This window comes from Saccharopolyspora sp. NPDC050642 (genome assembly GCF_040654735.1).
GTDB lineage: Bacteria > Actinomycetota > Actinomycetes > Mycobacteriales > Pseudonocardiaceae > Saccharopolyspora > Saccharopolyspora elongata.
Map to the genome: position 1 here is coordinate 1 of NZ_JBFAIN010000046.1, position 57075 is coordinate 57075.

A 57075-nucleotide genomic window follows, 5' to 3' on the forward strand; every position below is an offset into this window, starting at 1 on the left:
CGGTGATCACGCTGCCGAGAGACATGAGCGCATTCTGCTCCTCCGGCCGAGCGGTCACGACTGCGGATGCCGCAGTCCCGGGTGTTCCGGCGGCACTTCGCGGTTTCGCGCATCTCGATCTTGCGGATCTTGCCGGTGACCGTCATCGGGAACTCGTCGACGACGTGGACGTAGCGCGGGACCTTGTAGTGCGCGAGCTTGCCGGCGCAGAACTCGCGCAGCGCCTCGGCGGTCAGCGACGCGGCGCCCTCGCGCAGCCGCACCCAGGCCATCAGCTCCTCGCCGTACTTCGCGTCCGGGACGCCGATGACCTGCGCGTCGAGGATGTCCGGGTGCGTGTAGAGGAACTCCTCGATCTCGCGCGGGTAGACGTTCTCGCCGCCGCGGATGACCATGTCCTTGATCCGGCCGGTGATGCTCACGTAGCCGTCTTCGTCCATGACGGCGAGGTCGCCGGTGTGCATCCAGCGCGCCGCGTCCACCACCTCGGCGGTCTTCTCCGGCTGCTCCCAGTAGCCGAGCATCACCGAGTAGCCGCGGGTGCACAGCTCGCCCGGCGTGCCCACCGGCACGGTCAGACCGGTGGCCGGGTCGACGATCTTGATCTCCAGGTGCGGCCCGACCCGGCCCACCGTGGACACCCGACGCTCCAGCGAGTCGTCGGCGCGGGTCTGCGTCGACACCGGCGAGGTCTCGGTCATGCCGTAGCAGATCGACACCTCGCCCATCCCCATCCGGCCGATGACCTGCTTCATCACCTCCACCGGGCAGGGCGAGCCGGCCATGATCCCGGTGCGCAGCGAGGACAGGTCGAAGGACTCGAAGTCCGGGTGGTCGAGCTCGGCGATGAACATCGTCGGCACCCCGTACAGCGAGGTGCAGCGCTCCGCGGCGACGGCCGACAGCGCCGCCGTCGGGTCGAAGCCCTCCGACGGGATCACCATCGCCGACCCGTGGCTGGTGCACGCCAGGTTGCCCATCACCATGCCGAAGCAGTGGTAGAACGGCGGCACGATCGCCACCCGGTCGGCCTCGGTGTAGCCGCACAGCTCGCCGACGAAGAACCCGTTGTTCAGGATGTTGTGGTGCGACAGCGTCGCGCCCTTCGGGAAACCGGTGGTGCCCGAGGTGTACTGGATGTTGATCGGGTCGTCGGCCGACAGCCGGATCGCCGCCAGCCGCTGCGGATCGCCGGAGCCGCCGGCCAGCTCCGCCCACTCCGGGGAATCCAGGAACACCACCTGCTCCAGGCCCGGGCACTTCGCCCGCACCTGCTCCACCATCGCCACGTAGTCCGACGACTTGAACGACCGCGCCGACACCAGCAGCCGCACCCCGGCCTGGTTGAGCACGTACTCCAGCTCGTGCACCCGGTACGCCGGGTTGATGTTGACCAGGATCGCGCCGATCTTCGCCGTCGCGTACTGGGTCGTGGTCCACTCGGCGCGGTTCGGCGCCCAGATCCCGACCCGGTCGCCCTTGCCGATCCCGGCGTCCAGCAGGCCCACCGCCAGCGCGTCCACCTCGGCGACGAACTCGCGGTAGGACCAGCGGCGCCCGGTCGCGAACTCCACGAGCGCGTCGCGGTCGGGGAAGCGCGCCGCCATCCGGTCGAGGTTCTCGCCGATGGTGTCGCCCAACAGCGGCACGTCCGAGATGCCCGAGGCGTAGCTGGGCTGAGCTGGTTCGACGGCATCCACGTCGACGACCTCCCGAAAACTCAGTGATGCAGGTCACCCATCTTGTCCTGGCCGGACGCCCGTCGGCCACCCCCGGATGCGGGTAGTGGCCGGCCCGGGGTTGCGTACCGTTCAGGGATGCGTGCTTTCGTCGTGGATTCCTTCACCGACAGCGCCTTCGCCGGCAATCCCGCCGGTGTCGTGCTGCTGGACGCCCCTGCCGAGACCGAGTGGATGCAGTCGGTCGCTGCCGAACTGCGGCACTCCGAGACGGCGTTCGTCATGACCGGCGGCCCGGAGGGCGAACCCAAGCCGCTGCGCTGGTTCACCCCCTCGACCGAGGTGCCGCTGTGCGGGCACGCCACCCTGGCGACGGCGCACGTGCTCGGCGGCGACCAGCGCTTCGACACCCGCAGCGGCGTGCTCACCTGCACCGCGCAGGGCGACGGCTGGATCGAGATGGACTTCCCGGTCGACCGCGCCGAGCCGGTGGAGCCGCCGTCGGCGCTGGCCGCCGGGCTGCCCGGCATCACCATCGAGGAGGCCGCGGAGGGCGAGACCAAGGTGCTGGCGCTCGCCGCATCCGCCGCGGAGGTCCGCGCGGTGCGGCCGGACTTCGCGATGCTGGCGGACGTCCCATCGCGCGGGGTGATCATCACGGCGCCGGGAGACCGACCGGGCATCGACTTCGTCAGCCGGGTGTTCGCCCCGCAGGTCGGCATCCCGGAAGACCCGGTGACCGGCTCTGCCCACTGCACGCTGGCGAACTGGTGGGCGGCGAAGCTCGGGAAGGACGAGCACGACACGACGTTCGTCGGAGAACAGGCGTCCCAGCGCGGCGGCATCGTCCAGATGGCCCTCCGCGGAAACCGCGTAGGCCTCCGCGGCCGCGCGGTCACGGTCCTCAGCGGCGACCTCCTCGTCTGACCCACCACCTGGCCCGACCCACGGCCTGGTCCGATCCACGGCCTGGTCCGATCCACCGCAGTTTCAATTGAAACTGCACCCCATCGGCGTGTCACACCACGACACACCGGTGCCTGTGGACAACTTCCGCAATTTCAATGGAAATCAGAGGTCCGATTTCCATTGAAATTGCGGGACCACCCGCTCGGAGCACACCTGCGAGACGGTCCGGTGTGTGATCCACTACCTCGGTTCGGCGGCCGGGATGTGAGGCTGGCACCGTGGAGGCATGCGGTTGCTGCTGAACATCATCTGGCTGGTGCTCTGCGGGTTCTGGATGGCCTTCGGCTACGCGGTCGCCGGGGTCATCCTGGCGATCACGATCATCGGCATCCCCTTCTCCATCGCGTCCTTCCGGATGGCCAACTTCGCGCTGTGGCCGTTCGGCAGGCGGCTGGTCGACGAGCCCACCTCGGGCGCGATGGCAGGTATCGGCAACGTCCTCTGGCTGGTGCTGGCCGGCTGGTGGCTGGCGCTCGGGCACATCTTCACCGGCATCGCCCTGTGCGTCACGATCGTCGGCATCCCGCTGGGCATCGCGAACTTCAAGCTCGTCCCGGTCTCGCTGCTGCCGCTGGGCAAGCGCATCGTGGACGCCGACGACGCGTACGCATTCATGCACTAGGTGACGTACGGCACATCGGCGTACGACCGATCGGCCCAATGCAGTCCCACAGTCATAGGGAATCGGCGACTTGGGGATTCGGATGATCACGGAACTGGAGCTGGAGCGGGTCGCGGCGGCGATCGAGCGCGCCTTCCGCGGTCCGGCACGGCAGGACTGGGCGCACGTCGAACGGCTGCGGCTGCAGGCGGACCTGCTCGACCGCCTGGCGGCGGCGCAGCGCCACTGGTCGGGCTCGCTGAGCCGCCGCGCCGAGCTCGTGCGCGATGCCGCTGAGCGCCTGGCCGACGAGCTCAACCAGGTCACCAGCGCCATCGCAGTGCCGAAACCCGCCCCGCCCGCGACGCCGTCGTAGCGATCAGGCCTTGAACGGATCCAGGACGTGACCGGTGAGGTCGGCGATCGAGTTGATCACCTTCGTCGGCCGGTACGGGAACAGGTCCGCGGTGTGCTCGTCGGAGATCCCGGACAGCACCAGGATCGTCTGCATGCCCGATTCCAGGCCGGACCGAACGTCGGTGTCCATCCGGTCGCCGATCATCAGCGTGTTCTCCGAATGCGCGCCCAGGTGGCGCAGCGCCGACCGCATCATCAGCGGGTTCGGCTTGCCCACGTAGTACGGCGCGCGGCCGGTCACCCGCTCGATCAGCGCGGCGACGGCACCGGTGGCGGGCAGCGTGCCCTCCCGGCTCGGCCCCTTCTCGTCGGGGTTGGTGGCGATGAACCGCGCGCCGCCCTCGACCAGCCGGATCGCCTTGGTTATCGCCTCGAAGCTGTAGGTACGGGTCTCGCCGAGGATGACGTAGTCCGGATCGCGATCGGTCAGCACGTAGCCGATGTTGTGCAGCGCCGTGGTCAGCCCCGACTCGCCGACCACGTAGGCCGTGCCGCCGGGCCGCTGCTTCTCCAGGAACTGCGCGGTCGCCAGCGCGGAGGTCCAGATCGCGCCCTCCGGGACGTCCAGGCCGGTGCGCGACAGCCTGGCGCGCAGGTCGCGCGGGGTGTAGATCGAGTTGTTGGTGAAGACCATGAACGGGATGCCGTTCTCGCGCAGCGCCGCCACGAAGGCGTCCGCGCCCGGCACCATGTGCTCCTCGTGCACGAGCACGCCGTCCATGTCCATCAGGTACGTCCAGGGGGATGGCTCAGTCACGCCCCAGATGATCCACCTGATGTGGGGTGAATTGCTACTTCGGCGGCCTTCACCACGAACCAGACCTCGTCGTCCGGGGTGAGCCGCAGGTCGGCGACGGCCGCCGGGGTCACGTCGGCGGCCAGCGAGCAGTCCCGCACCACGCCGCGCACCCGCACGACGTCGCCGCGCGGTTCGAGCGCCGCCAACCGCACCGGGATCGCGTTGCGCGGGCTGCCGTGCGGGCGCTCGCGGTGCACGGCGACGGCCGACGGCGCGAACACCGCAGCAGCGGCTTCGCCCTGCTCCAGCTCCTCGGCGATCCGGCCGCTGATCGTGCTGTCGCCGAAGGAAACGCCGTCCGCCGCTGCTACCCCGGGCACCAGGTTCAGCCCGGCCACCCGCGCCGTGAACGCCTCCTTCGGGCGGGCCAGCACCTCGCGGGTCGGGCCCTGCTCGACGACGCAGCCGTCGAGCATCACCAGGAGCCGGTCGGCGAGCACGACCGCGTCCAGCACGTCGTGGGTGACCAGCACGGTCGGTTTCTCCTGCCGCCGCAGCACCTGGTGCAGCAGCCCGCGCATGGCCGGAGCGGCGTCGACGTCGAGCGCGGCCAGCGGCTCGTCGAGCAGCAGCAACCGCGGATTCGCCGCCAGCGCCCGGGCCAGCGCCACGCGCTGCGCCTGACCGCCAGAGAGCTGCCCGGGCCTGCGCGCCGCCAGCTCGGCGACGTCCACCTCGGACAACCAGCGCCCGGCAGCCTCCCGCGCCTCGGTCTTGCGGACACCGGCCGCGCGCGGTCCGAATGCGACGTTCTCCAGCGCCGTCAGGTTCGGGAACAGCAGGGCGTTCTGCGCGAGCAGCCCGACACCGCGACGGTGCGTCGCCACGTTGATCCCGCGCTCGGTGTCCAGCCATGCGGTGCCGTCCAGCTCGACGCGCCCGTGGTGCGGGACGAGCTGCCCGGCCAGCACCGACAGCAGCGTCGACTTGCCCGCCCCGTTCGGCCCGAGCACCGCCAGGACCTCGCCGGGCGCCACCTCGAATTCCGCGCGCAGCGTGAAGTCGGGGCGCCGGAACTCGATGTCGGCGCGCAATCCGCTCACAGCCGTCCCTCCACCGCCTTGGGCCGGGCCACCACGATCACCAGCAGCGCGACCACCACCAGCAGCAACGACATCGCGACCGCAGCGTCCACATCGGACTGCGCCGTGGTGTAGATGGCCAGCGGCAGGGTCCGGGTGGTGCCCTGCAAGCTACCGGCGAAGGTGATCGTCGCGCCGAACTCCCCCAGTGCCCGCGCGAAGGTCAGCACCAGGCTCGACCCGAGCGCGGGCAGCAGCAGCGGCACGGTGACGCGCCGGAACGTCAGCCAGGGCCCGGCGCCCAGCGTCGCGGCGACCTGCTCGTACCGCCCGCCGGCGGTCCGCAGCGCGCCTTCCAGGCCGACCACGAGGAACGGCATCGCGACGAACGTCTGCGCGAACACCACGGCGGTTGTCGTGTAGGGCAAGCGAATTCCCACGACGTCCAGCAGCTGCCCGATCGGACCGGTGCGGCCCAGCAGGTAGAGCAGGGCGAGGCCGCCGACGACCGGCGGCAGCACCAGCGGCAGCAGCACGAAGGCCCGCACCACGCGGAGCCCGCGCATGCGGGACCTCGCGAGCACCAGCGCCAGCGGGCCGCCCAGGAGCAGCGCGAGCGCGGTGGAGATCAGCCCGGTGATCACCGAGAGCCGCAGGGCGTCGAGCGCGGCCGGGCTGAGCAGCAGCTCCGGCAGGCGCGCGGGATCGACGCGCGTCAGGAGCCCCAGGACCGGCAGGACCACGAGCGCCAGCGCGAGCGCGGCAGGCACCCACAGCACCACCGGCACCTGGGATACCCGCAGTTTCAATTGAAACCTCACCTCACACCCGGGTCGTCCGCAGTTTCAATTGAAACTGCGGACGGTCCACACCTGACGGAGCACTGCTCACGGAGCGCCGAAGCCGTGCTTGCCGAGGACCTCGCGGCCGATCGGGCCGCGCGCGAACGCCATGAACTCCGCCGCCAGCTGCGCCTCCGGCGCGGCAGTGATCGTCGCGATCGGATAGGTGTTGATCGCCTGCTGAGACTCCGGGAAGTCCACCGCCTGCACCTTGTCCCCGGCCGCCTTCGCGTCGGTGACGTACACCAGCCCGGCGTCCGCCTCACCGGCAACGACCTTCTGCAGCACCGACTTCACGTCGTCCTCCTCGCTGGCGGGCTTCAGCTGCACGCCGGAGGCCTGCGCCACCTTCTGCGTGGCCGATCCGCACGGCACTTGCGGCGCGCAGACCACGACCGTCCGGCCGGGAGCCGCGAGGTCGGCGAGCGAGGCGATCCCGGCCGGGTTGCCCGGCGGGACCACGATCGTCAGCTGGTTCGTCGCGAGAACCTCCGGCGTGCCGACCAGGTCCCGCACCTTGTCCATGTTCTTGGTGTCCGCCGAGGCGAACACGTCCGCGGCGCGGCCCTGCTTGATCTGCTCGGCGAGCGTCGACGAGCCCTGGTAGTCGAACTGCACCCGCACGTCGGGGTGCTGCTCGGTGAACCGGGTGCCGAGCTCGTCGAAGGACTCGGTGAGGGACGCGGCCGCGAGCACGGTCAGCGTGCGCTGCGGCTGGGCCTGCTGCCCGGCCTGACCGCACCCGGCCAGCACCACGAGCGCCACCAGCGCGCCGACGATCATCTTGAGCTTCGACATCATCCTTCTCCCGGTGTTTCCACCACGACGTTGGTCGACTTGACCACGGCGACCGCCAGCGCCCCCGGCACCAGCCCGAGTTCGCGCACCGCCTCGGTGCTCATCAGCGAGACGATCCGGTGCGGGCCGCACTGGATCTCCACCTGCGACATGACCCGGTCCGAGATCACCTCGGTGACCAGCCCGACGAGCCGGTTGCGCGCCGACCGGCCGATGCCGGACGGGTCCGGCGTCGAGCGGGCCTGGGCGCGGGCGAACTCGGCGAGCGCGGCGCCGTCCACGGTTCGCCGGCCGGCGGCGTCCCGCTCCGAAGGCAGCTGTCCGCCATCGACCCACCGGCGCACCGTGTCGTCGCTGACGCCGAGCAGTCCGGCGGCCTCCGAAATCCGATAGTGCGGCACAGCCGCCCACGTTACTTCCGCAGCTGCGTGCAAAACCAGCGAAATTGCCCGCAAACACGGATCTTGCAACGACTTTGTGCCTTCCTCCGACCACTCCGGACGCCGCAGCGGATCACTCGGCGATTCCGCACAAATTGGGGCCGCGCGATCGAAATCCCCTCCCGCTAAGCGCTAGGGTCGTGGGGTGACCGCGGTGGACCTGGGAATCCCGCTCGTGCGCCGCACGACCGACACGTCCGCACGTCCGGACACGACCCGGCTGGTGGACCGGTTCGGCCGCATTGCGACCGACTTGCGCGTTTCCCTCATCGACAAGTGCAACCTGCGCTGCACCTACTGCATGCCCGCCGAGGGCCTGCCCTGGCTGAAGCGCGCGGAACTCCTCGACACCGAGGAGATGAACCGGCTGATCCGCATCGCCGTGGAGGAGCTGGGCGTCACCACGGTGCGCTTCACCGGCGGCGAGCCGCTGCTGCGGCAGGACCTGGTGGACGTCATCGCGGCGACCGCGGCGCTGCCGAGCCGCCCGACGACCTCGCTGACCACCAACGGCATCAACCTCGGCGGCTTCGCCGAACCGCTGGTGCGGGCCGGGCTGAACCGGGTCAACGTCTCGCTCGACACCCTCGACCGCGACGTGTTCAAGCAGCTCACCCGCCGCGACCGGCTGGACGACGTGCTGGCCGGGCTCGCCGCGGCGAAGGAGATGCGGCTGGAGCCGGTCAAGGTCAACGCGGTGCTGATGCGCGGGATCAACGACCACGAGGCCGGCGACCTGCTGCGCTTCTGCATCGAGCGCGGCTACCAGCTGCGCTTCATCGAGCAGATGCCGCTGGACGCCCAGCACGAGTGGGACCGCAGCCAGATGATCACCGCCGAGGAGATCCTGGACCGCCTCGGCAGCGAGTTCGCCCTCACCCCGGACGTCGCCGAGCGCGGCTCCGCGCCCGCGGAGCGCTGGCTGGTCGACGGCGGGCCTGCGACGGTCGGCGTGATCGCCTCGGTGACCAGGCCCTTCTGCGCCGCCTGCGACCGGACCCGGCTCACCGCGGATGGCCAGCTGCGCTCGTGCCTGTTCTCGACGACCGAGACGGACCTGCGCGGGCCGATGCGGACCGGGGCCGAGGACGCCGAACTGATCCGGCTGTGGCAGGAGACGATGTGGGCCAAGGCCGCCGGGCACGGGATGGATTCGGGCGAGTTCGCACAGCCGTCCCGGCCGATGAGCGCAATCGGGGGTTGACCGGATGACGGCTCTGCCGGAGCAGATCGGGACCGTGGCGGTGCAGGTGCGCTACTTCGCGGGCGCCCGCGCGGCCGCCGGGGTCCCGGAGGAAACGGTGCACGTCACGCGCCCGGACGGCGCCGCCGTGACCGCTGCGGACGTCATCGCCGCCGCGCTCGGCCGGCACGACGAGAAGCTGGCGAACGTGCTGCCCGCGTGCAGCTTCCTGCTCGACGGAGTCGCCGTCCGGGACCGCGGCATCGCGGTCCCCGACGACGCCACCCTCGACGTCCTCCCGCCGTTCGCAGGCGGCTGAACCCCCTCTTCAGCGGCCCCTCGGGGCGACACTGCATTACTGCGCGCGCGGGCGTGCGCGCGCACGCGAATACAACATGCGTCGGCGTGTCGTACACGCTCGGCCAGGTGACATTTCGGTCTCGCTTCCGAGCATGTCGATCTTGACTCACGCGCCGTGTCCTTCGGCAGCCTTAACAGTCCCTGATCTAGCTACACAGATCACTACCGTGCGCATTGACGCGAATCCTCTTCGCGACCACCACGGTGGAGTCATGGCACGCCTGGGCGAGAACCCGGACGGGCCGCCCGAGCGGCGAACCGCTGCGACGAGGGTGGCCCGGAGGGAGCAACGAGGTGACCCACGACTCACTTACGGTGATCGATATCGGCCTGGAAACGACTTGATAACGACGCTCTGATCAGCGCAAACACCCCGGATCGGAGCATTGACCCCAGTTGTTACGTGACCAGCGTCACATGATCTCAGGTTTCCGATCTCCTCGATGGTTACGTAGTGTCGCTCCTCGGTCGGCCCCGAACCGATCAGCAAGGAGCGGAAGCTCGCAGCGCCGAACCCTGTCCGGCGGGCTTCCAGACCCCGAAACGAAGAAAACCGGACAGGGGCGGGGGACCCAACACCCGGGCTCCCCGAAGCCCTAGGGGTGAAGCCGGCTCCCCCGAGTCGGCCGGGCTGCCTCTCAGCCCGAACCCGACAGCTGACCTCGCAGGCGCGGCAGGAGAGAGGAACATGGCTCGCTACCAAGGCAAGCACCGCAAGCCTTCCAATACCGGCCGCACCCTGGCCCGCGTCGCCGTCGCCGGCGCGGTGGTCGCCACCCCGATCGCGATCGCCGCCCCCGCCAACGCGGCCCCGAACTGGGACAAGCTCGCCCAGTGCGAGAGCAGCGGCAACTGGAGCATCAACAGCGGCAACGGCTACTACGGCGGACTCCAGTTCAGCGCGTCCACCTGGGCGGCCTACGGCGGCACCCAGTACGCCAGCAGCGCGCACCAGGCGACCCGCGAGCAGCAGATCGCCGTCGCCGAGAAGGTCCTCGCCTCGCAGGGCGCCAACGCGTGGCCGGGCTGCACCGCCAAGCTGAACTGGACCAGCGGCGGCACCAAGGTCACCGCCAAGGTCACGACCAAGACCACCACGCCGAAGAAGACCACCGAGACCAAGGTCAAGACCCAGACGCCGAAGCCGACGGTGAAGACCAACGGTGCGGACTACACGGTCCAGCTCGGTGACACGCTGAGCAAGATCGGCGAGCAGTTCGGCGTGACCTACCAGGACATCGCGCAGCGCAACTCGAGCATCATCAACGACCCGAACCTGATCTTCCCGGGCCAGCAGCTCGACATCAAGTGATCTGGTCGGTCGGCTGAGCCGGCCGGCGAGGAGTACGTGTCGTACCCCCCGACACGGCACGTGCTCCGCACCTCTCGGAACCCCCACCGCACCCCCCAGCGGCGGGGGTTCCGTCTTTTTCTTGTTTTCCGGCTCGTTCTGCGAAGCGGTGCGAGTAGCGGAACCTCAGGGGTCTTCTCGACTCCGGGATCCCCGACACACGTATGTCCAATACGTCGCGTCGGGGCTGTCCTCGCTGGGAGAACCCCGCAGGGGCGGGCACCGTGAACCCGCGGCGGTGCCGGTTGCGCAGGAGCGGCTTCGCCGCGTCAAAGACAAAAGGCCGCCCTACTCACCCCAGCACGTCCCAAACCGCCGCTACTACAGCAGAAAGAACTCCCGGCCCCGGTCTAAGAGAACTGACGGCCCCGGTCTGACAGCCGCCGCTCTTACTCGGCCCGGCGGCTGAGGTGCTCCCACTTGGCCAGCTCCGCCGTCATGGCCTTGGTCATCCCGTCGACCATGTCGTAGGCCGCCGATCCCAGGATCAGGCGCTTCGGCGGCTCCGCCATGGTCACCACGTGGAGCACCACCTCCGCCGCCTTCGCCGGGTCGAAGTCCTCCGACTCCACCCACAGGCCGGCCAGCCATTCGCGCAGCGGCTCGTAGGCCTCGTGCTCCACCGTCTGCGTCAGACCGCGGGTGAACAGGTCGGTCTCATAGCCGCCCGGCTGCAGGATCGTCACCTTGATCCCGAACCGCTCGACCTCCATCTGCAGCGCCTCGCTCATCGAGTCCAGCGCCGCCTTTCCCGCGCCGTACATGCCCGTCGCCGCGAAGCCGCCGGCCGAGCCCATCGAGGACACCTGCAGGATGTGGCCCGAGCGCCGCTCTCGGAGGTGCGGGACGACGGCCTGGCTCACCCACAGCGCGCCGAAGAAGTTGGTGTCCAGGTGTGCCCTGGCCTGCTCCTCGGTGAGCTCCTCGATCATGCCGAGCAGGACGCCGCCGGCGTTGTTCACCACGATGTCCAGGCGACCGAAGGCCGCGATCGCCCGCTCGACGCCCGCGAAGACGGCCTCGCGGTCCGAGACGTCGAGCGGGAACGCGACCAGGCGGCCGTCGAAGACGTCGACGAGCTCCTCCAGCGGCGTGATGTCGCGGGCGACGCCGACCACCCGGTCGCCCGCCGCCAGCGCGGCTTCGGTGAACGCCCGCCCGAGACCGCGAGAGGCGCCGGTGATGAACCAGGTGCGGGGTCCGAATCCGGTGGATGCGTGTTGCACGGGCACTCCTCGAAACATTTGAGACGATACGGTCCGTCTCGTTGTTCTCGAGCATGCACCACCCGCCCGCAGGCTGTCAAGACGGACCGTCTCGTCGCGCGTATTGTGTGGGCATGGCATCCCGGAAGACGCCGGACGTGACCCGCCGCAGCGAGCGGTCCCGGGTGGCGATCCTGACCGCGGCCCGCGAACTCATCGCCGAGGTCGGCTACGCCAAGCTGTCCATCGAGGCCATCGCCGCCCGCGCCGGAGTCGGCAAGCAGACGATCTACCGCTGGTGGTCGTCGAAGGGCGCGGTCGTCTTCGATTCCCTGCTGGCGCTCAGCGAAGGCGCGGACGGCGAGGGCATCGCGCTGCCGGACACCGGCGACATCGAGGCGGACCTCAAGACCGTGCTGCGCGCGACGGCGGCCGAGTTCGCCGACCCCGAGTTCGAGGCGCCGATCCGGGCGCTCAACACCGAGATCATCAACGATGCCGAGCTGGCCGCGATCTACCGCGAGAAGATGGCCGCGCCGGTGGAGGAAGCGAAGAAGGAGCGCCTGCGCAGCGCCCAGCGCGCGGGCCAGCTCGCGGCCGATGCGGACCTGGACCTGTTCCTGGAGGTGCTGTACGCCCCGCTGGCCCAGCGCTGGCTGCTGCGCTCCGGCCCGCTCGACGACGCCTTCGCCGACGCCCTGGTCGACGCGGCGCTCCGCGCCTTCCGCCCGGAGTGACGGGCGGAGATCCCGATTTCAGGCAGAATCGGGAGGCTCACCGGGCCGGAACAGCGCTTCCAAGCGTCGGCCACCGTACGAGTTCTTCGTCTTTGAAGCGGCGCAGCCGCTTAGCCCACCCCCGCAGCTTGCACCGCCGCGGGTTCTCAGGGGTCTTCTCGCGAGGACAGCCCCGACGTGGTGAATTGGTCATTCATGAGCCGGGGATCCCACAGCGAGAAGACCGCAGCAACTCCCGCAGGGGGGCCGCCACCCGCACCGCCACGCAAGACGAGCCCGGAATGCAATCAAGGGCAGTTGACCCATTCTTCGGTGTTGTCCTCGAAGACCTGGCGCTTCCAGATCGGCAGCCGCCGCTTCACCTCGTCAACCAGTTCCGAGCAGGCGCTGAACGCTTGCTTGCGGTGCTCCGCCGCCACCGCGCAGCCGAGCGCCACGTCGCCGATCTTGAGCAGGCCGATCCGGTGCGACACCGCGACGGCGCGCACGCCCTCGAAGCGCGCTGCGATGTCCTGCGCCACCTCGGCGATCACGTCGGACGCACTGGGATGCCCGACGTACTCCAGCTCGCGGACACCGCGTCCGCCGTCGTGGTCGCGGACCACCCCGCCGAAGGTCACCACGGCGCCCGCCGCCCGGTGCTCCACCGACCTGGCCAGGTCGTCGACGTCGATCACCTGCTCCGTCACGTCTGCCCGCAGGACGTCCGCCACCGCCCGGTTCGGCGCCGCGTGGTCGCCGCCGTGCAGCTGGTCGACGGCGTGGTCCAGGACCCCGTCCAGCACGCCGAGCCCGTCCTTGACGCCGCCGCGCGAGCCGGGCAGGTTCACGATCAGCGTCCGGCCGCTGACGCCGGCCAGTCCGCGGGAGAGCACCGCCGTCGGGACCTCCGGCAGGCCCGCCGAGCGGATCGCCTCCGCCAGTCCCGGAATCGGGTAGTCCAGGACCGCCGCCGTGACCTCGGGCGTGCGGTCGGTCGGGCTGATCCCGGTGCCGCCGGTGGTGATCACGACGTCCGCGCCGGCGGCGACCGCGCGGCGCAGCTCCTCGCCCACCGGGTCGCCGTCCGGCACCACGACGGGGTCCGGCACCTCGTAGCCGCGCCCGCGCAACCACTCGACGATCACCGGGCCGGTGCGGTCGGGGTAGACGCCGGCCGAGGCGCGGTTGGACGCGGCGATCACTCGCGCTGTCCTCGTCATGGAGACCTCCTGTGTGTTGGCGCCGGAGTCCGCTCGGCCGCCGCAGGGCCATCTTCCGCGACCGACCGACATGGCCTCAAGCGCGCCCGCTCCGTGGCACACCGCACCGACGCCCTGTCCGCAGTTTCAATTGAAACCGCGGAACTGCGGGGTGGTCAGCGGGTCCAGGTGCCGGTTTTGCCGCCTTCTTTGCGTTCTACCCGGACCTCGTCGAGGACCGCGGCCGGGTCCACCGCCTTGATCATGTCGTGCAGGGTGAGGCCGGCGCCCGCCACCGCGGTCAGCGCCTCCATCTCGACGCCGGTGCGGTCGGTGGTCTTCACAGTGGCGGTGATCCGCACCTCCGACTCGCCGAGCTCCAGCTCGACCTTGGCGCCCGAGATCGCGATCGGGTGGCACAGCGGGATGAGGTCCGGGGTCCGCTTCGCGGCCATGATCCCGGCGATCCGCGCGGTGGCGATCGCGTCGCCCTTCGGCAGCCCGTCGCGGCGCAGCAGGGCGACCACCTCGGCCGTCGTGCGCACTACGCCGCTGGCGACCGCGATGCGGGCGGTGGGCTGCTTGCCGGAGACGTCGACCATGCGAGCGGCACCCGCCTCGTCGACATGCGTGAGCTCGTCCTGCGCCATGCCCCGAGCCTAGTCCGTCGGGCCCGCCGCCCATCGCGGCCCGAGAACACGAGTGCGGGGCGCCCCCGGCAGAGGACGCCCCGCACCTCGGTGGATCAGTAGTCGACGTCCTCGGCCATGGACCACGGCAGAGAGGTTCCGCCGCCGTTGGGCTCCGGGTCGCCGTCCTTCGACGCGATCGCCGCCTTCTTCACCGCTTCCGCGACCGCCGGGGCCACCGCCGAGTCGAACACGCTCGGCACGATGAACGAGGCGTTGAGCCGCTCCCCGTCCACGACGTCGGCGATCGCGTTCGACGCCGCGATCATCATCTCGTCGGTGATCTTGTGCGCGTGCGCGTCCAGCAGGCCGCGGAACACGCCGGGGAACGCCAGCACGTTGTTGATCTGGTTCGGGTAGTCGCTGCGGCCGGTCGCCACGATGGTGGCGTACTTCTGCGCCTCCAGCGGGTCGATCTCCGGGTCCGGGTTGGCCAGCGCGAACACGATGGCGTCGGTGTTCATGGTCGCCACGTCGTCCGCGGTGAGCAGGTTCGGCGCGGACACGCCGATGAACACATCCGCCCCGCGCACCGCGTCGGACAGCGTGCCGGTGCGGCCGTCCTTGTTGGTGCCCGCGGCGATGGACTGCAGGTTCGGGTCGGTGTCGCCGCGCCCGGTGTGGACGATGCCGTCGATGTCGACGGCGATGATGTCGGCCGGCTTCTTGTGCTGCAGCAGGCGGATGATCGCCGAACCGGCGGCGCCGACGCCGCACACCACGATACGGCAGTCGGTGATGTCCTTGTTCACCACGCGCAGCGCGTTGCGCAGCGCGCCCAGCACCACGATCGCGGTGCCGTGCTGGTCGTCGTGGAAGACCGGGATGTTCAGCTTCTCCCGCAGCCGGGCCTCGATCTCGAAGCAGCGCGGCGCGGCGATGTCCTCGAGGTTGATGCCGCCGTAGACCGGGGCGATCAGCTCGACGGCGCGGATGATCTCCTCGGTGTCCTGGGTGTCCAGGCAGACCGGCCAGGCGTTGACGCCGGCGAACTTCTTGAACAGCGCGGCCTTGCCCTCCATCACCGGCAGCGCGGCCTCCGGGCCGATGTTGCCCAGGCCGAGCACGGCGGAGCCGTCGGTGACCACCGCGACGGCGTTGCGCTTGATGGTCAGGCGGCGCGCGTCCTCCGGGTTGTCCGCGATCGCGGTGCAGACCCGGGCGACGCCGGGCGTGTACGCGCGGGAGAGGTCGTCGCGGTTGTTGAGCGCGACCCGCGAGTTGACCTCGATCTTGCCGCCGAGGTGCACCAGGAAGGTCCGGTCGGAGATCTTGCGGACCCGGACGCCGGGCAGCGTCCCGAGGACCTCGGCGAGGTCGTTGGCGTGGTCGGCCGACAGCGCGTTGCAGGTGATGTCGACGACGATGCGGTCGGCGTGCGACTCCACGACGTCGAACGCCGTGATGACGCCGCCGGCGCGACCGATCGCGCTGGTCAGGTCGCCCGCCGCGGTCGTCGACGGCGGGGCCTCGACGCGAACGGTGATCGAATAACCCGGACCTGGAACCGGCATGGCACACCCCTGTCGAGCTGATCGGCTATGGACTTGGCGGGTGCCGTCCCCGGGGCGGCCCGGGGGCCGTCGCAGCAGATCGCTCATCCGGGGTGCAAGCCCTTCGGGCCCGCTAAGCGACCGGAACTTCACCCAGCACGAAAAAGCCTAAAACTTTCCCGAGTGTGAGCGACGTCCGGTCCCGTTACCGGCCGGTTCCCCTTGACAAAACCCGCCCCGAAGCGGCACGGCCACGACGGAGCGGGTCTACGGGCGATCGCCGATCCGCGCTGGGGCGGATGCCGGCAGGGGGGTCACTTGTTGATGCGCGTGACCGGGTGGACGTAGGGAACGGCGTCCTGGCGGAGCGGGAAGGTGGTGTCGCCGTACGGCGACAGCGCGCCCTGGATGTCGGCCAGGAACTCGCTCACCGGGTGTTCGCCGTCGGCGACCTTCGGCCAAGACGGGTCAATGCGGTCCTTTTTGGTCTTGCCGGCCACGTCGTTCCTCCTGGGCATTCCGGCTACGGTGCACTTCCAGTTTGCCGGATCGGGCCCCGAACCTCACCCAAGGGTGCGCAGCGCAACGTTCCGGCGGGCGCGCGGCCTGCGACGCATGTCCCACCGGGGCGGCCGCCCGGCATTCGAGACGGCCCGCCGGCGCTGCCCGGCTGGGTATCGTGGAGCCGATGTCATCACTGGCGGATTGGCTGCGGGAGCGCAGCGACGAACAGCTGGTCGCGCTGCTTCGCGCTCGGCCCGACCTCGCGACCCCGCCGCCGGCCGACACCTCGGTGCTGGCGACGCGGCTCGGCGTGCGCTCGTCGGTCGCGCGGGCCTGCGAGGACCTCGACTCCTTCGCCCTCGCCACGCTCGAAGCGCTGGTGCTGCTCGACGCCGACGACGCGCCGGTGTCGCTGGACGCCGTCGCCGCGATGCTCGGCCCGGACGTCACGGTCGAGCGCGCCCGCCGGTCGATCGCGCAGCTGCGCGACCTCGCGCTGGCCTGGGGCGAGGACGCCGAGCTCGCCGTGCCCTCGGCCGCGCGAGAGGCGCTGCCGACCTTCCCCGCCGGGCTCGGACGCCCGGCCGAAGACCTCACCGAGGCCGCGGCGGAAGCCGCACTGGCCGAGCTCGGAGAGGAAGAGCGGCGGCTGGTCGAGAAGCTCGCCGGTGGGGCGCCGATCGGGCGCACCAAGGACGCGGCCAAGCAGGTCCCGCTGGAGCAGGCGACCAACCCGGTGCAACGGCTGCTCGCCAAGGGCCTGCTGCTGCGGCGCGACGCGGAGACCGTCGAGCTGCCGCGCCAGCTCGCGCTGGCCGTGCGCGGCGACCGGCCGATGGGTGCGGTCGAACCCGACGAGCCGATCCCGGACCTGGCGGGCACCGATCAATCCACTGTGGACAACACGGCCGGCGGTGCGGCGCTGGAACTGCTGCGGCACGTCGAAGGGCTGCTGAACGCCTGGGGCGAGGAACCGCCCGACGTGCTGCGCTCCGGCGGGGTCGGGGTGCGCGACCTGCGCCGCACCGCCAAGGCCATCGAGATCGACGAGAACCTCCTCGGCCTGCTCGTGGAGGTCGCGGTCGCGGCCAACCTCATCGCCAACAGCGAGGGCGCGGAACCGCAGTGGGTGCCGACCATCCAGTCCGACACCTGGCTGGCCTCGCCGCCCGAGCAGCGCTGGGCCGCGCTGGCCCAGGCCTGGCTGGACCTGCCGCGCCTGCCGGGCCTGGTCGGCGCCCGCGACGAGAAGGACCGGCTGCTCAACCCGCTGTCGGAAGACCTGCGCCAGCCGCTCGCGCCGAAGGACCGCCGCCGCATCCTCGACTACCTCGACGAACTGCCCGGCGGGTACGGCGCCCGGCCGGACGACGTCGCCGCCGTGCTCGGCTGGCGCGCGCCGCGCCGCGGCGGCCGGCTGCGCGACGACCTGGTCCGCTGGACGCTCGCCGAAGCGACCGCCCTCGGCGTCGTGGCGCTGCACGCGCTGACCACCGCCGGACGCGTCCTGCTCGCCGACGGCGCCGCCGAGGCGGCCCGCCAGCTCGCCGACGCGCTGCCCGAACCGCTCGACCACGTGCTGGTGCAGGCCGACCTCACCATCGTCGCGCCGGGCCGCCTCGAACCCGACCTCGCCATCGAGATGAAGCTCGTCGCGGACGTCGAATCCGCTGGCAGCGCAACGGTTTACCGCGTCGGCGACGGCAGCATCCGGCGCGCCCTCGACGCCGGCTACACCGCCGACGACCTGCACGCGCTGTTCCGGACCCGCTCGCGCACGCCGATCCCGCAGTCGCTGACCTACCTCATCGACGACGTCGCGCGCCGCCACGGCCGGCTCCGCGCGGGCACCGCCGCAGCCTTCCTGCGCTGCGACGATCCGCTGCTGCTGGCCGAAATCCTGGCCAAGCCCGGAGCCGAAGAGCTCGAACTCCGGCGCATCGCGCCCACCGTGCTGGTCAGCCCGCTGCCGCTGGCCGACGTGGTCGCCGTGCTGCGCGCGGCCGGGTTCTCGCCGGTCGCCGAAGGCCCGGACGGCAACGTGCTCGACCTCCGGGAGAGCGGGCGGCGCGTGCGCGGCAAGAGCCGCCCGGCTCCGCCGGTGGCGATCGCCGGGCCGAGCGGGGAGCAGCTCGGCGAGCTCGTGGCGCAGCTGCGAGCCGGCGACCGGGCGGGGACGGCGCGGCGCGGCAGCGCCGTGAGCCCCGAACGCGGGCGGCCGAGCGCCGAGGCGACGCTGCAGCTGCTGCGCGACGCGGCGCGTCAGCAGCGGAGCGTGTGGCTGGGGTTCGTCGACACGCACGGAGTGCGGAGCCAGCGCGTGGTGCGGCCGGTGCGCGTCGGCGGCGGGATCCTGCAGGGCGTCGACACCAGCAGCGACGAGGTGGGCAACTTCCCGCTGCACCGGATCATGTCCGTCGCGCTCGTCGAGGACTGATCGCGGTCTTCCCCTTGACCTTCACATCGATGTGAAGGTCGATGATCGTGCCGTGACGACCAATCCGTTCGAAGCCGAGTCCCTGCGCGGGGACGGTCGCGCGGCGATGATCGAGCGGTTCCGCAAGCCTTCGGAGGTTCGACCATGACCAGCACACCGTTCGACCCGCGCGCGCTGCTCGCGGACAGCCGGCTCGGCGTCCTCGCGACGATCAAGTCGGACGGCCGCCCGCAGCTCTCCCCCGTCATGCCCTTCTACGACGAGGAATCCGGGGCCATCCACATCTCGACGCGGGAGGGGCTGGCCAAGACGGCGAACCTGCGCCGGGATCCGCGCGCCGCGCTGGAGGTCACCGGCCCCGACGGCATGACGTGGGCCACCGCCGAGGGCACCGCGACGCTCACCCGGCCGGGAACCGATCCGCACGGCCCCGAGGTCGAGGCGCTGGTGGACTACTACCGCAAGGCCGCCGGGGAGCACCCGGACTGGGACGAGTACCGGTCGGTGATGGTGTCCGATCGCCGGGTGCTCATCACGATCGCGGTCGAGCGCGTGTACGGCGCCGACATCCGCTGACGGAGCACCGAGGTCAGGGCTTGTGAGCGTTTTGGATCGCCACGGCGATCCAAAACGCTCACGAGCGCTGCGAGATCAGCGTGCTGTGGCCATGCGCTGGCGCATGGCGTGCTCCACCAGGGTGATCAGGGCGTGCTTGGTGGATTCGCGGTTCCGGGCGTCGCAGGTGATCATCGGGACCGAGGCGTCGATCGTCAGCGCCTCCCGGATGTCCTCCTGGCGGTGGTGCAGAACGCCGTCGAAGGTGTTCACCGCGATGATGTAGGGCAGGCCGCGGTCGTCGAAGAAGTCGATCGAGGCGAACGCGTCCGCCAGCCGCCGCGTGTCCACCAGCACCACCGCGCCGATCGCGCCGCGCACCAGGTCGTCCCACATGAACCAGAACCGGTGCTGGCCGGGCGTGCCGAACAGGTACAGGATCAAGTCCGAATCCAGCGAGACCCGGCCGAAGTCCATCGCCACCGTGGTCGTGACCTTGCCCGGCGTCGCGCTGAGGTCGTCGACCCCGACGCTCGCCTCGGTCATGACCGCCTCGGTGGTCAACGGCACGATCTCGGACACCGAGCCGACGAAAGTCGTCTTCCCGACCCCGAAACCACCGGCGACCACGATCTTCGTCGAGGTCTTCTGGCCGGCCGCATTCGATCGGGGATCAGAGCCTGCGAAGCCCACTGAGCACCCTTTCCAAGAACTCCATGGACGGCCGATCACCAACGACCATGCCACTGTCATGAATCAGAACCAGGCCGGTGTCGGCCATGTCGCCGATCAGCACCCGAACCACGCCCAACGGCAGGCGCAGGTGCGCGGCCACCTCGGCCACCGAACGAGCCTCCATGCACAGCTCGGAGATCGAGCGGTGCTCGGCCCTGGTCTGGGTCGCCTGGGTGCGACCGCGTTCGCTGGTGGTCACCAGCGTCTCGATAGCAAGATCATAATCGGTGCGGGTTCGCCCACGCGTGCGGGCGTACGGCCGCACCAACGACCCGCCGTCGAAGCCGTCGGACTCCTGCGGATCGATGGCCGGGATCGCCGGCATCGACCCCGAGATCGACGGCATGGACTGCGAAATCGGCGACATCGACTGCGAGATCGACGGCATCGACACCGATGGCGGCCCGCTGTCGGCCGGCCTGGGGGGACCGGCGACCTCGGGAACCGAGTTGTAGCTGGAGCCGAACAGGTCCGCGCCCGGGCCGCCGAACAGCGCCCGGTCGTACCCGCCGATCGACTCGCCGGCCTGGTCGGCGGCGCCGTCGTCGACGAAGTCGTCCTGCCAGGACTCGGCGCTCAGCCGCTTGTTGTAGAGGCGGAACAGGTCACCGTCCCAGCTGGGCTCGGAACCGGTGTTCATGGCGAGCTCCCCTCAGCGTTCCGCAACCGGACTCACCGGCGAACCATGCCCTGCAGCTGCGCCCGCAGTTCCGGCGTGAGCTGCCGGCCGACCCGCTCCACCAGCAAGGTCATCTCGTAGGCGACCAGGCCGATGTCGGCGTTCGGCGCGGCCAGCACCGCGAGGCAGGAACCGTCGCTGATGGACATCAGGAACAGGTAGCCCTGCTCCATCTCGACCACGGTCTGGGTGACCTCACCGGCTTCGAAGCAGCGCGCTGCGCCCTGCGTGAGGCTGACCAGCCCGGAGGCGACAGCGGACAACTGCTCGGCTCGGTCCCGCGGCAAACCCTGGGACCCGGCGAGCAGCAGGCCATCCGCGGAGACGACCACTGAGTGCGCCACGCCGGGGACGCGACGCACGAAGTCGGTGATCAGCCAGCTGAAGCTGTTGCTGCTCGTCGGTTGCTGCACGGACCCGTTCACTCCTGCTCCTCGGGACGGCTCGGATTCGAGCGGGGTGTTTCGGTGGAAACCGGTTCGGCCTTGGAATGCCTACCGCGTGTGACGCCCTGCTGGAAGTTCGCCATCCGGCCGCGCACGGCGTCTGCCGAACGCGGGGTGGCGGGCTTGCGGCGGGGGGCCTGCGGGGTGCGCGGTGCGGCGGAGCCGGGCACCAGGTTCGTCTTGGGCACGCGCTTGGGCAGCCCGGCGGAGGTGGTCTCCTGGACCTGCTGGGTCTGCAGCAGCGCCTCGGCGGCCCGCCAGCCGTCGTCGGCCGAACCCCAGCCGGGATCCGGGGTCGTGGTGCGCGGCACCTCGTCGACGACGGGTTCTTCCGGCGTGCTGGGCCGCTCCGGCTCGACCGGCGCTTCGGCCGCTACCGGGGCGGCCGGGGTCGCCGGCGCGGCCGCGGAATCGTCCACATCGGACTCGCGGAACCACTGCGAGAGCACGGCTTCGTAGATCGGCAGTCGCTGCGTCGGCGCATCGTCCATGTCCCAGGCGGCCCCTCTCGGCTCGTCGTCGGCGAACGCCGGCGCCGGGCCGTCGGTGCCTTCGACCGGGCCGCCCCCTCGGGCCCAGGACGCCGAGGCCGGCTCCTGCCGGGTTCCGTTGTCCGCTGCGCCGTCGGAGTCCGCGGTGCCGAAGAGGCCACCGCCCAAGCCTGATCCGTTCAGTCCGCTGCCGTTGTGCGCGGGATCGGCCGGGAACACGGCCGGCACGAAGTTGGCCGTCTTCTCCGCCTCGAACGGGCTGTGGAACAGGTCCGCCGGTCCGCTGGACTCGGCAGGTGGCCCGCACCGCCCATCTTGGGAATCCGCGAACCGGTCCCCGGTGCTCTCCTCGCTCGGCCACTCCTCGGCGCGGACGTCGTCGTCCGCGGGCGCCTTCGACGTGTTCTCCCACTCCGGAACGTCGGTGGCGCCGAACGAATCGCCGCTGGACACCGTCACCGAGTACTGGGTCGACAGCTCGGTGTCGTCGACGTCCGGTTCGTCTTCTTCCTGCTGCGGCATCGGCGTGAACGCGGTGGCCTGCTCGATGCCGGCCAGCGACGGCAGCGGCGCGCGCTCGGTGGGCGGGTCGATCCCGCGGTCGGAACCGGCGGCGCGGCCGCCGAAGGCCGCGGCCAGCCCGAGGTGCGTGCCGGTCTCGCTGAACTCCTGGCGCCGCTCCTCGGCGAGCGCCGCGCGCGGCACGTCGGGCATCGGCTTCGGGCCGTCCGGGGTCAGCTGGACGACGAACTCGCCGGCCAGGTGCACCGTCGCGGTGACGCCGCCTTCCAGGTTGTCGTTGTTGTGCAGCTCGACCCGGATGTCGTGGCGCCGGGCCAGCTGCCCGACCACGAACAGGCCCATCCGGCGGGACACCGCGACGTCGATCTCCGGCGGCCGGGTGAGCCGGTCGTTGATCTCGTCGATCTCGCTGGCGTCGATGCCCACGCCGCGGTCGCGGATCTCGATGACGAGTTCCTGCCTGCGGTAGGCGGTCCGGACGGTGACCTCGGTGTCCGGGTTGGAGAACACCGTGGCGTTCTCCAGCAGCTCGGCGACCAGGTGCACGAAGTCGTTGACCACGCGGCCCTGGATGGCCAGGTCGGGCGCGTCGACCACGGCGACCCGCGCGTACTGCTCGACCTCGGACACCGCGGCGCCGAGCACCTCGTTGAGCGGCACCGGGCGCATCATCCGGCGGGTCAGGTCGGTGCCGCCGAGGATCAGCAGGTTCTCGTTGTTCCGGCGCATGCGGGTCGCCAGGTGGTCCAGCTCGAACAGGCTGCTCAGCTGGTCCGGGTCCTGCTCGTCCTGCTCCAGCCGGTCGATCAGGGCCAGCTGCCGCTGCACCAGCGTCTGGCTGCGGCGCGCCAGGTTGACGAACAGGTCGTTGACGTTGGTGCGCAGCAGCGCCTGCTCGGCGGCCAGCCGCAGCGCCTGCTGGTGCACCGCGTCGAAGGTGCGGGCCACCTGCCCGATCTCCTCGCTGGAGTGCACCGGCACCGGCGGCACCGTGATCTGGGTCGCGGCGCTCGGGTTCTCGTTCACCTTGTCGATCGCTTCGGGCAGGCTCTTCTGCGCGATCTCCAGGGCTCCGTAGCGGAGGGTGCGCAACGGCCGCAGCATCGAGCGCGCGATGTAGGCCGCGACACCGAAGGCGACCACCAGCAGCAGCAACAGCAGCGCCGAGTCGCGGACCAGCGACCACCAGGCGGAATCGGCGAGTTCGGTGGCGTCGTCGTGGAACTCGGCGAGCACCGAGTCCTCCACCGAGCGGACCAGGTCGGTGCGCTTGCCCGACTGCGTGCCCCACTCCAGCGGGTCGATGCCCAGCGACTGCTGCCTGCGGTCGGCCGCGATCAGCGCGCTCTGCTCGATCTGCTCCGAGTCGTCCACCTCGGCGCCGGCGACCCGCGCCGCGTAGAGGGCGCGCTGCTCGGGCGTGGCGGCGTTCTCGAACTCCGCGTAGGCGGCCTCGAAGCGGGCGTTCGCGGCGCGGACCGCGTCGGTCTGCCCGGTGAGGAAGCGGTTGAGCATCCCGGCGCTGAGCAGGATCGAGCGCTGCTGGGCCAGCTGCTCCTTGGCCCGGCCGAGCGCTTCGGCGGCCCGGGCGGTCTGGCTGACCTGGGTGTTGACCGCGGAGGTCGCGACCATCCGGTTGATCTGCAGCAGGTTGTCGAGCACCGAGTTGTAGGCGACCAACGTCTGCGGGCCGGTGAACCGGTCGTTGATGGTGGCGCGCAGGGCGCCGAGGCTGCCGAGCCGGTGGGTGGCGCTCTGGTAGGCGTTGCGGACCTCCGGGGAGAAGTCCGCCACCCGGGTGTCGTAGGCCCGGAGCTGCTGGACCGCGGCGTCGACGCGCTGGCCCTGCGCGGCGTAGTCGGCGCCCGCGTTGCCGCCGTTGGCGGTGGTGAACACGATCGCGAAGTCGCGCTCGCGCTGCAGCTCGTGGGTCAGGTTCGCGGCCTGCTGGCCGAGTTCGACCTGCTCGACGATGGTGGTCAACCGGGACTGGGTGGCCAGGCCGTCGTACACCCGGATGCCGCCGACGCCGAGCGCGGCCAGGGTCGGGACGAGCAGGACGGCGGCCATCTTGTACCGGAGGCGCCAGTTGCGCAGCCACCACTGCTTGGACCGGCCAGCCGGTTCGGTGGCTGCGTCGGCTCCGGTAGCGGGGTCGTTGTTGAGCATCCCTGTTTCCTGCGCTGCGGCGGACATGTGCGACACCGCCACGGCTAACTGCCTCTCCGCGCCGCGACAGTGTTGATCCTCGTGCTGGGAACGTGCCCGCGATCCGACGCGGCGGCGCCAGGTACCCACGAGCGGGTCGATGGTTCTCCGGCTCGCGCCGAGTCCCCGACGACCCAGACTCTGTCAGCCCGGCTTGCCATCACACTCCCTGGTCACAACGTGCATCCCCCGAAGCAGAGGCCAGTCACCTCGACGGGCGAGACTATACTTAACTGGCCGTCACAAGTCAGGCCCCCAGAGAGAGAGTTCATCACTCGAAAGAGTGGTATGGACAACACTGGGCCATCCGTGTGACCTGTGCCTAGTTACGCCCAGTTGTCGGGTTTAGTTCAACGTTCTACAGTTCAGGGGCACCCGCACCCCGCCACAGCCCGGGAGACGCAAAAACTTCGCACAAGGGCCGAAACATCCCCGGCGCACGTGACCGACGGGGCCTGCCCGATCCGTGGCTCAGTCCACTGTGCACCAACGCTTCTCCCGGACCTCCAGCGGGGTGAACTTCGCGCCGTCTCGGCAAAGCTGCGCCACCGACACCCACCGCAGCCGCCGCTCCACGTCGCACCCGATGCAAGGAGGAACAGATGAGCCCCGCCCTCGCCCACCGATCCCTGCCACGCAGGAGTCTGCTGAGGCTCGCCGGTGGAGCCGTCACCGCCGGTGCGCTGCTGGGCACGAGCGGTTGCGGGCTCCTCGGTGGATCGCAGTCGGAAAGCGGCGGCAACGAGCTGGTGGAGAAGGCGAACCTGCGCGTCGGCGCCCTGCCGATCAACGACCTCGCCCCGCTGCACCTGGCCGTCCGCAACGGCTACTTCCAGCAGGAGGGCCTGACGGTCGAGATCGTCACCGCCCCGGACGGCAGCGCCGCGCTGAACAGCACCATCGGCGGCGACTACGACATCACCTACAGCAGCTACGTGCCGTTCTTCCAGGCGCAGGCCAAGGGCATCGCGGACCTGAAGATCGTCGCGGACTGCGCGTCGGCCACGCCGAACACGACCGTGATCATGACCTCGCCGAACTCCAGGGTCCACACGCCGCAGGACCTGGCGAACAAGAAGATCGCGATCAGCGGCCCCAACACCATCACCGAACTGCTGGTCAAGGCCACCATGTCCGCCCACGGCGTGGACTACAGCAAGGTGCAGCTGGCGCCGATCCCGTTCATCAACATGCCCGCCGCGCTGCAGCAGGGCCAGGTCGACGCCGCCATCGTCACCGAGCCCTTCCTCACCCTGGCCGCCCGCAACAGCGGCGCCGTGCCGGTGGTGGACACCGCCGGCGGTCCGCTGGAGGACCTGCCGCTGACCGGCTACGGGGCGACCGCGAAGTTCTGCCAGGAGAACCCCAAGACCATCGCGGCGTTCCAGCGGGCCATGGACCGCGCCGTCGCCGAGGCGCAGGACCGCAGCAAGATCGAGCCGCTGCTGCCGGAATTCGCCAAGATCGACAAGGACACCGCGGCGATCATCACACTGCTGAAGTTCAACTCGCGCGCCGACGCCACCCGCCTGCAGCGGGTGCCGCGCCTGATGAAGGACTTCGGCTTCATCACCGCCGACCTGGACGTCGCCAGCATGATCGCGACGCCGCCGCAGGCCTGACGTTCTCGCTGGTCACGCCGACCGTGTGCGCTTCGTGTCGCGGTAGCAGCACAGAACACGCACGGTCGGCGGACCCGGCGGAGCGCGCCGTTGGTCCAGACGACATTCCGCGTTCGCTCGAATTGCCCAGCGCTATTCAGCTCACCGTCACAATTCGCCCCCGGCCTTGAGCCGAGTGGCGTGAATCACCCAACACTTGTGAGTGGCTCGTGACAACGAGCTAATTACGCCTGGTTGTCGCATGTGGTCCGACCTTCTAAGGTTCGGGACACCAAGACCCGCCACCGCACCGGGAGAAAACGACGCACCGCCGCCGGACGCGGCACCACCGCGCCCGGAGTCGTTGCTCACCCGCTCTTCCTCCCGGGTCACCATCGCGACGAAACCGGCCACCCCGCACCAGAAACACCCCGTGGCAGCGGAATCGACGCCGACCCGTACCGCTCCCGGCGCAGGGCACAACGGAACACCGCGCACCGCACCCCGATGCCAGGAGGATCCAGATGAGTTCCCTTCCCCGCGCCCTTCCCCGCCGCAACCTGTTGAAACTCGCCGGCGGGATGGTCACGGCAGGCGCCCTGATGGGCACCAGCGGTTGCGGACTCCTGGGCGGTTCGGAGGAGCAGAAGGGCGGCAACGCGCAGGTGGAGAAGGCGCACCTGCGCGTCGGCGGGCTGCCCACCAGCGAACTCGCGCCGCTGCATCTGGCGGCGAAGAACGGCCACTTCCAGCGGGAGGGCCTCACCGTCGAGATCATCAACGCGCCCGACGGCGCCACCGCGCTGAACAGCACCATCGGCGGCGACTACGACATCACCTTCAGCAGCTACGTGCCCATCTTCGCCGCCCAGGCCAAGGGCATCGCGCAGCTGAAGATCGTCGCGGACTGCGCGTCGAGCACGCCGAACACCTGCATGATCATGGCGTCGCCGGACTCCAACGTGCGCACGCCGCAGGACCTGGCCGACAAGCGGATCGCGATCAGCGGCGGCGGCACCATCTCCGAACTCCTGGTCAAGGCCTCGATGAAGGCCAACGGCGTGGACTACGAAGGCGTCCAGTGGATGCCGCTGGGGTTCATCAACATGCCCAACGCGCTGCGCACCAACCAGGTCGACGCGGCGTTCGTGGTCGAGCCGTTCCTGACGCTGTCCGCCCGCGACGCGGGCGCCGTCCCGGTGGTGGACACCGTCACCGGACCGCTGGAGGACCTGCCGCTGGGCGGCTACGTGTCGGCGGCCAAGTTCGCCGACGAGAACCCCAAGACCGTGGCGGCGTTCCAGCGCGCCATGGACTCCGCCGTCACCGAGGCGCAGGACCGCAGCAAGATCGAACCGCTGCTGCCCGAATTCGCCAAGATCGACAAGGAGACTGCGGCGATCATCACGCTGCTGAAGATGAATTCCCGCGCCGACGCCACCCGCTTGCAGCGCATTCCGCGGCTGATGCTGGAATTCGGTTACATCGACAAGGAAATCGACGTGGCGAGCATGATCTTCGCGCCGCCGCAGAGCTGAACTCGGGGAAATGACGAAAACACTCCGGGGATTGGTCGGTCTGGTGGGCTTCCTGGTTCTGTGGGAAGCCTTCAGCCGTTCCGAAATCGTCCCCCAGCAATACTTTCCGCCACCGTCCACAGTGCTCGCCCAGTTCGCCGAACTGCTCGGCGACAGCGGCTTCCTGCTCGACCTGATCGCCACCGTGCTGGCCTGGGCGATCGCGCTGGGCATCTCCATCGCCATCGCGGTACCCGCCGGGCTGCTGCTCGGCAGCGTCCGCTGGGTCCGGGTCGCCACCCGCGCGATCATCGAGTTCCTCCGGCCGATCCCGTCGGTGGCGCTGATCCCGCTGGCGATCGTGCTGGTCGGCGCCGGGCCGGAAACCAAGATCACGCTCGCGGTCTACGCCGCGGTGTGGCCGATCCTGTTCAACACCATCTACGCGTTGGACGAGATCGACCCGGTGATGGTGGACACCGCGCGCTCCTTCGGGCTGGGCCGGGGCCGGATCATGTTCACGGTGGCGCTGCCGAACGCGGCGCCGTTCGTGCTCACCGGCATCCGGATGTCCGCCGCGGTGGCGCTGATCCTGGTGGTCAGCACCGAGTTCCTGGCCGGCGGCGGCAGCGGCCTCGGCAGCTTCGTGCTCGACGCGAGCACCGGCGCCGGGCGGATGGACCTGGTGCTGGCCGGGACGCTGGTGGCGGGGATCGTCGGCTACCTCATCAACGAGGTGCTGGAACAGGTGCACAAGCGCGGCCTCCGGTGGAGCGCGGTCGACCGGGAGGCGGCGTGATCAAGATGCGCGGATTCCTGCAGCGCTGGGTGGTCTTCATCGGCGCGATCGTGGCCTGGGAGCTGCTCACCCGCGCCGCGCAGAGCCCGTTCTTCCCGCCCCCGACGACGATCGTCGGCGCGGCCGCGGAGAAGTGGTTCAGCGGGCCGGCGTCGTCGCTGTTCCTGACCGACGAGGCGTTCTCCGACCTGCTGGCCAGCCTCGGGCGGATCGCCGCGGGCTGGCTCATCGCCGTGGTGCTCGGCGTCGCGCTGGGCACCCTGCTCGGCCGTTCCCGCACCGCGCTGGACTACTTCGGGCCGCTGATGGCGTTCATGCGGGCCATCCCGCCGCCGGTGCTGGTGCCGGTCTTCCTGGTGCTGCTGGGCATCGGCACGCAGATGCAGATCACCGTGATCGTCTTCGGCGTGATGTGGCCGATCCTGCTGAACACCGTCGACGGGGTCCGCTCCGTCGACCAGGTCAAGGTGGACACCGCCCGGTCGTTCCGCATCCCGCGCGCGCACTGGATCTTCGGCGTGGTGCTGCCCGCGGCGACGCCGAAGATCTTCGCCGGGCTGCGGGTGAGCCTGTCGCTGGCGCTGGTGCTGATGGTCGTCTCGGAGCTCGTCGGCTCCACCAACGGCATCGGCTACCGGCTGATGTTCGACCAGCGGCAGTTCGACTTCCCCGCGATGTGGGCCGGCATCGTGCTGCTCGGCATCCTCGGATACCTGCTCAACACCCTGCTGCTCGTGGTGGAGCGCCGCGCGCTGAGCTGGCAACCCTCGCAGGCGCACCAAGTAGTCGGAGGCTGAACCCCCATGACCGAAACCAAGATCATGCTCGACGTCTCCGCGCTCGGGCACCGCTACGGCGGCGCGAACGGCCACCAGGCCATCGCCGACCTGACGTTCCAGGTGCGCACCGGCGAACTCGCCTGCATCGTCGGCCCGTCCGGCTGCGGCAAGTCCACCATGCTGCGCTCCATCTCCGGCCTGATCAAGCCGACCACCGGCGACGTCGAGCTGGGCGGCAACCCGGTGAACGGCGTGCCGGAGGACCTGGCCGTCGTGTTCCAGGACTACAGCCGGTCGCTGTTCCCCTGGCTGTCGGTGCGGTCCAACGTCGAATTCCCGCTGCGCTCCAGGGGATTGAGCAAGGCGGAGCGGCGCAGCCGGGCCGACGAGGTGCTCGAATGGGTCGGCCTCAGCGCGGCGGCCAAGAAGTACCCGTGGCAGCTCTCCGGCGGCATGCAGCAGCGCGTGTCGATCGCCCGGGCGCTGGCCTGCCGGCCGGCGTTGCTGCTGATGGACGAGCCGTTCGCCTCGGTGGACGCCCAGACCCGCTTCGAGCTGGAAGACCTGCTGCTGCGGGTCCGCAAGCAGTTCGACAGCACGGTCCTGCTGGTCACCCACGACATCGACGAGAGCATCTACCTGGCGGACCGGGTCTTCGTGCTCTCGAAGTCCCCGGCGTCGATCGTGGCGGACCTGGAGATCCCGCTCGGCGACGAGCGCGACCAGATCACCACCCGCGAGTCGGAGACGTTCGTCCACCTCCGCAGCGAGGTGGCCCGCCTCCTCGACGTCCGCAGCGCCCACGCCCCGGCGAAGGGCGACGCCGCCCCGGCGGAGTCCGATGTGGACGACGCGGAGTCCACCGCGAAGCAGTGGGCCGAGGCGGAGAAGGCGGAGGCCGAGAAGGCCGACGCCCGGAACTGACGCAGCACGCGCGAAGGGCGCCTCCCGCCGATCCTCTCGGCAGGAGGCGCCCTTCGCATTTCGACCAGGACCGGCTGGTCCGATGTGGACCGCTCTGGGCCGTGTGCACTTTGTGCCGCTATAGCAGCACAAAGTGCACACGGAGCCTGAGCCGGCGGATCAGTACAGGTAGCGCTGGCCCGGGTCGACCTTGACGTGCAGCAGGGTCGGGCCGGTCTTGCCCGCGAACTCCTCGGCGAGCGCCGCGTCGAGCTCCTCCGGCGTCCGCACCAGCTTCGACGGGCAGCCCAGGCTGGTCGCCAGCGCGCCGAAGTCGATGCCGCCGAGCTCCACGCCCGGCAGCTTGTCGCCGCCCGCCGCCTCGCCCAGCACCGCCACCGCCGCGTACCGCGAGTTGTCCATGATCACGAACGTGACCGGCGCCTGCTCGCGGACCGCCGTCCACACCGACTGGATCCCGTACATGCTGGAGCCGTCGCCGATCAGCGCGACCGTGCGCCGCGACGGGTCGGCCATCGCCACCCCGACCGCCGCGCCGATGCCGTACCCGAGCGCGCCGGAGAACCCGGTGAAGAACCCGCCGTCGGTGGACCGGATCGGGAAGTGCTCGTGCAGGTCGTTGCGGTGGCTGGGAGTTTCCTCCACGACGGCCGCGTCCGCGGGCAGCGCCCCGGCGATCGCGTCGAAGACGTAGGCGGCGGTCATCGGCGTCGACGCGGTCGGCTTGGTCGGTCGCGCGTAGCCCGCCGGCGCGCTCCGCTCCTGCACCTCGACCTGGCCGTTGACCTGCCGCACCGAGTGCGCCAGCGTGCCCAGCACGCCGCTGCCCCGCCGCGCCCTGGCGAGCACGTCCGGGTCGTCGTGCACCAGGAAGAGCTCGGGCAGCTCGGCCTCGTTCTCGCCGCGGTACACGTGGTAGGTGAAAGCCGGCGCGCCCCACACGACTACGAGGTCGTGCTTGGCGAGCTCCTCGCCGAGCAACCGCTGCTCGGGCTGCAGGAAACCGGCGAACTGCGGGTGGTCCTCGGGGAACGAGCAGCGCGGCGACATCGGCGCCACGTAGACCGCCGCCCGCGTCTTCTCCGCCAGCTCCACCAGCTCCGCGACCACGCCGTCGGCGTCCACCGCCGGGCCGACGACGAACGCCGGGCGCTCGCAGCCGCGCAGCGCCTCGGCCAGGCCGGCGACGGCGGCCGGGTCCGGGGCGAAGCCGGGAGTGCGCGGGCGGGCGGTAACCGGCACGCCGGGCTGGTCCCAGTCGTCGGCCGGGATCGACACGAACACCGGGCCGTACGGCGGGGTCGTCGCCAGCTGGTAGGCGCGCACCAGAGCCGCCGGCACGTCCTCGGCGCGGGCCGGTTCGTAGCTCCACTTCACGTACGGCTTCGGGAAGGTCGCGGCGTCGGTGGCGCCCAGGAACGGCTCGTCGAACATCAGGGTGCGGGTCTGCTGCCCGGCCGTGATGATCATCGGCGTCCGGTTGCGGTAGGCGGTGAAGATCGCGCCCAGCGCGTGCCCCACGCCGCCCGCGGAGTGCAGGTTGACCAGCACCGGTTCCCGGCGGGACTGCGCGAAGCCGTCGGCCATCGCGACCACCACGGATTCCTGCAGGCCCAACACGTAGCGGAAATCGTCCGGCCATCCGGTCAGGAACGGCACCTCGGTCGTACCCGGGTTGCCGAACACGGTCGTCAGCCCGAGTTCCCGCATCAAACCCCGGGTGATGTCACGGACCGTACGGTCCTCGCTGCGCATCGAAGCCCTCCCTCATCGTGCGAACAACCCCGCTCACCTGCGAGGTTGCCCTGACACGACATCACATCGATGGCCGCCGAACCAGATCGTCTTTGTCACTGTGCGGAAGGACCGGTGCACACCGTTCGCGCAGGTTCCGGGTAAACGGTGCTCCGGACCGTCCCGGGCGGGCACGCCGCCGCACCGGTGGTGTCCGACGCCACGCCGGTGACGCGCTCGTTCGCGCCGGGCTCGTCGCAGCGCGCCTTGGTCTCGATGCCTGCCGCCGGAACGCGCAGGCAGTCGCCGACCGCCACGTCCGGCACCAGGCACAACCGCAGCCCGCTGTCGCGGCTGACCGTCGCGTACCCCGGCCGGCACGACTCGGCGACCTCGGCGATCAGGAAGTCGGACTCGGCGCCGCCGCAGTCGGCCTGCCGCCAGTCGGGATCCGCCGTGCCGACGCCGGTGATGTCCACGCAGTCCCCGGCCTCGGCCCGGTCGCCGCCGAGGGTGAAGTAGGCGCCGATGACGATGGCGAATCCGATGGCGAGCACGCCGACGTAGGCGACGCGCCCGACCACCTTCCCGGCCCGGCTGCGCGGCGGATGGCTCATGGATCCCTCCGGAAACGATCTAGCCGCGCAAACCTAGCCGAAATCGCGGTCCCACCACCGCCGATCAGCACAAACGGCCCGATTTGGGAGGAATCCGGGGTCGTGAGCGCACAACGGCGCTCACGACCGATCACTACTGCACGTTGCCGAAGCAGACCGTGCGCTTCTCGAACACGTAGTAGCCCTCGCCCTCGGAGCACGCGGTCTTCGGGTCGGTGCTGTCGGCGACCTTGGTCACCTGGTCCTCGGCCTTGCTGCAGTCGATCTTCAGCGGCACGCTGTCCTCCGCGTCGTTGAAGTCCGTCAGGCAGTCGCCCTGCTTGACGTCCAGCTCGATGCAGTAGGTCTTGCCGCCCACGACGTTGGTGTAGTCGTCGAGGCAGAGGCTCCGGTTGTTGCCCTCCACGACGTCGATGATCTTGTAGTCCGAGTCCGCGGAACCGCAGCCCGCGGCGTTCATCTCGCCGCCCTTCTCGCTGACCAGCGAGACGCAGCTACCGGCCTCGAACGTGCTGCCCGAGCTCTCGGTGGTGCGCTCGGTGCTTCGTTCGGTGGTGCGCGTGGTGCTGCGTTCGGTGCTGGGCTCGGTGGTCGGGCCGGCTTCGGTCCGGCCGCCGCCGCTGTTGACCGCCAGCAGGATGATCGTCACCACGATGCCGATGACCACCACCGCGCCGACGCTGACCAGGCCGATGATCAGGCCGGTGCGGTTCTTCTTCGGCGGCATCGAAGGCGGCTGGCTGCCCGCGACGTGGCGCCAGAAGTCGTCCGAGGCGTTCGGCGGCGGGTACTGGCCCTGCGGGTACGACCCGTGGCCCGGCTGCGATCCGTACGGCCCGGACTGCGATCCGTACGGATCCTGCGGTGGATAACTCACTGCTCCTCCGATTTTTGTGCGCAATGAGCAATTTAGCCGAGCCCACACGGCCGCTAGTGCCCGAACGGGTGATAAAGACGACGGTGGAATACTGGGTGCGGAGTCCGGCCGCCGCCACCGGCACCGCTGATCACCTGCGAAGAAGCCGTCCGACCCGAGGGAGCTGCGCACCCGTGACCGACGGACCCCTGATCGTCCAGTCCGACAAGACCCTGCTGCTGGAGGTCGACCACGACCTCGCCGACGATGCCCGCACCTCCATCGCGCCGTTCGCCGAACTGGAACGCGCCCCGGAGCACGTGCACACCTACCGCATCACGCCGCTCGCGCTGTGGAACGCGCGCGCCGCCGGGCACGACGCGGAACAGGTCGTGGACGGCCTGGTGCGCTTCTCGCGCTACCCGGTGCCGCAGCCGCTGCTGGTGGACATCGTCGAGACGATGGGACGCTTCGGCCGCCTGCAGCTGGTCAACGATCCGGCGCACGGCCTGGTGCTGAACTCGCTGGACCGCGCGGTGCTGGAAGAGATCCTGCGGCACAAGAAGATCGCGCCGATGCTGGGCGCGCGCATCGACGACGACACCGTGGTGGTGCACCCCAGCGAGCGCGGGCGGCTGAAGCAGATGCTGCTGAAGGTCGGCTGGCCCGCCGAAGACCTGGCCGGGTACGTCGACGGCGAGGCGCACCCGATCGCGCTGCAGCAGGACGGCTGGACGCTGCGCGACTACCAGCAGCAGGCCGTGCAGTCGTTCTGGGCCGGCGGCTCGGGCGTCGTGGTGCTGCCCTGCGGCGCGGGCAAGACGCTGGTCGGCGCGGCGGCGATGGCCGAGGCCCAGGCGACGACGTTGATCCTGGTCACCAACACCGTCGCCGGGCGGCAGTGGAAGCGCGAGCTGATCGAGCGGACCTCGCTGACCGAGGAGGAGATCGGCGAGTACTCCGGGGAGAAGAAGGAGATCCGGCCGGTCACCATCGCGACCTACCAGGTGATCACTCGCCGCTCCAAGGGCGAGTACAAGCACCTGGAGCTGTTCGACTCCCGCGACTGGGGGCTGGTGGTCTACGACGAGGTGCACCTGCTGCCCGCGCCGGTGTTCCGGATGACCGCCGACCTGCAGTCCCGGCGGCGCCTCGGGCTGACCGCGACCCTGGTCCGCGAGGACGGCCGGGAGGGCGACGTGTTCTCCCTGATCGGGCCCAAGCGCTACGACGCGCCGTGGAAGGACATCGAGGCGCAGGGCTGGATCGCGCCCGCCGAGTGCATCGAGGTCCGGGTGACGCTGACCGACAACGAGCGGCTGGAGTACGCCACGGCCGACTCCGACGAGCGCTACAAGATGTGCTCGACGGCGCGCACCAAGGCCCCGGTGGTCAAGGCCATCCTGGACCGGCACCCGGGCGAGCCCGCCCTGGTCATCGGCGCGTACCTGGACCAGCTGCACGAGCTGGGCGAGGCGCTGGACGCGCCGATCGTGGAGGGCTCGACGAAGAACAAGGAGCGCGAGGAGCTCTTCGACGCCTTCCGGCGCGGCGAGATCAGCCGGCTCGTGGTGTCGAAGGTCGCGAACTTCTCCATCGACCTGCCGGAGGCGTCGGTCGCCGTGCAGGTGTCCGGGACGTTCGGGTCGCGGCAGGAGGAGGCGCAGCGGCTCGGCCGGCTGCTGCGGCCGAAGGCCGACCGCAAGCAGGCGCACTTCTACTCGGTGGTGTCGCGGGACACCCTGGACACCGACTACGCGGCGCACCGGCAGCGCTTCCTCGCCGAGCAGGGCTACGCGTACAAGATCGTCGACGCCGACGACCTGCACGGGCCGGCGATCCCGGACGTCGGGTGACGACAATTGGGGGACACACCCGGTCGGCTGTCATCCAAAAGTGTCCGAGTTCGGCCCCGCAGCGGCTACCGTTGCGATGAACGCACGCAGCACCCGAATCGCAGGTCGCCCCGGGTCCGGGGTGCGCGGGCGCCAGGAGGAACGCAGGTGCGGGTGTCCCGCAAGATGCTGGAGGCGTCATGAGCGAAGCTTCGCCATTCCTCGCTCATGCGAGCCGGTCTGACGCGGGTGTCGAGCAAGGTACTGGAGATCGGATGGCCACCGAGCAGGAACGCGCGGCGATGGGCGGCGCGCACCGGTTCGTCGGACTCGCGGAAAGCCTGGAACGCCACGCCGGGACGCCGACCGGTGCCGAACCGCCGAACGCGCACGGCACCAACCGCGGCTACGGGCTGGTGTTCTTCCACCAGCAGCAGTACCACCTGACCACGGTGATCAGCACCGGACTGCGGTTCCAGCCACTGGGCGCCGAACCGGCCCAGGAACTCGCGTGCACCGTCTACAAGGAGCAGGCCGAAGCCGCCCGGCACCTGGTCGACCTCACCGCCGGTCTGCTGGTGCAGCAGCGCACCCACCTGGTGCCGGACCAGATCGTGCCGAACGAGCAACCGCTGCTGCCGGGCACCGAGTTCCACGGGGTCCTGGCCAGCGGCCACCCGCTGTTCCCGCCGGAGTTCACCAGGTTCACCGATCCGGACGGGGTCGAGCAGCTGCAGGTGTTCACGCTGCTGCCGGTCACCCTCGGCGAGCTGAACTACATCCTGGACAACGGCGTCACCTCGCTGCGCCAGCAGTGGGCCCGGTTCGAGGTGGACGTCTTCGACCTCGGCCGCCCCAGCGTGGTCTGAGAAGAACGCAATTTCCATTGAAATCGAACCTTCGATTTCAATGGAAATTGAAGTCCGTCGGCGTGTCGGACCACGACACGCCGGTGGATGTGGACAACTTCCGCAATTTCAATGGAAATCGGACCTCTGATTTCCATTGAAGTTGCGGCGCCACCGGCCGACGGTGGCGGTGTGCCTTGATGCGCGGTGACGGCGACGGGCTGAAAGGATCAGGCCATGGACTCGGCGACGATCGACCTGGCGGAGTTGGACGCGGTTCGGGTGTACGCACTGCCCATGCGCAACAAGTTCCGGGGCGTCACGGTGCGGCGCGGAATCCTGCTGAGCGGCCCGGCCGGCTGGGGCGAGTTCTGCCCGTTCGAGGACTACGACGACGCCCAGTCGGTGCCGTGGCTCCGAGCAGCGCTGGAGGCTTGCACCGAGGAATGGCCGGAGCCGGTGCGCGACCGCATCCCGGTCAACTGCACGGTGCCCGCGGTGCCGGCGGAGAAGGCGGCGGCGATCGTCGCGGCGTCCGGCTGCGGCACGGCGAAGGTCAAGATCGCCGAGCCCGGCCAGTCCCCCGGCGACGACGTCGAGCGCGTGGCGGCGGTCCGTGACGCGCTGGGGCCCGGCGGCGCGATCCGGGTGGACGCGAACGCGGCCTGGGACGTCGACACGGCGGTCACCCGAATCCGCGAGCTGGACAAGGCTGCGGAAGGCCTGGAGTACGCGGAACAACCGTGCCCGACGATCGACGAGCTGGCCGCGGTCCGCCGCCGCGTGGACGTCCGGATCGCGGCCGACGAGAGCATCCGCCGCGCCGAAGACCCGCTCCGCGTGGCGGTCGCCGGAGCGGCCGACGTGGCGATCATCAAGGCCACGCCGCTGGGCGGCGTCCGCCGCGCGCTGCGCGTCGCCGAGGCCTGCGGCCTGCCCTGCGTCGTGTCCTCCGCAGTGGAGAGCAGCGTCGGCCTCGCCGCGCAGCTCGCCCTGGCGGGCTCGCTGCCCGAGCTCCCCTTCGCCTGCGGCCTCGGCACGGTGGCGCTGCTCGACGGCGACGTCGTCGCCGACTCGCTGCTTCCCGTGGACGGCCACCTGCCGGTGCTCCGCCGTCCGCCGGAGCCGGATCCCGCGCTCGTCGCGGCGGCTACGCCGACCGCCGACGTGCAGCGCTACTGGCTCGACCGGCTCCGCCGGGTCCACGACCTGCTCGCACACCCCTAGCCTTCGGCTGCTCGGGCGACGCCCAGGTTCAGCGGCCGTTCCGGAATGGCTCCGCCCGGCTCATCCGAAGGCGCCCGGCATCTGACACCGGTGGCAATTTCGCGCGAAATCACCACCCCGCCGGAGCACCGATTTCGCGTGCGGTCTCAGGAGGTGTTCCCACCCCTGGAGACCAGGCGGAAGTCAGCGCCCCAGACAGCCACGTCCCGCGCGTGCCCGCGCACCATTCTGAAACGGCCCCTCGGGCGAGTCGAAAAATCGCGGATCCCGGCGAAAGCGCCATCCGGATTCGGGTGAACGGGTGTTCGCGACCCGGTGGAGTGGTTCCGATTTCAGGCAAAAACGGAACCACTCCACTCACCTCCTTGGCGTTTTCGCAGCTCTTGAAGGCTTCGATCGTTCGATCAAAGTGGAGGAATTCGGGCAGGCTCCCGCTCCGGGAGGGGATGCGGCCGTCACCTGGGGCGAGCCCCTGGTGACGGCCTGGTGAGTCAGCGGCGGCGCCGACGACGCCGGATGATGCGGAACGCGAACCCGAGGACCACCACCGCCACCGCGACCGGGGCCAGGCGCTTGAGCAGCGGTGCTCCCGCCGTGCCGAGGAGGTCGATGGCCTCGTCCGCCGGTGCCGCGCCGCCGGTCACGACCGCGTCCGCCTTGCGCGCCGGTTCTTCCTTCGCCGTGCTGGTGAACGCCGTGTCGTGGCTGCCCGCCGGCGTGACCCGCCAACTGGCCTTCTCGTCCGCCGAAGCCGCCGCAGCGCCGGAAGCCGCAGGGGCTTCCGCCTTGGCCTCCTCGGCCGGTGCCGCCGGTTCCTCCTCGGTGAGCCGCTTCGCGAGGTTCGCCGCGAACTGGTTCAGGATCTTGCCGCCGACCTCGGAGATCAGGCCGCGACCGAGCTGCGCCGGCTTGCCCGTGACCTTCAGGTCGGTGTCCACCGTGACCGCGGTGGTGTCGCCTTCCGGCGTGAGCACCGCGGCGACCGTCGCCGCGGCGGTGCCGCTGCCGCGCGAGTCCTTGCCGCTGGCGTCGATGACCACCCGGCGGGCGGCCTCGTCGACGTCCTTGAAGGTTCCGGTGCCCTTGTAGAGCAGCGTGACCGGGCCGAGCTTGACCTTGACGGAGCCGGCGAACTCGTTGCCCTCTGCCTTGGTGAGCGTGGCGCCGGGCATGCACGGGGCGACCCGCTCCGGGTCGAGCAGCGCCTTCCACGCCACGTCGACCGGCACCGGAACGCTGAACTGGTGCTGCATCTGCACTGGAGGGTCCTCCTGGTTCGACCGAGCTCGGCTCGAATGAGCCGTCCTTCCTGAAGAAGCTGCGTTTCACAGTCCACCACCAGCTTCCCAGCCGCAGCGGTCGTCCGATACCCCATTCGGATCATCGGGGCCCGGACGCCGAGCGGGGCGGCGGTCTCGCGCGAAACCGCCGCCCCGCACCGCGCGACCGCCTAGCCGCCCGCCGCGGCGAGCACCGCGCGGCCGGTGAGCACCTCGGCGAGGTGCTCGCGGTAGTCGACGTCGGCGCTGGCGTCGGCCGCCGGGCTGGTGCCCTCGGTGGCGTGCCGGGCCGCCGCCCGGACCGCCTCCGCCGTGGCCGGCTGACCGACCAGGGCCTGCTCGACGCCGCGCGCCCGGATCGGCGTCGGGCCCATGTTGGTCAGCCCGATGCGGGCCTCGGCGATCGTCCCGCCGGACACCCGCACCGCGGCGGCCACGCCGACGATCGACCAGGCCTGAGCGACGCGGTTGAACTTCTCGTAGTGCGCGCTCCACCCCGTCCACTTCGGCATCCGCACCTCGACCAGCACCTCGTCCGGTTCCAGCGCGGTGGTGAAGTAGTCGACGAAGAACTCCGCTGCCGGCACCACGCGCCGTCCGGACGGCCCGGCCAGCACCATCTCGGCGTCCAGCACCAGCGCCGGGGCCGGCAGGTCCCCGGCCGGGTCGGCGTGCGCCAGCGAGCCGCCGAAGGTGCCGCGGTGGCGCACCTGCGGGTCGGCGACGGTGCGGGTGGTGAGCGCGAGCAGCTTCGCGTGCTGCTGCACCAGCGGATCGCGCAGCACGTCGTGGTGCGTGGTCATCGCGCCGATGACCAGCGCGTCGCCGTCCTCGCGCACGCCGCGCAGCTCGGCGATGCGGCCGAGGTCGACTACCGTGCCCGGGTCGGCCAGCCGCATCCGCAGCACCGGCAGCAGGCTCTGCCCGCCGGCCAGCACCTTGGCGTCCTCCCCGGCCGCCGCGAGCGCGGCGACCGCTTCCTCCACAGTGGAGGGTGCGACGTATTCGAACTGCGCGGGAATCACCGGTTTCCTCCCTGTGCGTCCATCGAGCCGAGCCCGCCGCCGGCTTCCGGCGCGGTGGCGCCGCTTTCGCGGGCACCGGTCACGGCCCGCCACACCCGCTGCGGCGAGCACGGCATCTCCACGTCGTTCACGCCCATCGGCCGCAGGGCGTCCACGATCGCGTTCACCACCGCCGGGGTCGAGGCGATGGTGCCCGCCTCGCCGACGCCCTTGACGCCCAGCGCGTTGGACGTCGCGCGGGTTTCGGTGCGGTCGGTGACGAACTCCGGCAGATCGGCCGCCGACGGGATCAGGTAGTCGGCCAGCGTCCCGGTGGTCAGCGTGCCGGTCTCGTCGTAGACGGCCTCCTCGTACAGCGCCTGCGCGATGCCCTGGGCGAGCCCGCCGTGCACCTGGCCCTCGACGATCAGCGGGTTGATCACGCTGCCGATGTCGTCGACGCACACGTACTTGCGGATCTCGACCCGCCCGGTCTCGGTGTCCACTTCGGTCGCGCACAGGTGGGTGCCGTGCGGGAACGAGAAGTTCTCCGGGTCGAACGTCGCTTCGGCGTCCAGGTTCGGTTCCACGCCGTCCGGGAGGTCGTGCGCGGCGAACGCGGCGAGCGCGACCTCGGCCAGCGCGGTGCCCCGGTCGGTGCCGCGGACCCCGAACCGCCCGGAGGCGAACTCGACGTCGTCCTCGGCGCATTCCAGCAGGTGCGCCGCGATCTTCTTGGCCTTCTCGACGACCTTGTCCGCGGCGCTGACGACCGCCATGCCGCCGACGGTCAGCGACCGCGACCCGTAGGTGTCCATGCCCTTGGGCGCGACCTGGGTGTCGCCGTGCAGCACCTCGACGTCCTCGAACGCGACGCCGAGCCGGTCGGCCACGATCTGGCTCCACGCCGTCTCATGTCCCTGCCCGTGCGGCGACGAGCCGGTGACGACCTCCACCTTCCCGGTCGGGAGCACCCGGATCGACGCGTGCTCCCAGCCGCCCGCGCCGTAGGACAGCGAGCCCAGCACCCGCGACGGCGCCAGCCCGCACATCTCGGTGAACGTCGAGATGCCGATGCCCAGCTGGACGGGATCGCCGGAGCGCCGCCGCTCCTCCTGCTCCACGCGCAGGGCCTGGTAGCCGAACAGCTCCATCGCCTTGTCGGTGGCGGCCTCGTAGTTGCCGGAGTCGTAGGTCAGCCCGGCGACCGTGTCGTACGGGAACTCCTCGTGCGCGATCCAGTTCTTGCGCCGCAGTTCCATCGGGTCCATGCCGAGCTCGTTGGCGAGCTCGTCCACCATTCGCTCGATCGCGAACGTCGCCTCCGGCCGCCCGGCGCCGCGGTAGGCGTCGGTCGGCGTCTTGTTGGTGAACACGTTGGTGCAGGTGAAGTGGTAGGCGGGGATCTTGTAGATCGAGTTGAACATGAACGCGCCGAGGATCGGGATGCCCGGCGTCACCAGCCGCAGGTAGGCGCCCATGTCGGCGAGCAGCTCCACCTTCAGCCCGGTGATCCTGCCGTCGCGGGTCGCCGACATCGACAGCTTCTGGATCTGGTCGCGGCCGTGGTGCGCGGAAACCATCGTCTCGGAACGGGATTCGGTCCACTTCACCGGCCGCCCCAGCCTGCGGGCGAGCACGAAGGTGATGAACTCCTCCGGCGTCACCTGGAGCTTGCCGCCGAACCCGCCGCCCACGTCCGGCGCGATGACCCGGATCTTCTGCTCCGGCACGCCGAGCGACATCGCCAGCATCAGCCGCAGGATGTGCGGCACCTGGGTGGCCGACCACATGGTGATCTGCTCGCCGGTGGGGTCGACGACCACCGAGCGCGGCTCCATGAACGCGGGGATCAACCGCTGCTGCCGGAAGGTGCGGTCGATGCGGACCTCCGCGCCGCTCAGCGCCTGCTCGACGTCGCCGCCGGTGCCGGCCTCGGCCGAGTCGAACGCCCAGGTCGCGTTGCGGTTGGTGCCCAGTTCGTCGTGCACCAGCGGCGAATCCGCCTGCAGCGCCGATTCCATGTCGAGCACGACCGGCAGTTCGTCGTAGTCGACGTCGATGGCGTCCAGCGCGTCGCGCGCTTCGGCCGCGCTGCGCGCCGCCACCACCGCCACGGCTTCACCGGCGAAGCGCACCTCGTCCACGGCGATCGGGGGTGCCGCCGGGGCCTTCATGTCCTCGGTGATCGGCCACGCGCACGGCAGGCTGCCCTGCTCGTCGGCGATGTCCCGGCCGGTGATCACCGCCTGCACCCCCGGCATCCGGCGCGCCTCGTCGGTGTTGATGGACGTGATCCGGGCGTGCGCGACGGGGCTGCGCAGGATCGCCAGGTGCAGCGTGCCCGTCGGCGCCAGGTTGTCGGTCCAGCGGGTGCGGCCGGTGATCAGCCGCGCGTCCTCCTTGCGCTTGCGGGCGCGCCCGAGTTCGGGTTCCAGGACCGATGTCATGACTGCCGACCCCCCTTCACCTTCGTCTCGACCTGCTCGTCGGCGGGCGTTCGCGGTACCGGGGTGTCTTCGGTGTGCTCCATGGCCGGACCGGCGCCGGGCTGCATGCGCTGCGACGCGTCGCGGACCGCGCGGACGATGTTCTGGTACCCGGTGCAGCGGCAGAGGTTGCCCTCCATGCCTTCCCGGATCTGCTGGTCGTCGGGGTCGTTCACCTCGGCGAGCAGGTCGAGCGCCTGCATGATCATCCCGGGTGTGCAGAACCCGCACTGGAGGGCGTGGTTGTCGTGGAACGCCTGCTGCACGGGGTGCAGCCGGCCGTCCTGGGCGAGGCCCTCGACGGTCGTGACGTCGTGCCCGTCGGCCTGCACCGCAAGCACTGAGCACGATTTCACGCTGTGGCCGTCCATGTGGACGGTGCACGCGCCGCAGTTGCTGGTGTCGCAACCGACGACGGTGCCTACTTTGCCGAGACGTTCGCGGAGGTACTGGACGAGCAGCATGCGCGGCTCGACCTCATCGGTGTAGTGGGTGCCGTCGACGTTGACGGTGATGCGCGGCATTTGGGCGGCCTCCTCGGAGGAACTGGCCCGCGGTGCGCGGACGGTCGGGAACGGACTGCTCCGCCTGGGTGACGGAGGTCACTCCGAGAGCCTGCTACGCCGATCGAACACGAGCAAGCGCTGAAAGCGTTGTCCCCGGACTCTCGTTCCGTAACGGCGCGACCGCAGCCCCTACGAGGGACACACGACCCTTTTAGGAGCAAGAGCCACACGGCCCCGTAGGAGCGAGAGCCGCACGGCCCCTCACCTCGCCCAGCACGGCCCCTGCCGCGCCCCGAGGGCCGGTCCGTCCGCAATTTCAATGGAAATCGAAGGACCGATTTCCATTGAAATTGCGGAAGTTGTCCACAGTCGGAGCCGGTTGTCCACAACCGTCGGCGTGTCGTGGCACCGACGGCACGTGGTCACGAGTGGTGGTGGATCGGTCCCTCGACGTCGGAGAGCCGCACCCCGCGGCCGCCCCAACGCAGCGCGATCAGCTCGGCCGCGATCGACACCGCCGTCTCCTCCGGGGTCCGCGCGCCCAGGTCCAGGCCGATAGGCGAGGACAGCTTCGCCAGCTCCGCCTCGCTGAGGCCCTGCTCGCGGAGCCGCCGCAGCCGGTCCTCGTGGGTGCGCCGGGAGCCCATCGCGCCGACGTAGCCGAGGTCCTGCCGCAGCGCCGCCTCCAGCACCGGCACGTCGAACTTGGGGTCGTGGGTGAGCACCATGACCGCGGTCCGCTCGTCGATCCGCCCGGCCTCCGCCTCGGCCGCCAGGTAGCGGTGCGGCCAGTCGACCACCACGTCGTCCACGCCCGGGAACCGGCTGTGCGTGGCGAACACCGGCCGCGCGTCGCAGACCGTGACCCGGTAACCGAGGAACGCGCCCATCCGGGCCATCGCGGCGGCGAAGTCGATCGCGCCGAACACCAGCATCCGCGGCGGCGGCTCGAAGGAGTTCACGAACACCCGCAGCCCTTCGCCGCGCCGCTGCCCCTCCGGGCCGTACTCGATGACGCCGCTGCGGCCGCTGGCCAGCATGCCGCGCGCGTCGTCGACGACCGCGTCGTCGATCCGCGTCGACCCGAGGCTGCCGCTGGTGCGCTCGCGCCACACCAGCAGGTGCGAGCCGACCTTCGCCTCCTCGGGGTGCTCCAGGACGGTCGCGACGGCGACCGGCTCCTCCGCGCGGACCGAGGAAGCGACGGAGTCGAGCTCCGGGAAGGTCTCGCGGTCCACCCGCTCCACGAAGACGTCGAGGATCCCGCCGCAGGTCAAGCCGACCGCGAACGCGTCGTCGTCGCTGACGCCGTAGCGCCGCAGGACCGGATCGGCGCCTTCCAGGACGCCGGTGGCCTCCTCGTAGACCGCGCCCTCGACGCAGCCGCCGGAAACGCTGCCGACCGCCTCACCGCCGGCGGTCACCAGCATCGACGCCCCAGGCGGCCGCGGGGCCGACCGGAACGTCGCGACCACGGTGCCCAGCCCGACGGCCTCGCCCGACTCCCACCGCTTGGTCAACTCGTCCAGCACGTCACGCACAGCGCACCTCCGCTTTCCTCAGCGCCTCCCGGCGCCGCACACCTTCCACCGGGCCCGGGGCGAGACGAACGGCCTGCTCACCGCACCGGGCCCGGTCAGCTCTGCCCGAAAACCGCACTTCGCTCCTCCGGCGCCGGCCCCGGTTGGGACAACCGGCGCACCCACGACCACACGTCCTCCAGCGAGCGCAGGCTGTGCCCCGCCACCATCCGGTCAACGTGCGGCAGGGCCGCGACAATCCCGGACTGCACCGGTTGATATCCGTCGTGCCCCGCGTGCGGGTTGGCCCACACCACCGCCCGCGCCAGGCGCCGCAACCGACGCATCTGCTCGCCCAGCTCCGCCGAGTCGCCGCGCTCCCAGCCGTCGGAGAACAGCACGACGACGGAACCCCGCGCGATTCCCCGCTGCCCCCACCGGTCCAGGAAGACGCGCAACGTCTCGCCGAGCCTGGTGCCACCGGAGAAATCCGGCACGGCACGGGAAGCCGCCAGCAGAGCGGCCTCCGGATCGCGCTGCCGGAGCTGCCGGCTCACCCGGGTCATGCGGGTGCCCAGCGTGAAGACCTCGGTGCTGGCGGGCGAACGCCGCACCACGACGTGCGCGAACCGCATCAGCGCATCGGCGTACGGGCTCATCGAACCCGAGACGTCGATCAGCAGCACTACGCGGCGCGGCCGCCGAGAACGCTTCTGACGGCGCAACCGCAACGGCTCGCCGCCGGAGCGCAGCAGCTCGCGGAGCGTCGCGCGCGAACTGAGCGCGCCGCGCTTGCTGCGGCGGTGCCGCAGCGCGGGCCGCGTCGGCGGCTCGGGGCGCAGCACCGCGAGCATGCGCCGCAGGTGCTCGCGCTCCGCCGTACCGAGCTCCGCGAGGTCGCGACGGCGGAGCACCTCCGCGTCGCTGGCGGCGGCGGCAAGCGGCTTGTCCGCGTCGCCGTCCTGGTCGCCGCCATCGGCCGCGGAGAGCGCAGCGATCCGCGCCGGACGCGGCAGCGGACGGCCCGGCGACTCGGCGGACAGCGCAGCGCCGCCGAACCAGCTGCCGAAGGCAGCGTCGTAGCGGGGCACATCGTCCGGCTCGGAGCACAGCGTCAGCCGGCCGGCCCAGTAGACCGCGGAGCGGTCGAGGCCGACGTGCTCGGTGGCGGCGAGGAAGGCCTGGACCCGGGTGGGGCCGCAGGCCATCCCGGAGTGCCGCAGGGCGCGGGCGAAGCCGACCAGACCGGTCGCGGTGTGCTCCATCGCCCCCTCCTCGACGTTCGGTTTCGGTGGTCCGCAATTTCCATTGAAATCGAAGGTTCGATTTCAATGGAAATTGCGGACGGTCACGGCGCCACGATGCCCGCGGCGCGGACCCGTTCGGCGTCCTCTCGGTACTTCAGCACCGCTCCCAGCGTGGTCGCGGCGGTCTCCGTGTCCAGTTCGTCCTGGTCGAGCGCCTGCAGCGCCTGCGCCCAGTCCAGCGCCTCCGCCACGCCCGGCGGCTTCAGCAGCTCCATCTGCCGCATCCGCTGCACCGCCGCGGCCACCTGCTCCGCCAGCCGGGCGTCCAGCCCCGGCAGGCGGCGCCGCAGGATCGCGACCTCCCGCTCCAGGCCCGGGTGCTCCAGCCAGTGGTAGAGGCAGCGGCGCTTCAGCGCGTCGTGCACCTCGCGGGTCCGGTTGGACGTCAGGATCACGATCGGCGGCTGCTGCGCCCGCACCACTCCGAACTCCGGAATGGTCACCGCGTATTCCGACAGCACCTCCAGCAGGAACGCCTCGAACTCGTCGTCGGCGCGGTCGATCTCGTCGACCAGCAGCACGCAAGGCGACTCCTGCAACGCGCGCAGCAGCGGCCTCGCCAGCAGGAACCTCGGGGTGTACAGCGAGGATTCGGCGGCGTCGGCGTCCAGCTCGCCGCCGGAGGCCGCCTCCAGCGTGCGCAGGTGCAGCAGCTGGCGCGGGAAGTCCCAGTCGTAGAGGGCCTGCGCGGCGTCGATGCCCTCGTGGCACTGCAACCGGATCAGGTCGACCCCGAGCGCCGCGGCCAACGCCTGCGCCAGCGCCGTCTTGCCGGTGCCGGGCTCGCCCTCGCACAGCAGCGGGCGACGCATCCGCATCGCCAGGAACGCCGCCGTCGCGATGCCCTCGTCGGGCAGGTACCCGGTGTCGTCCAGCGCCGTCGCGACCTCGGCCGGGGACTTCATGTCGAGCGCGTCATCCACCGCCATGCCGCCGAGCGTATTCGAACCACCGGCCCGAAGGCGATCATCGGATCATCCGGCGAGCAGGGCCCGAACCGCGTCGCCCGCTGTGCCAACCTCCAAGGCGGGGATCGGCTCGCCGCGCACCAGGTACCGCCGGACCACGGCGTAGGGCAGGTCGACCACCGCGAGCCGGACGCGGGACCGCCCGCGCTCGTCGGTCTTCCCGAGCCGCCGAGCCAGGTCGGCCAGGGCCTGCTCCAGCTGCACGTTGCCCGCGGCCAAGCGTTTTCGGGCCGCTTCGGGCCACTCCGCCAGGCCGAAGTCCCCGGGCCCGGCGAGCAGCACCCTCGCCTCGTCCGGGTGCTCGCGGCACCACTCGACCGCATGGCGCGCCATCGCGACGGCGGCGTCCTGCGGCGAGCCGTCGAGCACCGCGAAGACCCCTTCCTGGAACCGGGTCACGGTGCGCAGCCACAGCGCCGACAGCAGCGCGATCCGGTCCGGGAAGCGGTGGTAGACCGAGCCGCTCGGGGCGCCGGCCGCCCGCGCGACCGCGGCCATCGTCACCCCTCGCGGCCCGGTTTCGGCGGCGAGCGCGACGGCGGCGTCGAGGAGTCGGTCGGCATCGTGCCGGGCAGGCCTACCCATGTATTGGAGGATATGCTCCAATACGGTTGTAGAGAGAATTCTCTAAAACAGGAGGACGGCGATGGCCATCAGAAACCTGCACGTCAGGCGATTACCGGCCGACGAGGACACCGTCGGGGCGCTGATCGACTCGCTGGCGAGCCCGCACGACCAGCTGTGGCCGCACGACAGGTGGCCGGCGATGCGGTTCGACCGGCCGCTCGGCGTGGGCGCCACGGGCGGTCACGGCCCGATCCGCTACCAGGTCGTCGCCTACCTGCCAGGCCGCTGGATCCGGTTCCGCTTCACCGCACCGCGCGGCTTCGATGGGATCCACGAATTCACCGTGCACCGCGAATCCGACGGCACCTCGCTGCACCACCTGCTGTCCATGCACGCCCGAGGCCCGGCGCGGATCACCTGGCCGATCCTCTGGCGGCCGCTGCACGACGCGGCGCTCGAAGACTGCCTCGATCGCGCCGAGCGGAGCACCGCGGGAACCGTGCGCGCGCCGACCCGCTGGTCGTGGTTGGTGCGCTTGCTCGTGTCCGTAGTATCGCGGAGGTTTCGGAGGGTGGTGCATGAGCCGGTTCAGCGGGTTCCCCGCACACGTTGAGACGCACATCGGCCGGGTCCGCGGCGCCGACAGCCGACTGGCGGACGGGCGCGATCGGGGCTACCACCTCGTCTACTGCGACCACCCGGACGGCGCGCACGTCTCGGTGCTGACCAGCGGCCTGCGCGACCGCACGGCGGGCGCGCCGCTGCCCCAGGAGCTCATCTGCACGTTGCAGTCGGAGCAGGAGATCCACGCGCGGCACCTGACGGGCGTGATCGCCGAGCTGCTGACCGAGAGCAACAGCCGGGTCGGCTACGGCGCGCTCATCATGAACGACCGGATCCTGTTGCCGGACACCGAGATCTGCGGCGCGCTCGCCGCACCGCACCCCTACCTCGGCGACTCGTTCGACGTCCTGCTCGACGAGGCGGGCGAACCGGTCCTCCAGCTGATCACGCTGGTCCCGATCACCCGCGACGAGGCCCAGCTGGTGGCCCGCTACGGCCGGGACGCGCTGTACGACTGCTGGGAGCGGGAGAACTCCAACCTGCTCGACATCCACCGCCCCTCGGCCGCCTGACGCCCCAGGGTCGGCGGCCGGGGAATCCGGGTCGGGTCGGGGTCGTACCCCGAGGCCTCCGGCCCCTCCGGGGCCCAAGCTGGAGGCATGACCGAGAACTTCGCCACCAGCACCCAGACCACCACCGAGTCCCCGGTTCGGAAGTTCCGCCGCAGCCGGGAGGACGCCATGATCGCCGGGGTCTGCGCCGGCGCCGCCAAGGGGCTCAGCGTGGACGCCACGATCCTCCGCGTCCTGCTGGTCGCCGCCACGCTGCTCGGCTTCGGCGCCGGCATCGTCATCTACCTCGTCTGCTGGGTCCTCGTCCCGCAGGAGTGACGGCCAGTTTCAATTGAAACTTCGGTCGGAGAAACGCAGTTTCAATTGAAACTGCACCGTCAGCGGATGCCGGGGGCCTGTTCGATGAACGTGTCGAGCACCCCGTCGGCGACCAGCACCTGCCCCTGGGGCCGGACCTCGCCGGGCAGGGTGCGGATCTGCTTGGCCTGGTCGGCGAACTGCCGCGCCGCGGTGAAGTGCTCGAAGGTGCGCGCCTCGTCGCCGTTCGCCCGCGCCTGCAGACCGTCCACAGTGGCCACCAGCGCGTCGCCCCACAGCTCGGTGGCCGTCAGCCACGGCTTCGCGTCGGCGACGAAGTCCGCAGGCACGCCCCGCCCGATCTGCTCGGGCGCACCCGCGATCGCCTGCGCGTAGCCGCGCAGCGCTTCCACCGCGCCCGCGCGGTCGCCGCGCTCCCAGCCATCGCGGAACGCCTGGATCCGCCGCGCCAGCTCCGGCGCCGGCGGCAACCACGGCCGTCCGCTGGGCAGCGGCGCCATGTGCTCCAGGTCGAAGAACACCATCAGCGCGTCGACCGTCGCCTGGTCGGCGACCAGCCCCGGCTCGCCGGCCGCGCGCTTGCCCGCCAGGTGCTCGGCCGCCGCCCGCCAGGCCCGCTGCGGGTCGAAAGCCGCGTCGTTCCAAGCGAAATCGGCCGCACCGAGCACCACGACCTTGCTCGCCGCCGCCAGGTTCATCGGGTTGGACACGTCGCCCACGAGCTGCCCGCTCAGCCCGCGCTCGCGCTTCTCGTACGGTCCGAGCAGCAGCCGCCCGACGGAGCCGTCGAAGTCGTTGACCGGGTAGTTGTCCCACAGGAAGAGCTTGCGGCCCCAGACCTTCTCGGCCTGCTGCGCGTCGGAAACGGTGATCTGGCGCGGAATCACGCCGTCGCCGGTCCACATCACCAGCACACGCGGGTCCAGCGCCGTGCGGATCGCCGTCTTGTAGGCCGAATCCTCCACGTCGGAGTACTCGGTCGGCACGAACTGCAGCGGAGCCACGCCGGGATGGGTGTCGACGAACTCGCGCTGCACGCGGTTCAGCAGCTCCGCCTGCGCCTGCCCGGCCGCGCCCTCGGACGGCTTGCCGTACTTCGCCTGGTCGCCCGCGCAGTTCCAGCGGGTGTAGGAGATGTCGTCCAGCGGCACGGAGAAGTCGCGCACGCCCTCGTCGTACACCGTCTGCAGCTTCGCCAGGAGCGCGCGGACGTCCGCGTCGTCGCTGTAGCAGATCGAAGTGCCCGGGGAGAGCGCGAAGGTGAACTTCACGTGGTGCGCCGCGGCCTGCTGGATCAGCTGCTCCACCCGGGCCAGGTCGTCGGCCGGGTACGCCTCGCGCCACTTCTCCCGGTGGTACGGGTCGTCCTTGGGCGCGTAGATGTAGGTGTTCATCTTGACGTCGCCGTAGAAGGCCAGCTGGTCCATGCGCTCGGCGTGCGTCCAAGGCGGGCCGTAGAAGCCTTCGACGGTGCCGCGCAGCGGCATCGCCGGGTAGTCCACGATGCCGACCCCGGCGAGGCGGCCCGGCGAGGCGATCTGCCGCAACGTCTGCACGCCGTAGTAGGCGCCGGCCGCGTCGGAGGCGCCGATGAAGACGACCGGCGTGCCGCCGCCGCGACCGGCCAGCACGTAGCCCTCGGGCGGCAGCGGCGCGGGCGCGGCGAAGCCCAGCTCCTGCAGGCCCTTCACCACCGTCGGCGCGGTGCGCTCGCCGATGCGGATGCTCAGCGTGGCCCCCTCGGACGGCGGACCGGGTTCGCGCACCACGACGTCGCTCGCCCCGGCGAGCCGCAGCACCTGGGCCGCGAGGTCGCGGGTGGGCTGGTCGACGAGCGGATCGACGATCACGTCGACCTTGCCCTGCACCGGGATGTCGTCGCCGAGCCGCTGCATCTCCTGCGGCTGCGGGGTGACCTGCGGCAGCCCGGTCGCGGGCAGCGACTGCGGCGGTGGCGCGGTCGGCGTCGGCTCCTGCGGCGTGGTGTTCGTGCAGGCCGCCAGCACCGCGCACATGAGCGTCGCGGCCACGGCGGACCGCCGGACGTTTCGACCGAGCATGACTCCTACCTCACCTGGACTGCCACCGGTCCACAGGACATCACACGCCGCTTCCGGCCGCCGCCGCACCCGGGAGCGCCGTGATCATCCGCACTGCAAGCAACGAACAATATCAACGGCGCTCGTCGCGCCCGGCCGATCGCGGTGGCGGTGACGCTCAGGATAGGAGCTCGCGCCAGCTCCGGACCCGCTCCACCTGCACCGATCCGCCCTCGCGGGCGCCGGTGCCGATGTGGAAGGCGCGGGCCCCGGCGGCCCGCAGGCCGGCGACGTGCTCCTGGCGCAGGCCGCCGCCGACGAGCAGCGCCACGCCGTCGACGTCCTGCCGCTCGGCGCGTTCTCGCAGGTTGGCAAGGCCCTCATCGACGCCGCCGGAAGCGCCTGCGGTGAGCACGGTGTCCGGGCTGAGCGACACCGCTTGGTCCCAGGCGAGCCGGTAGTCGGCGGCGTGGTCGACCGCGCGGTGGAAGGTCCACGGGCACCCGTCGAGCTCGGCGACCACCTCGCGGGTGGCGCCCACGTCCACCTGCCCGTACGCGTCCAGGAACCCGAGCACGAACTCCCGCGCCCCGGCCTCCCGCAGCTCGGCCACCCGCCGCCGCAGCGCCTCGGCATCGGCGGCGAAGTCGGGTTGGTCGCGCACCATGACCCGCACCGGCAGATCGGTCGCCGCGAGCACGCTGCGCACGGTCGACGGGTCCGGTGTGAGCCCGTCGGCGGCCAGGTCCCGCACCAGCTCCAGCCGGTCGGCACCACCGGCCTGGGCGGCCTCGGCCTCGGCGGCGTCCAGCACGATCACTTCCAGCAGCGTTCCCACACCCGCACCGTAACCGGGCGGCGGAAGCCCAGCGAGGCCCGCCCGGAGCCGCTGCTCGAGTGCTCGTGCTGCGCCGGCAGCGGGTTCACCCGCCCGGGAACGACCGAAGGGCCGCCCCCCGAGCGGGGACGGCCCTTCGAAAAGCGACAGCAGCGTGGATCAGAAGTCCATGCCGCCCATGCCACCGGTCGGGTCCGGAGCGCCGGCCTTCTCCTTCTCCGGCTTGTCCGCGACCACGGCTTCGGTGGTCAGGAACAGCGCGGCGATGGAGGCGGCGTTCTGCAGCGCCGAACGGGTGACCTTGGCCGGGTCGAGGACGCCGGCCTGGACCAGGTCCTCGTACTCGCCGGTCGCGGCGTTGAGGCCGTGGCCGGAGGTGAGGCCCTTCACCTTCTCCGCGACGACGCCGCCCTCGAGGCCGGCGTTGATGGCGATCTGCTTCAGCGGCGCCTCGACAGCGATCTTCACGCTGTTGGCACCGGTCGCCTCGTCACCGGTCAGGTTGAGACCGTCGAAGGCAGCCTGCGCGGCCTGCAGCAGGGCGACGCCGCCACCGGCGACGATGCCCTCCTCGACCGCGGCCTTGGCGTTGCGGACCGCGTCCTCGATGCGGTGCTTGCGCTCCTTGAGCTCGACCTCGGTCGCCGCACCGGCCTTGATGACGGCCACGCCGCCGGCCAGCTTGGCCAGCCGCTCCTGCAGCTTCTCGCGGTCGTAGTCGGAGTCCGAGCGCTCGATCTCGGCGCGGATCTCGTTGACCCGCCCGGCGATCTGCTCGTCGTCACCGGCACCCTCGACGATGGTGGTCTCGTCCTTGGTGACCACGATCTTGCGGGCGCGGCCCAGCAGGTTCAGGTCCGCGTTCTCCAGCTTGAGGCCGACCTCTTCGCTGATGACCTGGCCGCCGGTCAGGATCGCCATGTCCTGCAGCATCGCCTTGCGGCGGTCGCCGAAGCCGGGGGCCTTGACGGCGACCGACTTGAAGGTGCCGCGGATCTTGTTGACGACCAGCGTGGCCAGGGCCTCGCCCTCGACGTCCTCGGAGATGATCAGCAGCGGCTTGTTGGCCTGCATGACCTTCTCGAGCAGCGGGAGCATGTCCTTGACGTTCGAGACCTTGGAGCTCAGCAGCAGGATGTACGGGTCCTCCAGGACCGCCTCCATCCGCTCCGAGTCGGTGACGAAGTAGGGCGAGATGTAGCCCTTGTCGAAGCGCATGCCCTCGGTGAGCTCCAGCTCCAGGCCGAAGGTGTTGCTCTCCTCGACGGTGATGACGCCTTCCTTGCCGACCTTGTCCATCGCCTCGGCGATGAGCTCGCCGATCTGACGGTCGCCGGCCGAGATCGCGGCCGTGGCGGCGATCTGGTCCTTGGTCTCGATCTCCTTGGCGTTCTTGAGCAGCTGCTCGGCGATCGCCTCGGTGGCCTTCTCGATGCCGCGCTTCAGGGCGATCGGGTTGGCGCCGGCCGCGACGTTGCGCAGGCCCTCGCGCACCAGCGCCTGGGCCAGGACGGTGGCGGTGGTGGTGCCGTCACCCGCGACGTCGTCGGTCTTCTTGGCGACCTCCTTGACCAGCTCGGCCCCGATCTTCTCCCACGGGTCCTCGAGCTCGATCTCCTTGGCGATGGAGACACCATCATTGGTGATCGTCGGCGCGCCCCACTTCTTCTCGAGCACGACGTTGCGGCCCTTCGGCCCGAGCGTCACCTTGACGGCGTCAGCGAGGGTGTTCATGCCGCGCTCAAGACCGCGGCGGGCGTCCTCGTCGAACGCGATCATCTTGGCCATTGCGGTGTGGTCCTCCACCTGTCTGGACGCCGCGGTGGTGGGTGCACCCCACGGCAGGACTCGTGCTCGGCCAGGCTCGGTGCCCGCGACGGACGACCGTGCGGCGGCGCCGTCGGGTGGCACCGCCGGAGACGGCCTCACCGTCCCGGCCTGGCACTCAACCTTGCTGAGTGCCAATACCGTGTTTAGCACTCTCACCAGTCGAGTGCAAGCGAGGCGCGTCAGCGGGTGGGCACCGACGTGGGCAGGTCGCTGTTGTTGTACGAGGAAGTTTCCGTCGACGTCGGGTCGGTGCCGCCGCCGGAACCACCGAGCGAGTTGGCCATCACAACGAAGATGACCACGATCACCACCAGCGCGACGCCGGCCAGCACCGGCACGATCCACTTCGCCGAGCTGCCGGACTTGGTCGCGAACGCCGCCGAGCCTGCCGGGATCGGCGGCCGCAACCGCACGGGGTCGTTGCCGGGCGGCGGCAGCGGGCGCGGCGGCTGCTGCTGGTAGGGCGGGTAGCCGGGCGGCGCGGGCGGCGCGTACTGGACCGGCATCGGCCCGGACATCGGAGCCACGGGCGGGGCCACCTGGCGGGGCGGCGGGGTCTCGCCGCCGGCTGCCGGGCCGAGCGCGGCGCGAGCCGCCGCGATCAGCTCCTTGCAGTTCGTGAAGCGCTGGTCGGCCTTCTTCGCCATGCCGCGGCGCAGCACCTCGTCGATGCTGCCGGGCAGCACCACCAGCGACGTCGCCGGCGGCGGCTCCGCGCCCAGGTGGCCCTGGATGACCTCCTGGACCTGCCCCTGGAACGGCGGCCGCCCGGTCAGGCAGGCGAACAGCATGCAGGTCAGCGCGTACTGGTCGGTGCGGCCGTCCACCGGTTCGCCGCGCAGGTGCTCGGGCGCCGCGTAGGTCGGCGAGCCCAGGAAGTCGCCGCTGGCGGTGCGGTGCCCGGTCGCGCCGCGCCGGGTGAGGCCGAAGTCGGCGAGGTAGACGTGCTCGTTGACGGACTCGCGCGAGGTCACCAGCACGTTGGCCGGCTTCAGGTCGAGGTGCACCAGGCCGCGCTCGTGCAGCATGTCCAGCGCCTCGGAGACCTGGGAGAGCAGCTCCAGGGCCCGCTTGGGCGAGATCGGCCCGTCCTTGATCAGGCTGGCCAGGTCGGACCCGTCGACCAGCCGCATCGCGATGTAGAGCATGCCGTCGACCTCGCCGAAGTCGTACAGCGGCACGATGTTGGCGTGGTCGATGGCCGAGGTGTTGCGGGCCTCGTCGACGAACCGCTCGCGGAACTCGGCGTCACCGGTGATGTGCTCGCCCATGATCTTGAGCGCGACCTTGCGCCCGAGCCGGGTATCGGTGGCGCGGTACATCACGCTCATCCCGCCGCGGCCGAGCACTCCGTCGATCTTGTAGTGGCCGAGGCGCTGCCCGGTGAGGTCTGCCGACACGCGGAGCAGCCTAACGTTTCGGGATCACGCACGTCCCCGGGTTCGGCAACACCGTGATGACATCGATTCCGCACGCGCCGCGGCCCGGCTCCCGCGGACGGGAACCGGGCCGCGCTGACGTTCTCGACGCCGTGACGTGCACTGTTTTTCACGAAGCGGCGGCAGCCGCTTGCGGTGTGGGACTCGGCTCGCATCGCCGCGGATTCTCAGGTATCTTCTCACGAGGACAGCCCCAGCGCCGCCGAGCAAGCCGGGTTCAGCTGCTTCTTCAGACCTTGCGGACACCGTCTGCTTGGGTGCGGCCGTCGCGTCCCGCTTTCACTTCGAATTCGACCCGATCCCCTTCGGAAAGGGTTCGGAAACCAGACATGTTGATCGCGGAGTAATGGACGAAAACATCAGATCCACCGTCTGTCGCGATGAATCCGTAGCCCTTCTCCGAGTTGAACCATTTGACCGTGCCGACCGCCACGGCGTCCTCCTCTAAAAAGTGATGCACGGCACCCAAAGCGCCGCTGGAGCAACGGCAACGCTACCCCAGAAAGCAGGTCTCGTCGCGGGTTCGGCAATGCAACTTTTCCGTTAAACGCTGGGCCGAACGGGTGTCGCCGATGGCCACGTTCAGTTATCGGAGTGGAGTTGACTCGGGAATTCGTCCGAATGCATGAGCCCATTTGCGCTCTCGGCGAAATCCGCGCCACCAGTTTGAAGCGACGGCTATGCGTACCCGCGCAACTCGCGCTCAGGAACGAGCGCCGAGCCCATTTGCCTGCAACCAGGTGACGAGTCCTCGCGGATTGCGGGTTTGAGTCAGCACCTGGCCCGGACCGGCGAAATCGAACACCAAGCCCTCACCGCTCTTGAGCGACTGGGCCACGCCCTGGTTCATCTGCCGCAGCCGGCTCTGCACCGTGTCGGCGTAGGCCACCACGTGCCCGGTGTCGATCGTGACGTACTCGCCGGGCTGCAGCGTGACCACGTCCAGCGCGCCGTAGCAGGAGACCACCACCGGGCCCTGGCCGCCGACGTGGGTCATGAAGCCGCCCTCGCCGCCGAAGAGGTTCTGGAAGCCGCCCCACTGCGTCTCGACCTGCACGGTGCTCGCGGACGCGAGCCAGCAGCCCTTCGTCACGCACCAGCCGACCCGGCCGTCGAGCTCCAGCACGTTCAGGTCGCCCGGCAGGTTCGGCGCCACGTCCACCCAGCCGCCCTGCTGCGGGGCCGTGTAGGTGGACACGAAGAAGGACTCGCCGCCGAGCGCGGCGCGGGCCAGCGACTTCAGGAAGCCGCCCTGGGCGCGCGCCTCGACGGTCACGCCGAAGCTGGTGGCGAGCATCGCACCGGACTCGACCTGCACCGGCTCGCCCGGGGCGAGCATCAGCCGGGCCACCCCGAACGACGGCGTGTGACGGGTGCGAACCTGCACGGCTACCTCCTAGACGAGCCCGGGGACGAGTCTGCCACGTTGATCGGTGCGACTATTCGCACGCCGGTGGGGACAACGGGGGTGTCGATGACCGATGATCTGGGCGTGTCGCACGGAACCGGAACACCCGCTCTGACCGCGGTCGCAGATCACCAGTCGAAGATCGCCGCCCTGCTCACCCCGACGCCGGTGCTGGTCGAGCCGCTGGCGGACTGCCTCGGGCTGGCCCTCGCCGCGGACCTGACCGCGCCGATCTCGCTGCCGCCGTTCGACAACTCCGCGATGGACGGCTACGCCATCCGCTCCGTCGACCTGGCCGGCGCGACGCCGGAGCAGCCGGTGCTGCTGCCGGTGCACGAGGACATCCCGGCCGGCCGGGTGGACGTGCCGCCGCTGCAGCCGGGCACCGCGCACCGCATCATGACCGGCGCCCAGATGCCGCCGGGCGCGGACGCGGTGATCCCGGTGGAACGCACCGACGGCGGCACCGAGCAGGTGCGGATGTTCGCCGCCGTGCAGCCGGGTGCGCACGTGCGGCGCGCGGGCGAGGACGTCACGGCGGGCGCCACCGTGCTGACGACGGGCACCGCGCTGGCGCCGTCGCAGCTGGGCGTCGCGGCCGCCGTCGGGGCCGCGGAACTGCCCGTGCACCGGCCGGTCCGGGTGCTGGTGCTGTCCACCGGGTCGGAGCTGGTCGCGCCCGGCACCGCACTGCAGCCGGGGCAGATCTACGAGTCCAACGGCCTGATGCTGGCCGCCGCGGTGCGCGAAGCCGGCGGCGAGGCGACGCTGCTGCGGTTCGTGCCGGACGACGTCGAGGCCTTCCACGCCGCGCTCGCCCCGCACCTGGCCGACACCGACCTGCTGATCACCTCCGGCGGCGTCAGCGCCGGGGCGTACGAGGTCGTCAAGGACGCGCTCACCGGCACCGGCGTCGAGTTCACCAAGGTCGCGATGCAGCCCGGGATGCCGCAGGGCTGCGGCCGGTACCGGGACGGCGTCGCAGTGGTGACGCTACCGGGCAACCCAGTCAGCGCGATGGTGTCGTTCGAGGTGTTCGTGCGGCCCGCGCTGCGCGCCGCGGCCGGGCACCTGGCCACCCGCCGCCCGGTGCGGCAGGCGACGCTTGCCGAGCCGCTGTCCGCGCCCGCGGGCAAGCGCCAGTACCGCCGGGGCCGGTTCGACCCGGCCACCGGCGGCGTGACGCTGCAGGGCGCACCCGGCTCGCACCTGCTGGCGGGCCTGGCCAAGGCGAACTGCCTGCTGGAGATTCCCGAGGACGTGACCGAACTCGCCGCCGGGTCCACAGTGGACGTCATGCTGCTCGACTAGCACCGCCCCGGGGCGCTCGGAAGATCATCTGGTTG

General features: G+C 70.8%; 54 protein-coding genes and 1 riboswitch (1 of these 55 only partly in view). Of the genes, 22 read left to right on the plus strand and 32 right to left on the minus strand.

Features of this window, described 5'->3' with window-relative positions; all coding sequences use genetic code 11:
* On the minus strand, positions 1-1700 hold a 1700-nt coding region (locus tag AB0H93_RS38575), incomplete at its 3' end, for an AMP-binding protein (RefSeq protein WP_358580499.1).
* A 117-nt stretch (positions 1701-1817) separates the two neighbouring features.
* On the opposite strand from AB0H93_RS38575, the gene AB0H93_RS38580 reads away from it, so the two are divergent.
* The 3 genes from AB0H93_RS38580 to AB0H93_RS38590 all read left to right on the plus strand — a co-directional run bounded on the left by AB0H93_RS38580 (position 1818) and on the right by AB0H93_RS38590 (position 3625).
* Positions 1818-2606 carry a PhzF family phenazine biosynthesis protein gene (locus AB0H93_RS38580; RefSeq protein WP_358580502.1) on the plus strand — a complete coding sequence of 263 codons (789 nt, stop codon included), beginning with the start codon at positions 1818-1820 and terminating at the stop codon, positions 2604-2606.
* Between the two features lie 268 nt (positions 2607-2874).
* Positions 2875-3270 (plus strand): YccF domain-containing protein, encoded by a 396-nt coding sequence (locus AB0H93_RS38585; protein ID WP_358580505.1) that lies wholly within the window; start codon positions 2875-2877, stop codon positions 3268-3270.
* Positions 3271-3352: 82 nt separating this feature from the next.
* Complete coding sequence (locus AB0H93_RS38590; protein WP_235883676.1) at positions 3353-3625, plus strand: hypothetical protein; 273 nt, start codon at positions 3353-3355, stop codon at positions 3623-3625.
* 3 nt (positions 3626-3628) lie between these two features.
* On the opposite strand, the gene AB0H93_RS38595 is transcribed toward AB0H93_RS38590, so the two are convergent.
* The 5 genes from AB0H93_RS38595 to AB0H93_RS38615 all read right to left on the minus strand — a co-directional run bounded on the left by AB0H93_RS38595 (position 3629) and on the right by AB0H93_RS38615 (position 7528).
* Positions 3629-4393 (minus strand): HAD-IIA family hydrolase, encoded by a 765-nt coding sequence (locus AB0H93_RS38595; protein WP_207954447.1) that lies wholly within the window; start codon positions 4391-4393, stop codon positions 3629-3631.
* A 26-nt stretch (positions 4394-4419) separates the two neighbouring features.
* A complete protein-coding gene (locus AB0H93_RS38600; RefSeq protein ID WP_358580508.1) occupies positions 4420-5508 on the minus strand; it encodes an ATP-binding cassette domain-containing protein in 1089 nt (362 codons plus the stop codon).
* Positions 5505-6296: an ABC transporter permease gene (locus tag AB0H93_RS38605; RefSeq protein ID WP_358580511.1), complete on the minus strand. Its 792-nt coding sequence runs from the start codon at positions 6294-6296 to the stop codon at positions 5505-5507. The genes AB0H93_RS38600 and AB0H93_RS38605 overlap by 4 nt, the downstream gene beginning before the upstream one ends.
* A gap of 78 nt (positions 6297-6374) precedes the next feature.
* On the minus strand, positions 6375-7130 hold the full coding sequence (modA, locus tag AB0H93_RS38610) for a molybdate ABC transporter substrate-binding protein (protein WP_358580513.1): 756 nt from the start codon (positions 7128-7130) through the stop codon (positions 6375-6377).
* Positions 7127-7528, minus strand: coding sequence for a TOBE domain-containing protein (locus AB0H93_RS38615; protein ID WP_358580515.1), 402 nt, complete (start codon positions 7526-7528; stop codon positions 7127-7129). Before AB0H93_RS38615 ends, modA begins: the two co-directional genes overlap by 4 nt.
* 184 nt (positions 7529-7712) lie before the next feature.
* Between AB0H93_RS38615 and moaA the strand changes: the two genes are divergently transcribed.
* The 3 genes from moaA to AB0H93_RS38630 all read left to right on the plus strand — a co-directional run bounded on the left by moaA (position 7713) and on the right by AB0H93_RS38630 (position 10422).
* Entirely contained in the window at positions 7713-8771 is a 1059-nt protein-coding gene (gene moaA / locus AB0H93_RS38620; protein ID WP_358580518.1) for a GTP 3',8-cyclase MoaA, read from the plus strand.
* 4 nt (positions 8772-8775) lie between these two features.
* Positions 8776-9069: a MoaD/ThiS family protein gene (locus tag AB0H93_RS38625; protein WP_358580520.1), complete on the plus strand. Its 294-nt coding sequence runs from the start codon at positions 8776-8778 to the stop codon at positions 9067-9069.
* A 567-nt stretch (positions 9070-9636) separates the two neighbouring features.
* A riboswitch (cyclic di-AMP (ydaO/yuaA leader) is annotated at positions 9637-9797 on the plus strand.
* Between the two features lies 1 nt (position 9798).
* On the plus strand, positions 9799-10422 hold the full coding sequence (locus tag AB0H93_RS38630) for a transglycosylase family protein (protein ID WP_358580522.1): 624 nt from the start codon (positions 9799-9801) through the stop codon (positions 10420-10422).
* 428 nt (positions 10423-10850) lie between these two features.
* Here the strand turns inward: AB0H93_RS38630 and AB0H93_RS38635 are convergent, their stop codons facing one another.
* Entirely contained in the window at positions 10851-11687 is an 837-nt protein-coding gene (locus tag AB0H93_RS38635; RefSeq protein ID WP_358580525.1) for an SDR family NAD(P)-dependent oxidoreductase, read from the minus strand.
* Positions 11688-11800: 113 nt separating this feature from the next.
* On the opposite strand from AB0H93_RS38635, the gene AB0H93_RS38640 reads away from it, so the two are divergent.
* A complete protein-coding gene (locus tag AB0H93_RS38640; protein WP_358580527.1) occupies positions 11801-12403 on the plus strand; it encodes a TetR/AcrR family transcriptional regulator in 603 nt (200 codons plus the stop codon).
* A 287-nt stretch (positions 12404-12690) separates the two neighbouring features.
* Here the strand turns inward: AB0H93_RS38640 and AB0H93_RS38645 are convergent, their stop codons facing one another.
* From AB0H93_RS38645 to AB0H93_RS38660, 4 genes are all read right to left on the minus strand, one after another.
* On the minus strand, positions 12691-13605 hold the full coding sequence (locus AB0H93_RS38645; protein WP_358580529.1) for a molybdenum cofactor biosynthesis protein MoaE: 915 nt from the start codon (positions 13603-13605) through the stop codon (positions 12691-12693).
* Positions 13606-13760: 155 nt separating this feature from the next.
* The gene (gene moaC, locus AB0H93_RS38650) at positions 13761-14234 is read right to left on the minus strand and encodes a cyclic pyranopterin monophosphate synthase MoaC (protein WP_358580531.1); all 474 of its coding nucleotides are present in this window, start codon (positions 14232-14234) and stop codon (positions 13761-13763) included.
* A gap of 95 nt (positions 14235-14329) precedes the next feature.
* On the minus strand, positions 14330-15787 hold the full coding sequence (locus AB0H93_RS38655) for an NAD-dependent malic enzyme (protein WP_358580533.1): 1458 nt from the start codon (positions 15785-15787) through the stop codon (positions 14330-14332).
* Positions 15788-16080: 293 nt separating this feature from the next.
* Positions 16081-16266 (minus strand): hypothetical protein, encoded by a 186-nt coding sequence (locus AB0H93_RS38660; protein WP_358580535.1) that lies wholly within the window; start codon positions 16264-16266, stop codon positions 16081-16083.
* A 188-nt stretch (positions 16267-16454) separates the two neighbouring features.
* Here AB0H93_RS38660 and AB0H93_RS38665 point away from each other — a divergent pair, with 188 nt between their 5' ends.
* Together AB0H93_RS38665 and AB0H93_RS38670 are read left to right on the plus strand one after the other, a co-directional pair.
* On the plus strand, positions 16455-18707 hold the full coding sequence (locus tag AB0H93_RS38665) for a helicase-associated domain-containing protein (protein WP_358580537.1): 2253 nt from the start codon (positions 16455-16457) through the stop codon (positions 18705-18707).
* 144 nt (positions 18708-18851) lie between these two features.
* Positions 18852-19283, plus strand: coding sequence for a PPOX class F420-dependent oxidoreductase (locus tag AB0H93_RS38670; RefSeq protein WP_358580539.1), 432 nt, complete (start codon positions 18852-18854; stop codon positions 19281-19283).
* 75 nt (positions 19284-19358) lie between these two features.
* Here AB0H93_RS38670 and AB0H93_RS38675 read toward each other — a convergent pair whose 3' ends face one another.
* From AB0H93_RS38675 to AB0H93_RS38690, 4 genes are read right to left on the minus strand one after another with little or no spacing between them, the layout of a single operon-like run.
* Positions 19359-19955, minus strand: a complete 597-nt coding sequence (locus tag AB0H93_RS38675; protein WP_358580541.1) for an ATP/GTP-binding protein — start codon at positions 19953-19955, stop codon at positions 19359-19361.
* Positions 19936-20637: a DUF742 domain-containing protein gene (locus AB0H93_RS38680; protein WP_358580544.1), complete on the minus strand. Its 702-nt coding sequence runs from the start codon at positions 20635-20637 to the stop codon at positions 19936-19938. Before AB0H93_RS38680 ends, AB0H93_RS38675 begins: the two co-directional genes overlap by 20 nt.
* Positions 20638-20669: 32 nt before the next feature.
* A complete protein-coding gene (locus AB0H93_RS38685; RefSeq protein ID WP_093268627.1) occupies positions 20670-21101 on the minus strand; it encodes a roadblock/LC7 domain-containing protein in 432 nt (143 codons plus the stop codon).
* Positions 21098-24331: a sensor histidine kinase gene (locus tag AB0H93_RS38690; protein ID WP_358580546.1), complete on the minus strand. Its 3234-nt coding sequence runs from the start codon at positions 24329-24331 to the stop codon at positions 21098-21100. The genes AB0H93_RS38685 and AB0H93_RS38690 overlap by 4 nt, the downstream gene beginning before the upstream one ends.
* A 614-nt stretch (positions 24332-24945) precedes the next feature.
* Here AB0H93_RS38690 and AB0H93_RS38695 point away from each other — a divergent pair.
* The 5 genes from AB0H93_RS38695 to AB0H93_RS38715 all read left to right on the plus strand — a co-directional run bounded on the left by AB0H93_RS38695 (position 24946) and on the right by AB0H93_RS38715 (position 29963).
* A complete protein-coding gene (locus AB0H93_RS38695) occupies positions 24946-25965 on the plus strand; it encodes an ABC transporter substrate-binding protein (RefSeq protein ID WP_358580548.1) in 1020 nt (339 codons plus the stop codon).
* Between the two features lie 503 nt (positions 25966-26468).
* Positions 26469-27482 (plus strand): ABC transporter substrate-binding protein, encoded by a 1014-nt coding sequence (locus AB0H93_RS38700; protein ID WP_358580551.1) that lies wholly within the window; start codon positions 26469-26471, stop codon positions 27480-27482.
* A 10-nt stretch (positions 27483-27492) separates the two neighbouring features.
* Complete coding sequence (locus tag AB0H93_RS38705; protein ID WP_358580553.1) at positions 27493-28260, plus strand: ABC transporter permease subunit; 768 nt, start codon at positions 27493-27495, stop codon at positions 28258-28260.
* A gap of 5 nt (positions 28261-28265) precedes the next feature.
* A complete protein-coding gene (locus tag AB0H93_RS38710) occupies positions 28266-29057 on the plus strand; it encodes an ABC transporter permease (RefSeq protein WP_358580614.1) in 792 nt (263 codons plus the stop codon).
* 24 nt (positions 29058-29081) lie between these two features.
* Positions 29082-29963, plus strand: coding sequence for an ABC transporter ATP-binding protein (locus AB0H93_RS38715; RefSeq protein WP_358580616.1), 882 nt, complete (start codon positions 29082-29084; stop codon positions 29961-29963).
* A gap of 159 nt (positions 29964-30122) precedes the next feature.
* Here the strand turns inward: AB0H93_RS38715 and mdlC are convergent, their stop codons facing one another.
* From mdlC to AB0H93_RS38730, 3 genes are all read right to left on the minus strand, one after another.
* Positions 30123-31718, minus strand: a complete 1596-nt coding sequence (gene mdlC / locus AB0H93_RS38720) for a benzoylformate decarboxylase (RefSeq protein WP_358580556.1) — start codon at positions 31716-31718, stop codon at positions 30123-30125.
* A 95-nt stretch (positions 31719-31813) separates the two neighbouring features.
* Positions 31814-32314 carry a hypothetical protein gene (locus AB0H93_RS38725; protein WP_358580559.1) on the minus strand — a complete coding sequence of 167 codons (501 nt, stop codon included), beginning with the start codon at positions 32312-32314 and terminating at the stop codon, positions 31814-31816.
* A gap of 133 nt (positions 32315-32447) precedes the next feature.
* Entirely contained in the window at positions 32448-33191 is a 744-nt protein-coding gene (locus tag AB0H93_RS38730) for a hypothetical protein (RefSeq protein ID WP_358580561.1), read from the minus strand.
* Between the two features lie 173 nt (positions 33192-33364).
* Here AB0H93_RS38730 and AB0H93_RS38735 point away from each other — a divergent pair, with 173 nt between their 5' ends.
* The 3 genes from AB0H93_RS38735 (at position 33365) to AB0H93_RS38745 (ending at position 37080) form a co-directional block, all read left to right on the plus strand.
* Positions 33365-35026, plus strand: coding sequence for a DNA repair helicase XPB (locus AB0H93_RS38735; protein ID WP_358580563.1), 1662 nt, complete (start codon positions 33365-33367; stop codon positions 35024-35026).
* A 254-nt stretch (positions 35027-35280) separates the two neighbouring features.
* Positions 35281-35874 (plus strand): suppressor of fused domain protein, encoded by a 594-nt coding sequence (locus AB0H93_RS38740; RefSeq protein ID WP_358580566.1) that lies wholly within the window; start codon positions 35281-35283, stop codon positions 35872-35874.
* 216 nt (positions 35875-36090) lie between these two features.
* Positions 36091-37080, plus strand: a complete 990-nt coding sequence (locus AB0H93_RS38745; protein WP_358580568.1) for an o-succinylbenzoate synthase — start codon at positions 36091-36093, stop codon at positions 37078-37080.
* A 491-nt stretch (positions 37081-37571) separates the two neighbouring features.
* On the opposite strand, the gene AB0H93_RS38750 is transcribed toward AB0H93_RS38745, so the two are convergent.
* The 8 genes from AB0H93_RS38750 to AB0H93_RS38785 form a co-directional block, all read right to left on the minus strand.
* Positions 37572-38339: an SRPBCC family protein gene (locus AB0H93_RS38750; protein ID WP_358580570.1), complete on the minus strand. Its 768-nt coding sequence runs from the start codon at positions 38337-38339 to the stop codon at positions 37572-37574.
* A 191-nt stretch (positions 38340-38530) separates the two neighbouring features.
* A complete protein-coding gene (locus AB0H93_RS38755) occupies positions 38531-39385 on the minus strand; it encodes a xanthine dehydrogenase family protein subunit M (protein WP_358580573.1) in 855 nt (284 codons plus the stop codon).
* Entirely contained in the window at positions 39382-41814 is a 2433-nt protein-coding gene (locus AB0H93_RS38760) for a xanthine dehydrogenase family protein molybdopterin-binding subunit (protein ID WP_358580575.1), read from the minus strand. The genes AB0H93_RS38755 and AB0H93_RS38760 overlap by 4 nt, the downstream gene beginning before the upstream one ends.
* On the minus strand, positions 41811-42377 hold the full coding sequence (locus tag AB0H93_RS38765; protein ID WP_358580577.1) for a (2Fe-2S)-binding protein: 567 nt from the start codon (positions 42375-42377) through the stop codon (positions 41811-41813). The genes AB0H93_RS38760 and AB0H93_RS38765 overlap by 4 nt, the downstream gene beginning before the upstream one ends.
* A 404-nt stretch (positions 42378-42781) precedes the next feature.
* Complete coding sequence (locus tag AB0H93_RS38770) at positions 42782-43900, minus strand: XdhC/CoxI family protein (RefSeq protein ID WP_358580580.1); 1119 nt, start codon at positions 43898-43900, stop codon at positions 42782-42784.
* Between the two features lie 95 nt (positions 43901-43995).
* Positions 43996-45144 (minus strand): VWA domain-containing protein, encoded by a 1149-nt coding sequence (locus tag AB0H93_RS38775; RefSeq protein ID WP_358580582.1) that lies wholly within the window; start codon positions 45142-45144, stop codon positions 43996-43998.
* Between the two features lie 83 nt (positions 45145-45227).
* Positions 45228-46115, minus strand: a complete 888-nt coding sequence (locus tag AB0H93_RS38780) for a MoxR family ATPase (RefSeq protein ID WP_358580584.1) — start codon at positions 46113-46115, stop codon at positions 45228-45230.
* Between the two features lie 45 nt (positions 46116-46160).
* Positions 46161-46739 (minus strand): TetR/AcrR family transcriptional regulator, encoded by a 579-nt coding sequence (locus AB0H93_RS38785; protein WP_358580586.1) that lies wholly within the window; start codon positions 46737-46739, stop codon positions 46161-46163.
* A 61-nt stretch (positions 46740-46800) separates the two neighbouring features.
* Between AB0H93_RS38785 and AB0H93_RS38790 the strand changes: the two genes are divergently transcribed.
* From AB0H93_RS38790 to AB0H93_RS38800, 3 genes are all read left to right on the plus strand, one after another.
* Positions 46801-47334 (plus strand): SRPBCC family protein, encoded by a 534-nt coding sequence (locus AB0H93_RS38790; protein ID WP_358580589.1) that lies wholly within the window; start codon positions 46801-46803, stop codon positions 47332-47334.
* Positions 47300-47857: a suppressor of fused domain protein gene (locus AB0H93_RS38795; RefSeq protein WP_358580591.1), complete on the plus strand. Its 558-nt coding sequence runs from the start codon at positions 47300-47302 to the stop codon at positions 47855-47857. The genes AB0H93_RS38790 and AB0H93_RS38795 overlap by 35 nt, the downstream gene beginning before the upstream one ends.
* A gap of 87 nt (positions 47858-47944) precedes the next feature.
* Positions 47945-48175, plus strand: a complete 231-nt coding sequence (locus tag AB0H93_RS38800) for a PspC domain-containing protein (protein WP_358580593.1) — start codon at positions 47945-47947, stop codon at positions 48173-48175.
* Positions 48176-48234: 59 nt separating this feature from the next.
* Here the strand turns inward: AB0H93_RS38800 and AB0H93_RS38805 are convergent, their stop codons facing one another.
* The 6 genes from AB0H93_RS38805 to AB0H93_RS38830 form a co-directional block, all read right to left on the minus strand.
* A complete protein-coding gene (locus AB0H93_RS38805) occupies positions 48235-50235 on the minus strand; it encodes a beta-N-acetylglucosaminidase domain-containing protein (protein ID WP_358580596.1) in 2001 nt (666 codons plus the stop codon).
* 157 nt (positions 50236-50392) lie between these two features.
* Entirely contained in the window at positions 50393-51052 is a 660-nt protein-coding gene (locus AB0H93_RS38810) for a copper homeostasis protein CutC (RefSeq protein ID WP_358580598.1), read from the minus strand.
* Positions 51053-51211: 159 nt separating this feature from the next.
* Positions 51212-52840, minus strand: coding sequence for a chaperonin GroEL (gene groL / locus AB0H93_RS38815; protein ID WP_093268687.1), 1629 nt, complete (start codon positions 52838-52840; stop codon positions 51212-51214).
* A gap of 221 nt (positions 52841-53061) precedes the next feature.
* Positions 53062-54282, minus strand: coding sequence for a serine/threonine-protein kinase (locus tag AB0H93_RS38820; protein WP_358580601.1), 1221 nt, complete (start codon positions 54280-54282; stop codon positions 53062-53064).
* A gap of 268 nt (positions 54283-54550) precedes the next feature.
* Complete coding sequence (locus AB0H93_RS38825; RefSeq protein ID WP_093268692.1) at positions 54551-54754, minus strand: cold-shock protein; 204 nt, start codon at positions 54752-54754, stop codon at positions 54551-54553.
* Positions 54755-55024: 270 nt separating this feature from the next.
* Positions 55025-55708, minus strand: a complete 684-nt coding sequence (locus tag AB0H93_RS38830; protein ID WP_358580603.1) for a TIGR00266 family protein — start codon at positions 55706-55708, stop codon at positions 55025-55027.
* Positions 55709-55795: 87 nt separating this feature from the next.
* Between AB0H93_RS38830 and glp the strand changes: the two genes are divergently transcribed.
* Complete coding sequence (gene glp / locus AB0H93_RS38835) at positions 55796-57040, plus strand: gephyrin-like molybdotransferase Glp (RefSeq protein ID WP_358580605.1); 1245 nt, start codon at positions 55796-55798, stop codon at positions 57038-57040.
* A gap of 32 nt (positions 57041-57072) precedes the next feature.
* Positions 57073-57075, plus strand: the beginning of a protein-coding gene (locus AB0H93_RS38840; protein ID WP_358580607.1) for a M48 family metallopeptidase. 2034 nt of this gene lie beyond the right edge of the window; the window shows 3 of its 2037 coding nt (coding positions 1-3); the start codon lies at positions 57073-57075; its stop codon lies off the right edge, out of view.

Coding starts and splice junctions, on each gene's coding strand:
- AB0H93_RS38580 (WP_358580502.1), top strand. CDS start 1,818: ATGCGTGCTTTCGTCGTGGATTCCTTCACCGACAGCGCCTTCGCCGGC.
- AB0H93_RS38585 (WP_358580505.1), top strand. CDS start 2,875: ATGCGGTTGCTGCTGAACATCATCTGGCTGGTGCTCTGCGGGTTCTGG.
- AB0H93_RS38590 (WP_235883676.1), top strand. CDS start 3,353: ATGATCACGGAACTGGAGCTGGAGCGGGTCGCGGCGGCGATCGAGCGC.
- AB0H93_RS38595 (WP_207954447.1), bottom strand. CDS start 4,393: ATGGACATGGACGGCGTGCTCGTGCACGAGGAGCACATGGTGCCGGGC.
- modA (WP_358580513.1), bottom strand. CDS start 7,130: ATGATGTCGAAGCTCAAGATGATCGTCGGCGCGCTGGTGGCGCTCGTG.
- AB0H93_RS38625 (WP_358580520.1), top strand. CDS start 8,776: ATGACGGCTCTGCCGGAGCAGATCGGGACCGTGGCGGTGCAGGTGCGC.
- AB0H93_RS38630 (WP_358580522.1), top strand. CDS start 9,799: ATGGCTCGCTACCAAGGCAAGCACCGCAAGCCTTCCAATACCGGCCGC.
- AB0H93_RS38640 (WP_358580527.1), top strand. CDS start 11,801: ATGGCATCCCGGAAGACGCCGGACGTGACCCGCCGCAGCGAGCGGTCC.
- AB0H93_RS38645 (WP_358580529.1), bottom strand. CDS start 13,605: ATGACGAGGACAGCGCGAGTGATCGCCGCGTCCAACCGCGCCTCGGCC.
- moaC (WP_358580531.1), bottom strand. CDS start 14,234: ATGGCGCAGGACGAGCTCACGCATGTCGACGAGGCGGGTGCCGCTCGC.
- AB0H93_RS38655 (WP_358580533.1), bottom strand. CDS start 15,787: ATGCCGGTTCCAGGTCCGGGTTATTCGATCACCGTTCGCGTCGAGGCC.
- AB0H93_RS38665 (WP_358580537.1), top strand. CDS start 16,455: ATGTCATCACTGGCGGATTGGCTGCGGGAGCGCAGCGACGAACAGCTG.
- AB0H93_RS38670 (WP_358580539.1), top strand. CDS start 18,852: ATGACCAGCACACCGTTCGACCCGCGCGCGCTGCTCGCGGACAGCCGG.
- AB0H93_RS38680 (WP_358580544.1), bottom strand. CDS start 20,637: ATGAACACCGGTTCCGAGCCCAGCTGGGACGGTGACCTGTTCCGCCTC.
- AB0H93_RS38690 (WP_358580546.1), bottom strand. CDS start 24,331: ATGTCCGCCGCAGCGCAGGAAACAGGGATGCTCAACAACGACCCCGCT.
- AB0H93_RS38695 (WP_358580548.1), top strand. CDS start 24,946: ATGAGCCCCGCCCTCGCCCACCGATCCCTGCCACGCAGGAGTCTGCTG.
- AB0H93_RS38700 (WP_358580551.1), top strand. CDS start 26,469: ATGAGTTCCCTTCCCCGCGCCCTTCCCCGCCGCAACCTGTTGAAACTC.
- AB0H93_RS38705 (WP_358580553.1), top strand. CDS start 27,493: ATGACGAAAACACTCCGGGGATTGGTCGGTCTGGTGGGCTTCCTGGTT.
- AB0H93_RS38710 (WP_358580614.1), top strand. CDS start 28,266: ATGCGCGGATTCCTGCAGCGCTGGGTGGTCTTCATCGGCGCGATCGTG.
- AB0H93_RS38715 (WP_358580616.1), top strand. CDS start 29,082: ATGCTCGACGTCTCCGCGCTCGGGCACCGCTACGGCGGCGCGAACGGC.
- mdlC (WP_358580556.1), bottom strand. CDS start 31,718: ATGCGCAGCGAGGACCGTACGGTCCGTGACATCACCCGGGGTTTGATG.
- AB0H93_RS38725 (WP_358580559.1), bottom strand. CDS start 32,314: ATGAGCCATCCGCCGCGCAGCCGGGCCGGGAAGGTGGTCGGGCGCGTC.
- AB0H93_RS38740 (WP_358580566.1), top strand. CDS start 35,281: ATGGCCACCGAGCAGGAACGCGCGGCGATGGGCGGCGCGCACCGGTTC.
- AB0H93_RS38745 (WP_358580568.1), top strand. CDS start 36,091: ATGGACTCGGCGACGATCGACCTGGCGGAGTTGGACGCGGTTCGGGTG.
- AB0H93_RS38760 (WP_358580575.1), bottom strand. CDS start 41,814: ATGACATCGGTCCTGGAACCCGAACTCGGGCGCGCCCGCAAGCGCAAG.
- AB0H93_RS38765 (WP_358580577.1), bottom strand. CDS start 42,377: ATGCCGCGCATCACCGTCAACGTCGACGGCACCCACTACACCGATGAG.
- AB0H93_RS38775 (WP_358580582.1), bottom strand. CDS start 45,144: ATGGAGCACACCGCGACCGGTCTGGTCGGCTTCGCCCGCGCCCTGCGG.
- AB0H93_RS38780 (WP_358580584.1), bottom strand. CDS start 46,115: ATGGCGGTGGATGACGCGCTCGACATGAAGTCCCCGGCCGAGGTCGCG.
- AB0H93_RS38785 (WP_358580586.1), bottom strand. CDS start 46,739: ATGGGTAGGCCTGCCCGGCACGATGCCGACCGACTCCTCGACGCCGCC.
- AB0H93_RS38790 (WP_358580589.1), top strand. CDS start 46,801: ATGGCCATCAGAAACCTGCACGTCAGGCGATTACCGGCCGACGAGGAC.
- AB0H93_RS38795 (WP_358580591.1), top strand. CDS start 47,300: ATGAGCCGGTTCAGCGGGTTCCCCGCACACGTTGAGACGCACATCGGC.
- AB0H93_RS38800 (WP_358580593.1), top strand. CDS start 47,945: ATGACCGAGAACTTCGCCACCAGCACCCAGACCACCACCGAGTCCCCG.
- AB0H93_RS38805 (WP_358580596.1), bottom strand. CDS start 50,235: ATGCTCGGTCGAAACGTCCGGCGGTCCGCCGTGGCCGCGACGCTCATG.
- groL (WP_093268687.1), bottom strand. CDS start 52,840: ATGGCCAAGATGATCGCGTTCGACGAGGACGCCCGCCGCGGTCTTGAG.
- glp (WP_358580605.1), top strand. CDS start 55,796: ATGACCGATGATCTGGGCGTGTCGCACGGAACCGGAACACCCGCTCTG.